Source organism: Streptomyces sp. NPDC107581 (genome assembly GCF_055657175.1).
Genome location: NZ_JBVKBH010000001.1, coordinates 401850 through 452868 on the forward strand (window position 1 = coordinate 401850; position 51019 = coordinate 452868).

General features: G+C 71.6%; 41 protein-coding genes and 1 pseudogene (1 of these 42 running past the window's edge). 24 read left to right on the top strand and 18 right to left on the bottom strand.

Translation table 11 applies throughout. The features are described 5' to 3' along the window. On the bottom strand, nucleotides 1-1024 hold the 5' portion of the coding sequence (thrS, locus tag ACZ7P3_RS01850) for a threonine--tRNA ligase (protein ID WP_472078805.1). The gene continues 227 nt to the left of window position 1, outside the view; only the first 1024 of its 1251 coding nucleotides appear in the window; the start codon lies at nucleotides 1022-1024; the stop codon falls past the left edge of the window. 503 nt (nucleotides 1025-1527) lie between these two features. On the opposite strand from thrS, the gene ACZ7P3_RS01855 reads away from it, so the two are divergent. Next, on the top strand, nucleotides 1528-2310 hold the full coding sequence (locus ACZ7P3_RS01855; protein WP_472078390.1) for a hypothetical protein: 783 nt from the start codon (nucleotides 1528-1530) through the stop codon (nucleotides 2308-2310). A 205-nt stretch (nucleotides 2311-2515) separates the two neighbouring features. Here the strand turns inward: ACZ7P3_RS01855 and ACZ7P3_RS01860 are convergent, their stop codons facing one another. Continuing rightward, complete coding sequence (locus tag ACZ7P3_RS01860; RefSeq protein WP_472078391.1) at nucleotides 2516-3859, bottom strand: helix-turn-helix domain-containing protein; 1344 nt, start codon at nucleotides 3857-3859, stop codon at nucleotides 2516-2518. A gap of 194 nt (nucleotides 3860-4053) precedes the next feature. Between ACZ7P3_RS01860 and ACZ7P3_RS01865 the strand changes: the two genes are divergently transcribed. The 3 genes from ACZ7P3_RS01865 (at nucleotide 4054) to ACZ7P3_RS01875 (ending at nucleotide 7595) form a co-directional block, all read left to right on the top strand. After that, nucleotides 4054-4185 carry a hypothetical protein gene (locus ACZ7P3_RS01865; RefSeq protein WP_472078392.1) on the top strand — a complete coding sequence of 44 codons (132 nt, stop codon included), beginning with the start codon at nucleotides 4054-4056 and terminating at the stop codon, nucleotides 4183-4185. A gap of 86 nt (nucleotides 4186-4271) precedes the next feature. After that, nucleotides 4272-5513: an amidohydrolase gene (locus ACZ7P3_RS01870; RefSeq protein WP_472078393.1), complete on the top strand. Its 1242-nt coding sequence runs from the start codon at nucleotides 4272-4274 to the stop codon at nucleotides 5511-5513. 126 nt (nucleotides 5514-5639) lie between these two features. Then, nucleotides 5640-7595: a WD40 repeat domain-containing protein gene (locus tag ACZ7P3_RS01875; RefSeq protein WP_472078394.1), complete on the top strand. Its 1956-nt coding sequence runs from the start codon at nucleotides 5640-5642 to the stop codon at nucleotides 7593-7595. 322 nt (nucleotides 7596-7917) lie between these two features. Here ACZ7P3_RS01875 and ACZ7P3_RS01880 read toward each other — a convergent pair whose 3' ends face one another. After that, nucleotides 7918-9393: a hypothetical protein gene (locus tag ACZ7P3_RS01880; protein ID WP_472078395.1), complete on the bottom strand. Its 1476-nt coding sequence runs from the start codon at nucleotides 9391-9393 to the stop codon at nucleotides 7918-7920. Nucleotides 9394-9459: 66 nt separating this feature from the next. Beyond that, the gene (locus ACZ7P3_RS01885) at nucleotides 9460-10605 is read right to left on the bottom strand and encodes a PP2C family protein-serine/threonine phosphatase (RefSeq protein ID WP_472078806.1); all 1146 of its coding nucleotides are present in this window, start codon (nucleotides 10603-10605) and stop codon (nucleotides 9460-9462) included. 152 nt (nucleotides 10606-10757) lie between these two features. Between ACZ7P3_RS01885 and ACZ7P3_RS01890 the strand changes: the two genes are divergently transcribed. Both ACZ7P3_RS01890 and ACZ7P3_RS01895 read left to right on the top strand, forming a co-directional pair. Continuing rightward, complete coding sequence (locus ACZ7P3_RS01890) at nucleotides 10758-11219, top strand: hypothetical protein (RefSeq protein WP_472078396.1); 462 nt, start codon at nucleotides 10758-10760, stop codon at nucleotides 11217-11219. A 227-nt stretch (nucleotides 11220-11446) separates the two neighbouring features. Continuing rightward, nucleotides 11447-12385 carry a hypothetical protein gene (locus ACZ7P3_RS01895; RefSeq protein ID WP_472078397.1) on the top strand — a complete coding sequence of 313 codons (939 nt, stop codon included), beginning with the start codon at nucleotides 11447-11449 and terminating at the stop codon, nucleotides 12383-12385. Here the strand turns inward: ACZ7P3_RS01895 and ACZ7P3_RS01900 are convergent. Next, nucleotides 12285-13631 (bottom strand): aminotransferase-like domain-containing protein, encoded by a 1347-nt coding sequence (locus ACZ7P3_RS01900; protein ID WP_472078398.1) that lies wholly within the window; start codon nucleotides 13629-13631, stop codon nucleotides 12285-12287. The genes ACZ7P3_RS01895 and ACZ7P3_RS01900 overlap by 101 nt on opposite strands. 88 nt (nucleotides 13632-13719) lie before the next feature. On the opposite strand from ACZ7P3_RS01900, the gene ACZ7P3_RS01905 reads away from it, so the two are divergent. From ACZ7P3_RS01905 to ACZ7P3_RS01935, 7 genes and pseudogenes are all read left to right on the top strand, one after another. Continuing rightward, nucleotides 13720-14589 (top strand): alpha/beta fold hydrolase, encoded by an 870-nt coding sequence (locus ACZ7P3_RS01905; RefSeq protein WP_472078399.1) that lies wholly within the window; start codon nucleotides 13720-13722, stop codon nucleotides 14587-14589. A 7-nt stretch (nucleotides 14590-14596) separates the two neighbouring features. Beyond that, on the top strand, nucleotides 14597-16537 hold the full coding sequence (locus tag ACZ7P3_RS01910) for an FUSC family protein (protein WP_472078400.1): 1941 nt from the start codon (nucleotides 14597-14599) through the stop codon (nucleotides 16535-16537). A gap of 101 nt (nucleotides 16538-16638) precedes the next feature. Then, nucleotides 16639-18618: a VWA domain-containing protein gene (locus tag ACZ7P3_RS01915; RefSeq protein WP_472078401.1), complete on the top strand. Its 1980-nt coding sequence runs from the start codon at nucleotides 16639-16641 to the stop codon at nucleotides 18616-18618. 156 nt (nucleotides 18619-18774) lie between these two features. Then, the gene (metG, locus tag ACZ7P3_RS01920; RefSeq protein ID WP_472078402.1) at nucleotides 18775-20490 is read left to right on the top strand and encodes a methionine--tRNA ligase; all 1716 of its coding nucleotides are present in this window, start codon (nucleotides 18775-18777) and stop codon (nucleotides 20488-20490) included. A 45-nt stretch (nucleotides 20491-20535) separates the two neighbouring features. Continuing rightward, nucleotides 20536-20670 (top strand): annotated as a pseudogene (locus tag ACZ7P3_RS01925) (class I tRNA ligase family protein); the annotation flags it as partial. Nucleotides 20671-20795: 125 nt separating this feature from the next. Then, nucleotides 20796-21698 (top strand): hypothetical protein, encoded by a 903-nt coding sequence (locus tag ACZ7P3_RS01930; protein ID WP_472078403.1) that lies wholly within the window; start codon nucleotides 20796-20798, stop codon nucleotides 21696-21698. Nucleotides 21699-21757: 59 nt separating this feature from the next. Continuing rightward, nucleotides 21758-22447, top strand: a complete 690-nt coding sequence (locus tag ACZ7P3_RS01935) for a nucleotidyl transferase AbiEii/AbiGii toxin family protein (RefSeq protein ID WP_472078404.1) — start codon at nucleotides 21758-21760, stop codon at nucleotides 22445-22447. A 75-nt stretch (nucleotides 22448-22522) separates the two neighbouring features. On the opposite strand, the gene aspS is transcribed toward ACZ7P3_RS01935, so the two are convergent. Next, nucleotides 22523-24286 (bottom strand): aspartate--tRNA ligase, encoded by a 1764-nt coding sequence (aspS, locus tag ACZ7P3_RS01940; protein ID WP_472078405.1) that lies wholly within the window; start codon nucleotides 24284-24286, stop codon nucleotides 22523-22525. Between the two features lie 237 nt (nucleotides 24287-24523). Here aspS and ACZ7P3_RS01945 point away from each other — a divergent pair, with 237 nt between their 5' ends. Beyond that, nucleotides 24524-26788: an ATP-binding SpoIIE family protein phosphatase gene (locus tag ACZ7P3_RS01945; RefSeq protein WP_472078406.1), complete on the top strand. Its 2265-nt coding sequence runs from the start codon at nucleotides 24524-24526 to the stop codon at nucleotides 26786-26788. Nucleotides 26789-26883: 95 nt separating this feature from the next. Here ACZ7P3_RS01945 and ACZ7P3_RS01950 read toward each other — a convergent pair whose 3' ends face one another. Further along, on the bottom strand, nucleotides 26884-27930 hold the full coding sequence (locus ACZ7P3_RS01950; RefSeq protein ID WP_472078407.1) for an AI-2E family transporter: 1047 nt from the start codon (nucleotides 27928-27930) through the stop codon (nucleotides 26884-26886). A gap of 183 nt (nucleotides 27931-28113) precedes the next feature. Between ACZ7P3_RS01950 and ACZ7P3_RS01955 the strand changes: the two genes are divergently transcribed. Next, nucleotides 28114-28539, top strand: coding sequence for an SRPBCC family protein (locus tag ACZ7P3_RS01955; RefSeq protein WP_472078408.1), 426 nt, complete (start codon nucleotides 28114-28116; stop codon nucleotides 28537-28539). An 81-nt stretch (nucleotides 28540-28620) separates the two neighbouring features. On the opposite strand, the gene ACZ7P3_RS01960 is transcribed toward ACZ7P3_RS01955, so the two are convergent. The 3 genes from ACZ7P3_RS01960 to ACZ7P3_RS01970 all read right to left on the bottom strand — a co-directional run bounded on the left by ACZ7P3_RS01960 (nucleotide 28621) and on the right by ACZ7P3_RS01970 (nucleotide 30701). Continuing rightward, on the bottom strand, nucleotides 28621-28884 hold the full coding sequence (locus tag ACZ7P3_RS01960) for a hypothetical protein (RefSeq protein ID WP_472078409.1): 264 nt from the start codon (nucleotides 28882-28884) through the stop codon (nucleotides 28621-28623). 250 nt (nucleotides 28885-29134) lie between these two features. Beyond that, nucleotides 29135-30106, bottom strand: coding sequence for a pirin family protein (locus ACZ7P3_RS01965; protein ID WP_472078410.1), 972 nt, complete (start codon nucleotides 30104-30106; stop codon nucleotides 29135-29137). A gap of 115 nt (nucleotides 30107-30221) precedes the next feature. Beyond that, nucleotides 30222-30701: an SseB family protein gene (locus tag ACZ7P3_RS01970; RefSeq protein ID WP_472078411.1), complete on the bottom strand. Its 480-nt coding sequence runs from the start codon at nucleotides 30699-30701 to the stop codon at nucleotides 30222-30224. 143 nt (nucleotides 30702-30844) lie between these two features. On the opposite strand from ACZ7P3_RS01970, the gene ACZ7P3_RS01975 reads away from it, so the two are divergent. The 3 genes from ACZ7P3_RS01975 (at nucleotide 30845) to ACZ7P3_RS01985 (ending at nucleotide 34454) form a co-directional block, all read left to right on the top strand. Further along, the gene (locus ACZ7P3_RS01975) at nucleotides 30845-32671 is read left to right on the top strand and encodes an acyl-CoA dehydrogenase (RefSeq protein ID WP_472078412.1); all 1827 of its coding nucleotides are present in this window, start codon (nucleotides 30845-30847) and stop codon (nucleotides 32669-32671) included. 143 nt (nucleotides 32672-32814) lie between these two features. Next, nucleotides 32815-34113 (top strand): M18 family aminopeptidase, encoded by a 1299-nt coding sequence (locus ACZ7P3_RS01980; protein ID WP_472078413.1) that lies wholly within the window; start codon nucleotides 32815-32817, stop codon nucleotides 34111-34113. A gap of 89 nt (nucleotides 34114-34202) precedes the next feature. Continuing rightward, nucleotides 34203-34454: a DUF6458 family protein gene (locus ACZ7P3_RS01985; protein ID WP_472078414.1), complete on the top strand. Its 252-nt coding sequence runs from the start codon at nucleotides 34203-34205 to the stop codon at nucleotides 34452-34454. A gap of 10 nt (nucleotides 34455-34464) precedes the next feature. On the opposite strand, the gene ACZ7P3_RS01990 is transcribed toward ACZ7P3_RS01985, so the two are convergent. Together ACZ7P3_RS01990 and ACZ7P3_RS01995 are read right to left on the bottom strand one after the other, a co-directional pair. Continuing rightward, nucleotides 34465-36315 carry an NHL domain-containing thioredoxin family protein gene (locus tag ACZ7P3_RS01990; RefSeq protein WP_472078415.1) on the bottom strand — a complete coding sequence of 617 codons (1851 nt, stop codon included), beginning with the start codon at nucleotides 36313-36315 and terminating at the stop codon, nucleotides 34465-34467. A 685-nt stretch (nucleotides 36316-37000) separates the two neighbouring features. Then, nucleotides 37001-38566: a recombinase family protein gene (locus ACZ7P3_RS01995; RefSeq protein ID WP_472078416.1), complete on the bottom strand. Its 1566-nt coding sequence runs from the start codon at nucleotides 38564-38566 to the stop codon at nucleotides 37001-37003. A 259-nt stretch (nucleotides 38567-38825) separates the two neighbouring features. On the opposite strand from ACZ7P3_RS01995, the gene ACZ7P3_RS02000 reads away from it, so the two are divergent. Next, a complete protein-coding gene (locus ACZ7P3_RS02000; RefSeq protein ID WP_472078417.1) occupies nucleotides 38826-39668 on the top strand; it encodes a hypothetical protein in 843 nt (280 codons plus the stop codon). A gap of 150 nt (nucleotides 39669-39818) precedes the next feature. Here the strand turns inward: ACZ7P3_RS02000 and ACZ7P3_RS02005 are convergent, their stop codons facing one another. Beyond that, nucleotides 39819-40679, bottom strand: coding sequence for a calcium-binding protein (locus ACZ7P3_RS02005; protein ID WP_472078418.1), 861 nt, complete (start codon nucleotides 40677-40679; stop codon nucleotides 39819-39821). Nucleotides 40680-40826: 147 nt separating this feature from the next. Beyond that, the gene (locus ACZ7P3_RS02010) at nucleotides 40827-41213 is read right to left on the bottom strand and encodes a cupin domain-containing protein (protein ID WP_472078419.1); all 387 of its coding nucleotides are present in this window, start codon (nucleotides 41211-41213) and stop codon (nucleotides 40827-40829) included. 51 nt (nucleotides 41214-41264) lie between these two features. Between ACZ7P3_RS02010 and ACZ7P3_RS02015 the strand changes: the two genes are divergently transcribed. Then, the gene (locus tag ACZ7P3_RS02015) at nucleotides 41265-42344 is read left to right on the top strand and encodes a GlxA family transcriptional regulator (RefSeq protein WP_472078420.1); all 1080 of its coding nucleotides are present in this window, start codon (nucleotides 41265-41267) and stop codon (nucleotides 42342-42344) included. Continuing rightward, on the top strand, nucleotides 42341-42835 hold the full coding sequence (locus ACZ7P3_RS02020; protein WP_472078421.1) for an LURP-one-related/scramblase family protein: 495 nt from the start codon (nucleotides 42341-42343) through the stop codon (nucleotides 42833-42835). Before ACZ7P3_RS02015 ends, ACZ7P3_RS02020 begins: the two co-directional genes overlap by 4 nt. 120 nt (nucleotides 42836-42955) lie before the next feature. On the opposite strand, the gene ACZ7P3_RS02025 is transcribed toward ACZ7P3_RS02020, so the two are convergent. Then, a complete protein-coding gene (locus ACZ7P3_RS02025) occupies nucleotides 42956-43750 on the bottom strand; it encodes a carbon-nitrogen family hydrolase (RefSeq protein WP_472078422.1) in 795 nt (264 codons plus the stop codon). Nucleotides 43751-43932: 182 nt separating this feature from the next. On the opposite strand from ACZ7P3_RS02025, the gene ACZ7P3_RS02030 reads away from it, so the two are divergent. Continuing rightward, nucleotides 43933-44757 (top strand): maleylpyruvate isomerase family mycothiol-dependent enzyme, encoded by an 825-nt coding sequence (locus ACZ7P3_RS02030; protein ID WP_472078423.1) that lies wholly within the window; start codon nucleotides 43933-43935, stop codon nucleotides 44755-44757. A 312-nt stretch (nucleotides 44758-45069) separates the two neighbouring features. Here the strand turns inward: ACZ7P3_RS02030 and ACZ7P3_RS02035 are convergent, their stop codons facing one another. Next, nucleotides 45070-46365: an MFS transporter gene (locus tag ACZ7P3_RS02035; protein ID WP_472078424.1), complete on the bottom strand. Its 1296-nt coding sequence runs from the start codon at nucleotides 46363-46365 to the stop codon at nucleotides 45070-45072. Next, nucleotides 46362-47012, bottom strand: a complete 651-nt coding sequence (locus tag ACZ7P3_RS02040) for a GntR family transcriptional regulator (RefSeq protein WP_472078425.1) — start codon at nucleotides 47010-47012, stop codon at nucleotides 46362-46364. The genes ACZ7P3_RS02035 and ACZ7P3_RS02040 overlap by 4 nt, the downstream gene beginning before the upstream one ends. A 189-nt stretch (nucleotides 47013-47201) precedes the next feature. On the opposite strand from ACZ7P3_RS02040, the gene ACZ7P3_RS02045 reads away from it, so the two are divergent. Then, nucleotides 47202-48104: a D-alanyl-D-alanine carboxypeptidase family protein gene (locus ACZ7P3_RS02045; RefSeq protein WP_472078426.1), complete on the top strand. Its 903-nt coding sequence runs from the start codon at nucleotides 47202-47204 to the stop codon at nucleotides 48102-48104. 68 nt (nucleotides 48105-48172) lie between these two features. Here the strand turns inward: ACZ7P3_RS02045 and murJ are convergent, their stop codons facing one another. Then, complete coding sequence (gene murJ, locus ACZ7P3_RS02050) at nucleotides 48173-49852, bottom strand: murein biosynthesis integral membrane protein MurJ (RefSeq protein WP_472078427.1); 1680 nt, start codon at nucleotides 49850-49852, stop codon at nucleotides 48173-48175. A 130-nt stretch (nucleotides 49853-49982) separates the two neighbouring features. Between murJ and ACZ7P3_RS02055 the strand changes: the two genes are divergently transcribed. Further along, complete coding sequence (locus ACZ7P3_RS02055) at nucleotides 49983-51002, top strand: BRO-N domain-containing protein (protein WP_472078428.1); 1020 nt, start codon at nucleotides 49983-49985, stop codon at nucleotides 51000-51002. Nucleotides 51003-51019 lie beyond the last annotated feature (17 nt).

Genomic DNA, 51019 nt, shown 5'->3' on the forward strand with positions numbered 1-51019 from the left:
CCCGGGAGGCCGCCTCCCGGACCACCGCCGCCGCCCGTTCCACCTGCTGTTCGGCAACGGGCAGCACGGTGAGCTGGACGGGCGCCAGCCAGGCCGGGAAGGCCCCGCCGTGGGACTCGACGAGGTGCGCCACGGCCCGCTCCACGCTGCCGATGATGCTGCGGTGGACCATCACCGGGCGGTGCCTTGCGCCGTCGGCGCCGATGTAGTGCAGGCCGAAGCGGGCGGGCTGGTGGAAGTCGATCTGCACGGTGGACAGGGTCGACTCGCGGCCCGCCGGGTCCGCGATCTGCACGTCGATCTTGGGACCGTAGAAGGCGGCCTCGCCCGCCGCCTCCTCGTACGCGACCCCGCTCGCGGCGAGGACCTCCTTCAGCAGCGCGGTGGCCCGGCGCCACAGCCCGGGGTCGGCGACGTACTTGCCGCCCTCGCCGGGCAGCGAGAGGCGGTGGCGTACGGCCTCGATGCCGAGGTCGGCGTAGGCGCGGGCGATCAGCTCCAGGGCGGCGCGGGCCTCGTCGACGGCCTGGTCGAGGGTGCAGAAGACATGGGCGTCGTTGAGCTGGATGGCGCGCACACGGGTCAGGCCGCCGAGGACGCCGGACAGTTCGGCGCGGTACATGGTGCCCAGCTCGGCGATGCGCAGGGGCAGTTCGCGGTAGCTGTGGGAGCGGGAGCGGTAGATCAGGGCGTGGTGGGGGCACAGGCTGGGGCGCAGGACGACCTCCTCGGCGCCCAGCTCCATCGGCGGGTACATGTCGTCGCTGTAGTGGTCCCAGTGCCCGGAGATCTCGTACAGCTCGCGTTTGCCGAGCGCGGGGGAGTACACGTGCCGGTATCCGGCGGCGCGTTCGGCCTCCCGGATGTACTCCTCCAGGGTGTGGCGTACGACGGCCCCGTCCGGGAGCCAGTAGGGCAGGCCCGCGCCCATCAGCGGGTCGGTGTCGAACAGGCCGAGTTCACGGCCGAGGCGGCGGTGGTCGGGCAGGCGGTCGGACTTCCGCTCGGGCACGCGGTCGTTCATCCGGCCGGACATGCGGTCGTTCATGCGGTCGTTCATGGTGGGGGCTCCTCGGTGCGGGAGGCGGACACCCCGGTGCACGCCGAAGCCCCGGGGCGTTCGCCCCGGGGCTTCGGACTGGTCAGGAGTCAGCGCGCCGGGACGGTCTCCGGCGTCGTCGTGCTGTTCGGGCACTGCTGGGCGCGCTGCATGGGGCGACCGTAACAGCGCCGCCGTCGCGCGGGCCACGGATTTCCCTTCCCCTCTCACTCCTGCGGCTCCTCACCCCGGGCCCTTCGTCCCCGTGGCCGCCCACCCCCGTGGCCGCCCATCCCTGTGGCCGCTCCCCCTACGGCCCTCACCTCCACGGCCCTCACCTCCCCACCCCTTCACTCCCGTGGCCCTTCGTCCCCTGGCCCTCAGCCCCCGTACCCCCTCACCCGGACGGCCCGGAGCGCTGGTGGGCGGGACCGGGCGATGGTGCCGTGAGAGCAGGCACCCCCTCGCCCCGCCCAGGAGGCACCCCGATGACCGCTGCGATACGCCCCCGCGTCCGCCCGCTCGCCGCTCTCGCCGTCGGCCTCCTGTCCCTCACCGGCTGCGCCACCCTCGGCCTGGAGCATCCGCCGACCGCGCAGCAGCCCCTCCCGACGATCGACTCACCCTCGGCCGCGCCGAAGACGTCGGCCCGCGGCGACGGATCCGCGCTCACCGACGACCAGGCCCGGGCCGCGCTGCTCACGGAGACCGACCTCGGCGCCCCCTGGTCCGCGACGCGCGGGGCGGCGACCTGGCGGGACGGCATGCTGAAGGCCACCACCACGGCCGGGGAGTGCCAGCGCCTGCTCGACACCCTCTACAGCGACGAACTCCTCGGCGCCCCCGCCCGGGTCGCCGTCGGCCTCGACGACGCCGACACCGACGCCCAGCTCCGCTACCAGATCGGAGCACGCCGCCCGGCGGACATCGACACCCAGCTGGCCTGGCTGCGGACCATGCCGGTCCAGTGCGCCCGGTTCACGGCCGACTCGGAGAACGGCCTGATCGAGGACGTCCAGGTCGCCGACGCGCCGCTGCCGGAGGTCGGGGACGTGCGCCAGGGGCTGCGCGTCACGCTCACCACCACGACGGAGGACGAGGAGGAGATCGTGCTGACGATGGACGTGGCCGCCGTCCGGGTCGGCGAGGACGCCTTCGCGCTCACCAACGGCGGGCTGGGCAACGTACCGAACGACGCGACCCAGGCCGCCGTCCAGGTGGGCGCGCTGCGCCTGGCGGACGTGCGCAGAAAAGGCCGCGCCCAGGTCTGAACACGGCACGGCAGCTCGGGGACACCGGCAGACTTCCGTACGCCCGCCCGCGGACACCGGCAGACTGCCGCACGACCGCACCCGACTCCGGCAGACTGCCGCACAACCGCCCGCCGCGTCCGACAGGCTGCCGCACGACCGCCCGCCGACTCCGACGCCGGCACCGACTCCGGCACCGGCAGGCTTCCGTGCCGGACCTCCCTCCTCACAGCGGGGGCTGTGCCGGGGCCGGTCCCAAGGTCGTGGTGCCGGGGGCCGTGCGGTGGCCCAGGCCGGTGCGGTAGGCGTCCAGGGCCGCCTCCACCCGGCCGGTGCGGCGCAGGAGGTCGCCCAGCAGACGGCACAGATCGGCGAGGTCGCCGGCCGCGCCGGCCCGTTCCAGGAGGCTGAGGGCGCGGACGTAGTGCTCCTCGGCGGCCTCGGTGTCCCGGGCGTCCTCGGCGATGATGCCGAGCAGCCGGTGCGCGGCGGCCGCGTGGACGGCACCGCGTTCGGAGGAGAAGTCACCGAGGACCCCGCCCAGCAGCTCCGCCGCCTCCTCGGACCTGCCGCGCCGGTGCAGGACGTCGGCGAGCTCCACCGCGGCCTGGCTGCGGTAGAGCGCGGCCCGGGTCTCCGAGAGCATGGTGTGGGCCTGCCGCAACTCCGCCTCGGCGCGGTCCAGTTCGCCGTTCTGCGCGCAGACGTAGCCGCGCATCCAGTGGCAGTTGGCGAGTTCGGTGCGCAGTTGCAGCCGACGGTACAGCTCGGCCGCCTTGGCGAGGGAGGCGTCGGCCTCGGCGATCCGGCCCTCGGCGAGCAGGGTGCGGGCGACGGAGCGGTGCATCCGGGCGATCAGCGCGGGGTCGCCGGCCTGCAGGGCGAGCGCGAGGGCGAACTCGGCCGCCTGGGCGGCGCGGGCGTGGGCGCCCATGTCCATGTAGGGGCCGATGACGCCGGCGTAGAGGAGCAGCAGTGCGTCGGGGTCGTGCAGTCCGCCGCGGTTCAGCTCGTCGAGGGTGGATTCCAGCAGGTAGACGGCGTAGCGGAGTTCACCGGCGAGGTAGTGGGCGACGGCCCGGCCGCGGACGGCGGGCACCCGGGCCGGCAGGGACTCCCCGGCGAGTCCCGCCTCGGCCCGCTCGAAGTACGCGCGCGCCTGCTCCAGTTCGCCCGTCTCCAGGGCGCATTCGCCGAGGCCGAGCAGGGCGGTGGCCCGTTCGGCGTCGAGCGCGTGGGTCTCGGCCTCCGTGAGCAGGGCGGCGTACCGCGCGGCCGCCTCCTCGGCCCTGCCGTCGGCGAGGGTGCGCTGGGCTCCGGTGAGGCGCAGCCGGAGGTCGGTGGCGAGGTGGGCGGGCCGGCCCACGGCCAGTTCCTCGAAGGCGACGCCGAGCCGGCCGGCGATGTGCCGCAGCGCCTCGTCGGAGGCACGGGCCCGGCCCGCCTCCAGGGTGGAGATGTAGGCGGGTGTGTAGGCGGGCTCGGCCAGCTGCCGCTGGGTCAGTCCGCGTTCGGTGCGCAGCTGCTGCACGCGCCGCCCGACGACCTCCGGATCGTCTCGTTCCCGCATCCCCTGCTCCCCCAACTCCCTTGGCACCTCTTGCCGTTCGGGTGCGCCAACCCCTAGGTTAAACGGCGGATTAAGCATGCTTAACACGTCGCTGTTGTTGCGAGGTCGTCGTGCTCGGTCGTACATCCGCCCCCTACGGACGCCCCACCGCGCTGCCTCACTCCCGGCTCCGCCCGAGCCAGGGCACCCCCGCCATGAGGGGGGTGGCCGCGGCCGTGCTGGCGGTCGCGGCCCTGATCACGGCGGCGAACGCGGGGCCGGCCCGGGCGGCGGACGCCCCGCCGGCCGCGCAGTTCGCCCAGCACGCCCTGCACGCCCGCCCCTGACCGGACCTCCCGGCAGGCCGGGCCACGCCGGGCCGGCCCCGACGGGACACTCCCCCCTCGTCCCGCCGGAGGCCTATCTTGGCCCCGTGACCTCTGCCGCAGCGCGCACCGCCCTGGACCTCACCGACCGGCTCCCGGTCCCGGACCTGGAGGACTTCTACCGCGACCTGCACCGCCATCCCGAGCTGTCCCTGCGCGAGCACCGCACCGCGGGGAAGCTGGCCGACCGGCTCACGGAGGCCGGGTTCGAGACGGCCGGGGGAATCGGCGGCACCGGTGTCGCGGGGGTACTGCGCAACGGGGACGGGCCGACCGTGCTGCTGCGTGCCGACATGGACGCGCTGCCGGTCAAGGAGGAGACCGGGCTGCCGTACGCCTCCGGGACGGACGGGGTGATGCACGCCTGCGGCCACGATCTGCACGTCACCTGGCTCGCGGGCGCGGCCGCCGCGCTGGCGGCCGGACGGGACACCTGGAACGGCACCCTGCTGGCCGTGGGCCAGCCCGCCGAGGAGACCGGCCAGGGCGCGGCCCGGATGGTGGCGGACGGGCTGTACGAGCGCTTCGGACGCCCGGACGTGCTGCTCGGGCAGCACGCGGCCCCGGGCCCGGCCGGCCTGTACCCGCACGCGCCGGGCCTGATCATGTCGGCGGCGACGGACGTGGACATCGTGGTGCACGGCCGCGGCGGGCACGGTTCGCGGCCGGAGTCGACCGTGGACCCGGTGGTGACCGCCGCCCACCTGGTCACCCGGCTGCAGACGGTGGTCTCCCGGGAGCTGGCCGCCCGTGAGTCCGCGGTGCTGACCGTGGGCCGTATCGAGGCGGGCACCCGGCACAACATCATTCCGTCCGAGGCCCGCATCTCCCTGAACCTGCGCACCCAGTCGGAGGAGGTGCGCGAGCGGATGCTGGCCGCGATCCGGCGCATCGCGCAGGGCGAGTGCCTGGCCGCCGGCTGTCCCCGCGAACCGGAGGTCACCGTCGGCAGCACCTTTCCCGCCACGGTCAACGACGCCGGCACGGACGCCGTCGTGGCCGCCGTGCACCGCGAGGTGTTCGGCGCGGGCACGGTGTTCGACCCGGGCCCCGCGATGGGCAGCGAGGACTTCCCGCAGCTCGCGCCCGACGGGGTCCCGTACGCGTACTGGTTCGTGACCACCACCCCGGCCGAGGTGTGGGAGAAGGCGCCCGGCGAGGGCTTCGAGGAGAGGTTCGCGGCCGTGCCGAGCAACCACAGCCCGCACTTCGCGCCCGACCTGTCCATGGTCGCCCCGGGTGTCCGCACGCTGGTCTCGGGGGCACTGGCGCTTTTGTCGGTGGCATGACCTAGTCTTTGCGCACTCGCCACACGAGGCACACACGGCACACACGGCACACAGGGGGCTCACACGTGCCCGTGCCCGCGTGGCGCCCTTCATCATTCGTTCCGGGGGGTTCGAATCACCGTGCGTATGCGCACTCTTCCCGCTGCCGCTGCACTGGCGGCCCTCGTCGGCTCGATGGCGCTCGCCGCGCCGTCGTACGCCGACACCGACCGGCCCATCCCGCTCCAGGACGCCGGAGACACCGTGGTGGACGGTGTCCACCAGCACGTCTTCCTCGCCGACGGCTACCACAACCAGATCGTGGTCACCGACTCCACGGGCCGGGTGGTCGGCACGATCACCGGGCTGCCGCAGGTCAAGGACCTCGATCTGAGCCCGGACGGCAGCACCCTGTACGCGGCGGTCTACGGCGCCGACAAGATCGTCGCGATCGACACCGCACAGCTCAAGCAGACCGCCGAGTACCCGACCGGCACCGGCACCATCCCCTCCCGGCTCGCCTACGCCGACGGAAAGATCTGGTTCGGGTACGGCGACCAGTGGGAATCCGGTCTGGGCGTGGTCGACCTGACCGGCGGGACGCCGAAGGTCACCCTGGACCTGGCCGCCGGTCACGACTTCGCCAGTCCGCCCAAGCTGTACGCGGATCCGGACAACCCCGGCACGCTGCTCGCCCTGGACGCGGGCATCAGCTCCGGCCCGATCATCGTGTACGACGTGTCCTCCGGCACCCCGGCGATCCGCGTCACCGAGGACAAGGGCGGCTTCTACAAGGACGCGGCGCTCACGCCCGACGGACAGAACGTCGTGGTCGCCGGCCCCGGCACCCGGGCCCTGACCGAGTACCGGCTCTCCGACCTGGCCGAGGTGCGCACCTACCCGGTCAAGGACCAGCCGGAGACGGTGAGCATCGCCCCGGACGGCACCGTCGCGGCCACCGTCCTCGACACCGACGACATCGGTGACACCTATGTCTTCACCGGCGGCCCGGACAAGCCCAGCGTCCGCAACCTCGCGCACGACTGGATGCCGTGGGGTGCGCACGCGATCAGCTGGTCGGCGGACGGCTCGCAGCTGTTCGTGCAGACGGGCTCGGGGGAGTCCACCCGGCTGCACCGGGTCGACGAGCCCCGCAAGTACCAGGCAGCCCTGACCGTCAGCGCTCCGTCGACCGCGTCCCGCGCCAAGTCCCTCAAGGTCAGCGGCAAGCTCACCGCCGGGCCGGCCCTGCCCGCGGGCACCCCGCTGAAGGTGACCCGCACCGACATGGAGTCGCCGAACGGCAAGTCCCTCGGCACCAAAACCCTGGGCAGCGCGGGCGCGTTCAGCTTCACCGACACGCCTCCGTCCGGCGGCAGGGTCACCTACACGGTGACCTACGAGGGCGACGCCGCGCACACGTCCGCCAAGGCCGCCGACACCGTCGACGTCTCCCGCGCCAAGCCGTCGCTGACGATCGACAACAACGGCAAGGTGTACTCCTACGGCAAGGACGTGAAGTTCACGGCCCACCTGGGGACGACGTACAAGAACCGCACCGTGGAGATCTGGGCCGACCCGTTCGGCTCCGACAGGCCGAACAAGCTGGTGAAGTCCGGCAAGGTCAACGCGCACGGCGACCTGTCGGTCACCCTGGACCTGACGCGGGACGCCAAGGTCACCGCGAAGTTCTCGGGCGACTCCCGCTACCAGTCACGGTCGGTCTCCAGCACGGTCGGCGCCAAGGTGAGCGTGTCCACGTCCGTCGGCGGCCACTACAGGGCGAAGGGCGCGTGGGGGCACACCTACTACTTCTTCCACAAGTCCAGGAACCCGCTGTTCACCACGAAGATGCCGTACTACCCGAACCGCCACCAGCGCTTCGACTTCCAGGTGTACTACCAGGGCAAGTGGTACCCGGGCGACTCGAAGTACTTCAAGCTCGCCTCCAACGGCACCTCCAAGGTCGAGGTGACCGGCAACCACGGCGAGGACGTCGGCTGGCGCTTCCGGATGCGCTCGGACTACATCAACGGCTCCTCGGGCGACACGGTGAACTCCACGACGTACGGCCCCTGGAAGTACTTCACCTTCACCAAGTAGCGCCGGCCCCTGCGGGGTTGCCACCGAGCCGCCTCGAAACCGCTGCCGGACCGCTACGGAGCTGCCACCGGACCGCTGCCGGACCGCTACGGAGCTGCCACCGGACCGCTACCGATCCGCCGGCGAGCTGCTGCTGATCCGCTACCGGCCTACGGAGCTGCCGGGCTGCCAACGGGCCGCTGCAGGACTGCCACCTGGCTGCCGCGCGGCTGTTGCAGGGCCGCTACCTGGCTGCCGCGGGGCCGCTGCAGGACTGCTACCTGGCTGCCGCCGGACCGCCGCAGGGCCGCTACCTGGCTGCCGCCGGACCGCCGCAGGGCCGCTACCTGGCTGCCGCCGGGCCGCTCTGAGTCGCCTGGAGCTGCCGCAGGGCGCGCTGGACGTCCTCCAGCGCGCCCCGCCGGCGGCCCGGCACCCGCTGCCGCAACTCGGCGAGCGCGGGCCCGAGTTCACGGGCCCGCGCCCCGTCCTCGATGCACCCCCACTGGTGGTGGGCCCGGTCCGCGGCCGCCTCCACGGCGGGCGCGTCCACCGACTGCCCCGCGGCCAGCCGCACCCCGGCGACGTCCAGCCAGGCCCGGCAGCTGCGTACCGCGTCCCCCGCGAACATGGCCAGATCGGCCCGCACTTCGGCCCAGTGCAACGCCTCGTCGGAGGCGGCCCCACCCGCCTGCACCGCACTCCGCTCGAGCCACGCGGCAATCCCATCGGCATCGACATGCCGCCCGGCCTGCACGGCAGCACTGATGGCGGCATGCGGATCCCCCACATCACCGGACTGCCCCACTCCCCACCCGTCCGGCCCCTGAGCCCGAACACCCGCACCATCCGGCACCCGAGGACGAACAGCCACCCCATCCAGCCCGTCCGACGCTTGAAGACGAACACCCACACCACCCGGCACCCCAGGGCGGACCGCCACCCCATCCAGCCCGTCCGACGCTTGAGGACGAACCCCCACACCACCCGGCACCCCAGGGCGGACCGCCACCCCATCCAGCCCGTCCGGCGTTTGAGGACGAGGCCGTTCAGGCCGATACGGGGGGCGGGGGGCGAAGCCCCCGGGGAGGCCCCCACCGGGAAGGACGCCCCCGGGAAGGCCCCCTCCGGGGACAGCGCCTCCGGGGAGGACGCCCCCGGGAAGGCCCCCTCCGGGGACGAGCCCTCCGACGCCGGCCAGCACCAGGTCGCGGCCGGCACTCACGTCGGCGATCCTCCCCCAAGCCCGCTCATGCAGCTCCCCGAGAGGCGGCCGGTGCCCACTGCGCAGCAGCGTCGCCACCGCCTTCATGTACGACGGCTCGGCCGTGCCCCGCCGCCCGCCCGCCGCAGGCGCGACACGTCCGTACACCGCCGCGGTACGCCCCGAGTCCAGCGGCCGCTCGGCCAGGTGCCGCCAGGCCTCCGCGTCCGCGTGCAGGTCGACGACGAGCGCGGTGTCGCCCGCGGAGCGCAGCCGCAGCTCCTCCCGGATCCAGTGCCAGGGCAGCGCGGTGTAGCGGACGGTGGCCGGGGTGGTGCGGGCCAGCGCGAGGTGGGGCAGGTGCTGACGCCGGTCCAGGTGCAGCTGCCCGGTGATGTACACGGTGAGCGGTCCGGGCGCGGCCGCGGCGGCGCGCAGCCGGGTGAGGACGGCCTGCGGTTCCAGCGGATCGGCGAGTTCGACCACGTTGGCGGTGTCGGTGCCGGACAGTACGGCAGGGGCGACCGCGGCCAGCACGGGCAGCACACCGGCCGCGTCCACCAGGCGTCCCCTGCCCAGCGGCGAGGCCGCCAGCAGCAGCACGGTTCCGGGCATCGTCCCCTCCCCCTGTAGATCGCTCTGCAGCCAGCACCGTAACCGCTGCTGCTGCAAAGGCGGGGCTCAGGACAGCAAACGTCCCCGTTCGGGGCCTTCGCCCGCGGTCCGCCGGACCGCGAAGACCGTGGTGTCGTCCACCAGGCGGCCGCCGCTGTGCCGCAGCACGCCGTCGCGGACCCTGCGCACCAGCCGCCGGGGCTCGGCCAGTCGCGGGTCGGCCAGCACGGCCCGGGCCAGCCCCCGGGCCGGCTCGTAGAACGCCCCGGTCCCGTCGCGCGCCTCGGTCACCCCGTCGGTCATCAGCAGCAGGGTCTCCTCGCGGCCCAGCGGTACCCGGTGCACCCGGGGGCGGTCGTCCGTGAGGTCGCCGAGCCCGAGGGGGAGTCCGTCGGCGCTCGGCAGGGCGCGGATGCCGTGCGGGCCGACGGCGAGCGGCGGCTCATGGCCGAAGTTGACCAGTTCGACCGTGTCCGGGTCGTCCTCGGGGTAGCCGATGAGGACGGCGGTGGCGAAGCGGTCGCCGTCGTCGTGGCCGAGGGCGGCGGTGTGCCATCGGTGCCGGCGCATGCGCACCTCGAGCCGTTCGGCGACGGTCATCAGCTCCGGCTCGTGGTAGCCGGCCTCCCGGAAGGTGCCGAGCAGCGCGGCGGCCGCCTCCACCGCGCCCAGGCCCTTGCCCTGTACGTCCCCGACGAGGACGCGGGTGCCGTGCGGGCCGGGCTGGATGTCGTAGAAGTCGCCGCCGACCCGGGCGTCGACGTCGGCGGCCAGGTACACGCCCGCGTGCTGCAGCCCCGCCCAGTCCGGCGGCAGCGGGCGCAGCACGGTACGGCGGGTCGTCTCGGCGATGTCCAGCATGTGCAGCATCTGCCGCTCCCGGCGCACCCGCACGGCCGAGGCCAGCGTGGCCAGGGCGCCGCCGAGCGCGACCAGGACGAAGTCGGCCAGCCCGGCCTGGTACTCGCCGGGCCAGGCGCTGTCCACGACGACGTACGTCACCACCGACAGCACGGCGAAGCCGGCCGTCGTCCACACCCCGCAGAGCGCGGCGGAGATGCCGGGGACCAGGACGATCCAGGAGATGATCCGGAACCGCTCGGAGGTGTTGAAGTCCAGCAGCGCGATGGCGACGAGCAGCAGCAGGGGCACCGCCCATGCGATGCTCCGCCCGCGGACCCGCAGCGGCTGCCGCCGGCGCCGGTACTCCATCTCCGTCACGGCGGGCAGCCTCCTTTTCTTCAGAGAAGCACGGGAGGAATCCGGCCGCATCCGGGCACTCGTCACTCTCCCGGCCGACTTGCCAGGCCGTACCCGCAGGTGTGCCCTGGAAAACGGGGGCGAGGAGAGAGAGGAGTGCTCTCATGGCTCAAGCGGCGCCCGCACCCGAAGGCGTGCCCGGACCCGCCCGGAAGGCGGTGACCCGGGGCCCCACGCCCAACGTCTTCGACGAACGCACCCATCGGATCGCCCGGCTGGCCGTGCCGGTCGTGCTGGGCCTGGTCTACGGCTACTGGGCCGCGGCCAACCGCCGCAGCGGCGGTCCCATCACCGGCTGGAACGTACTGTTCGGCTTCGTCACGGCGATCGTGTTCGCGGCGGCGCTCATGGCCCTTCTGACGCTGGCCCCGCGCATGCGCCGGGAGGTGCACGCGCTGTCCTGGACCGCGTTCATCGGCTGTGCGTTCGGGTTCCTGTACAGCCAGGGCGGCGAATCGATCCTGAGGTCCGTGGGCATGTCGCTGGCGGTCTCGGCGGTCACCTTCGCGGTGTTCTTCTACCGCTTCTACACCCACGAGGACGCTGCCGGGCACCGAGTGCGCTGAGCATGCGTCACGCGCGTGGGCCCCGGCCGGTCTCCGTCCGGGGCCCACGCACTCCCCTGTGATTCCCTCCACCGTCCCCAGCACCAGGAAACACCCGTTCGGGTGAGGCCTCCACCGGAGAACGGAATCCCCGGACCCGCCAGTCGGCGCAGCCGTTCAGCTTGACTTTTCGCCCGAATGCAGTCATATCGCTCGCGCACCGGGGCGACGGGTCCTTGCCTTGAAGCGTGTCCCCACGCATCAGGAGTGCCCTGTCGGCCGTACTGATCGCCCTGTCCTGCCTGCTCGTGCCGTTCGGCGCGCTGGCGGCCTGGGCGGCGTACGGACTCGCCGACACGGGCCGGTACGTCACCACGATGGCTCCGCTCGCCGCCGACCCGGACGTGCGGGACGCCGTCGTGGCAACGGTCGGGGACGACCTCGTGCGCGAGGTGGACCACCGGATGGACGTCCGCCCGATGCGCGGCTCGGTCGCGCCGTTCGTGCACGAGGCGGTGCGCTCCTTCACCCAGACCCGCGCCTTCCGGCTGGCCTGGGACACCGGGAACCGGGTCACGCACGACGCGGTGCTGCGCGCCCTGCGCGCCGAGGACGCGGACGACGGGCGCGCGCAGCCGCTCACCGTCGACCTCGCCCCCGTCACCGACGAGGTCAAACGCCAGCTCACCCAGGACCATGTGCCGCTCGCCGCGCGCATCCCGGTGCAGCACACCGCCGTCCCGCTGCTCCCGGCGGGCGAAGTGACCCAGCTGAGAAAGGGGTTCCGCGTGCTCGAAGTCGCCGGCTTCTGGCTCCCGGTCGCGGCCGTCGTCTTCGCCGGCGCCGGGATCACCCTCGCCGTCGGCCGCCGCCGCGCCGTCGTCGCGACCGGGCTGGGCACGGCCCTGGGCGGCGCCCTGCTCGCGCTCGCCGTCGCCGTCGGCCGCGGTCTCACCCTCGCCGGCCTGCCGGCCGATGTGTCCCATCCGGCCGCGGGTGCGGTCTACGACGCCCTGACCGCCACTCTGCGCACGGTCGCCTGGCTGCTGCTGGGCCTCGGCCTCGCGGTGGCCCTGACGGCCTGGCTCACCCGCCGTCCGCGGCTGTCCCGTCGCGCGCGAGGGCGGCGAGGGTCCGCAGCGCCCACGCCAGATCCGGCTCCGGAGCCGACGCGAGTCCAAGCCTGACGGCGTCCGGGGCACGGCCCGGCCCGACCGAGAAGGCCGTACCCGGTGTGACGGCGATCCCGTGCGCCCGGGCAGCCGCGGTGAAGGCGTCGGCCCGCCAGGGCGCGGGCAGCTGCCACCAGGCGAAGTAGGCCGCCGGATCGGACCGTACGGCGAAACCGTCCAGCTCCGTCGCGACCAGCCGCTGCCGCCGCCCGGCGTCCCGCCGCTTGGCGGCGACCAGCCGGTCCACGGTCCCGTCCCCGATCCACCGCACGGCCGCCTCCAGCGCGAAGGACCCCGCGTTCCACCCGCCGGACCTGACGGCCCGCGCCACCGCACCGGCCCGGTCGGCCGGTGCGACGACGAACCCGATGGTGAGCCCCGGCGCGACCCGTTTGGACAGCCCGTCGACGAGGTGGACGAGGTCCGGGACGAGCGCGGCGAGCGGGGGTTCGCCGCCGGCGTGCAGGAAGGACCAGATCCGGTCCTCCACGACCGGTATCCCCAGGCTGTGGATGACATCGGCCAGCTGCGCCCGCCGCTCCGCGTCCACGGTCAGCGAGGTCGGGTTGTGCAGGACCGGCTGGAGGTAGACGGCGGACAGGGGAGCGGCGCGGTGGACCGCGGCGATGGATGCGGGCAGTGGCCCCCGCTCGTCGGCCGCGAGCGGTACGAGGGTGCTGCCGAGCCGCGCCGCGATCTCCTTGACCAGCGGATACGTGAGCGGTTCGACACCGACCCGGCCGCCCGGCCGGACCAGGGAGGCGAGGGTGGCGGCGATGGCCTGACGGGCGTTGCCGGTGAAGAGGATCCGGCCGGGATCGGGCCGCGGACCGCCGGGGGCCGACAGCCCCGCGACCGCCTCCCTGGCCGCGGGGGTGCCGGCGGCCGGGGCGGGCCGCAGTGCCTCGGCCAGCGCGTCCGCCCGCAGCAGCGGCGCGAGGGCCGGGGCCAGCAGCTCCGGCTGGCCGGGGGCCGACGGGTAGTTGAGCTCCAGGTTCACGGGCGCGCCGCCGGCCGCCTCGGTCAGCGCGTGCCCCGGCTGCCGGTCCGGCGCGGTGGCCCGTACGAACGTGCCGCGCCCGACCTCGCCCACCACCAGCCCCCGGCTTACGAGTTCGGAGTACACCCGCCCCGCCGTCGAGGCGGCGATCCCGTGCCGCCGGGCGAACGCCCGCTGCGGCGGCAGCCGTTGCCCGGGCCGGAGCCGGCCGCCGGCGATGTCGGCGGCGATCCGGTCGGCGATCCGCCGGTAGTCGTCCACGAGCCCCCCTGCCGCAAGGCACACCACATTGCACCGAGGGCAAAGATTTTATTGCACCGAGGAGTTGGGGGTGCCTAGGGTCGATCACATGAGCCCCTTCCTCGCATACGAGGACAAAGGGAACCCCGGTGTCTCCTCCCCGGCCCCCCTCGTCCTCGTCCACGGCCACCCCTTCGACCGCACGATGTGGGCCCCGCAGCTGGCCGCCTTCTGCGCCGGCCGCCGCGTGATCGCCCCCGACCTGCGCGGCTACGGCGCCTCCCCGGTGACCCCCGGCACGGTCCCGCTCTCCCGGCACGCCCGGGACATCGAAGAACTCCTGGACTTCCTGGGCGTGGGCTCCTTCGTACTGGCCGGCCTGTCGATGGGCGGCCAGATCGCCATGGAGTGCTACGCCCGCTTCGGCGACCGCGTCCGGGGCCTGGTCCTCGCGGACACCTTCCCCGACCCCGAGACGCCCGAGGGCAGGCTGGGCCGCAACGCGCTGGCCGACCGGCTGCTCGCCGAGGGCCTGCGCGGCTACGCCGACGAGGTCCTGGACAGGATGGTCGCCCCGTACGCCGACGCCGAGGTCAAGGCCCACGTCCACCGCATGATGACGGCCACCTCCCCCGAGGGCGCCGCGGCCTCCCTGCGCGGCCGCGCCGAACGCCCCGACTACCGCACCCTGCTGACCGAGGTGACCGTCCCCGCGCTCCTCGTGACCGGCGCCGACGACACCTACACCCCGGTCGCGGACGCGAAGGCGATGCACGCGGCGATCCCCGGCTCCGTACTGCACGTGGTCGAGGGGGCGGCCCATCTGCCGAACCTGGAACGGCCGGAGGAGTTCAATGAGGTACTGGGGACATTCCTGGCCGGGACCGACGAGCGCCGGGCACCGTGGACGGGCGAACCCCACGCGCCGGGCTCCACCAGCGAGGACGACCCCGGGTGGGCCGGGTCGAAGCGGTCATAATGGGCGCATGTCCCGCGAGTTCCCCATCGGCCTCACCCCTCCCGACTGGCTGGTCCGGAACCTCCAACCCCACCGGGCGCCCCTCAACCGGCCCGCGATGGCCCGGGCCGCCGCCGGCCTGTCGCTCCCCCTGGCGATCGGCCTCGCCGCGGGGCAGCCCGCATACGGCGCGCTCGCCTCCATGGGCGCCCTGAACGGCGTCATCGGCGACACCGCCGACGCCTACCGCATGCGCGTCATCAACATCGCCGTCCCGCAGCTCGTCGGCGCCGTCGGCGTCATCGTGGGCTCCCAGGTGTACGGCAGGGGATGGGTCGCGGTCGCCGCCGTCACCGTCGTCGCGCTGGTGTCCGGGATGATCTCGACGATCGGCGCGGTGGCCTCCGTATCGGGCCTGCTGCTGCTCCTGAACGCCGTGATCGGCGCCGGACTTCCGCTGCCCGGGCCCTGGTGGGTGGCTCCGGCCCTGATGACCGGCGGCGGCCTGCTCGTCCTCGCCCTGGCGCTGCTCGCCTGGCCGCTGCGCGCGGGGGTGCCGGAACGCGCGTCCGTCGCCGCCACGTACCGCAAGGTGGCCGACCTGCTGGCCGCCTGCGGCGACCCGGACCGCTACACCGCCACCCGCTTCCACGTCACCCAGTCCCTCAACCAGGCCTACGACCTCGTCCTCGCCCACCGTGCCCGCCACCACGGCCGCAGCCGCGAACTCACCCGGCTGCTCGCCCAGTTGAACGCGATGACCCCGGTGGTCGAGGCGGCGCCCGCCGTCCACCTCGGCGGCCGTCCGCTCCCGCCCCAGGTCCCCGAAGCGGTCCGCCGCCTGGCCGACGCCGTCGAGACCGGCCGCACGGGCCCGGTGGCCCTGCCGGTCCTGCCCGCCCCCACCACCGAGACGGCCCGGGCCGTCGACCACGCCCTGCGCCACGCCGCCGAGGTCGTCACCACCCCGGACATCGACCCACGAGGCATCGACGACCGCCTCGGCCGCCCGGCCGCCCTCGGCATCCGCACGGCCCGCGCGGCCCGCAGCGTCGTCCTCTCCGCCAACTCCTGGCGCTACGGTCTGCGCCTGGCCGTCTGCATCGGCATCGCCCAGGCCCTGGTCTCGCTCGTCGCGGTCCCCCGCTCCTACTGGGTGGCCCTGACGATCACCTTCGTCCTCAAGCCGGACTTCGGCTCGGTGTTCTCCCGGGCCCTGCTGCGGGCGCTGGGCACGGTGGCCGGGCTGGTGATCGCGGCGGCGGTCCTGGCGGAGGTGCCCCGTGGCTGGTGGGACGTCCCGGTGATGCTCGTCCTCGCCCCGCTGATCCCGGCCCTCACCCCCCGCGGCTACGGCTACCAGACCGCGGCGATCACCCCCGTGATCCTGCTCCTCTCGGACATCCTGAACCACCAGGGCACGGCCCTTCTGCTGCCCCGCCTCCTGGACTCCCTCATGGGCTGCGCGATCGCCCTGGTCGCCGGCTATCTGCTCTGGCCGGAGAGCTGGCACACCCGGGTCGGCGACCGGCTGGCCGACGCGGTCGCGGACACGGCGGCCTACGTCGAGGCGGCATTCGGCCAGGACACCGAGCCCGCCGCCCGCGCCCGCATGCGCCGCCGCCTCTACCGCGACCTGTCCACCATCCGCACCGAGTTCCAGCGGGCCCTGACCGAACCACCGCCCACCGGCCGCCGCGCCGCCGCCTGGTGGCCGCTGGTGGTCGCCGTGGAACGCATCGTCGACGCCACCACGGCGGCCCGCGTCCGCGTCCGCCACGGCGCCCGGCCGCCGTCGGCGGCCGAGATCGACCAGGTGGCCCTGCAGCTGCGCGAACTGTCGGAGGGCGTGCGCCGGGCGGAGACCCTCACCGCGGTCCGCACCGACCTGACGGGCCCCTCCGACAGCGTCCTGGAACCGCTGCGCCAGGAGGTGGCCGCGGCACGGGCGATCACGACACCCCATTGACCCCTCGGCCAGCGACCGAAACGCAATGTAGGGCCGCTAACCTTACGTGTCCGTCCTGGCCAGGGATTGACGGGCATCAACTCACGCGAAGGGTTGCGCACATGGGCATTCTCACTCTCCTGCGGAACGCATTCGGCCGAGGGCGCAAGACGCGCACCGCCGAGGCAGAGGGTGCGGACCGACGCCCTTCACCGACCGCGGCCCCCGAACCGGCGCCCGCCGAACAGTCCCCGACCCCGGCCCCGAACGCCCAGGTCCCCGAGCCCCGCACCTCCTCCCCCGAGGAACACGACCTGGTAACGGCAGCCTTCGACCAGGTAACGGTCCCCCGCCAGGCCACAGAGCCCCACCAGCCGACACCCCCCACCTCCCAAACCCCACCCCACCCGACCCCGGAGCCGACCCCGACCTCGGATGCGACCCCGGCCCCGGAGGCGACCCCGCCCTCGGAGCCGACCCCGGCCCCGGAGGCGACCCCGGCCCCGGAGGCAGTAGCGGCGGCTGAGGCGGCCCCGGTGGTTGAGGCGGAGCCGGCGGCTGAGGCCCCGGCGGCTGAGGCGGAGCAGGTGGCTGAGGCCGAGGCGGAGCCGGCGGCTGAGCCCGAGGCCAAGGCCAAGGCCGAGCAGGCGACTGAGGCCGAAACGGAAACTGAGGCCGAGGCTGAGGGGAAGCCGGCGGCTGAGCCCGAGCCCGAGGCCGAGCAGGTGACTGAGGCCGAGCCGACCGCTGAAGCGGATCACGAGGTTGAGGCCGAGCAGGTACCCGAAGCGGTTCACGGGGTCGAGACTGAGCCGGTGGCCGAAGCGGAGCCGGTGGCTGAGGTGACACCGGAGCCGGAGCCGGCGGCGAAGAGCGAGCCGGAAGCGGAGCCGGTCGCCGAGGAGGCGGAGCCGACGGCGGAGGCTGTCGCGGAGCCGACGGCAGAAGCGACGGCAGAAGCTGTCGCGGAGCCGACGGCGGAGGCTGAAGCTGTCGCAGAGCCTGAACCGACGGCAGACGTGAACGCGGAGGCGGACGCAGACGTAGAGCCGGAGCCGGAGCCAGCCGCCGCCGACGGCGAGGCCGCCCCACAGGGGCCACCCGCACCCGACAACGAAACCCGCACGGGCGGTGCGGGTGGGAACGAGACCGGCGCCGAAGGCGAAGCCGAGGCGGAGCCGGCAGCCGAGGCTGAAGCTGAAGCCGAAGCTGTCGCGGAACCCGAACCGACGGCAGACGTAGACGCGAACGCAGACGTGGACGCGGATGTAGACGCGAACGCGGACGCAGACGTAGAGCCGGAGCGGGAGCCGGCCGCCGCCGACGGCGAGGCCGCCCCGCAGGGGGCACCCGCACCCGACAACGAAACCCGCACGGGCGGTGCGGCCGGAGACGAAAGCGGCGCCGACGGCGAAGCCGAGGCGGGGCCGGCCAAACCCGCCCTCCCCCTCACCCGCGTGAAGTCCCGCACCCCTTCCCTCACCACCGCCTACAAGGCCGCCACCACCGCCCTCAAGAAGTCCGACCTCACCGGCACCCGAGCGAAGCTCTACCTCGTGCTGGACCGCTCCGCGAGCATGCGCCCGTACTACAAGGACGGCTCCGCCCAGGCCCTCGCCGACCAGACCCTCGCCCTCGCCGCCCACCTCGACCCCGAGGCCACGGTCCACGTCGTCTTCTTCTCCACGGAGGTCGACGGCACCACCGACCTCACCCTCACCCCGGACCACGAGACGAAGATCGACGACGTCCACGCCGGCCTCGGCCGCATGGGCCGCACCAGCTACCACGCCGCCGTGGAAGCCGTCCTCACCCACCACGAGAAGAGCGCGGACCCCGCCGCCCCCGCCCTGGTGATCTTCCAGACGGACGGCGCCCCCGACGCCAAGACCCCCGCCACCCAGTCCCTCACCGAGGCCGCCGAGAAGCACCCCGCCGTCTTCTTCTCCTTCGTCGCCTTCGGTGAGCCCGACAACAAGGCCTTCGACTACCTCCGCAAACTGAAGACCGGCAACACGTCCTTCTTCCACGCGGGCCCGGCCCCCCGCGAGCTGACGGACACGGAGCTGTACGAGGGCGTACTCGCCGCCTGGCGCCCGTAACACCCTCCCACCCGGTGCCGTCCGCTTCTCAGCCCGTAAAACGGGGAGCGGGCGGCACACCCATGTCGGCTACGCTTTCAAGGTTCGAAGACGACCGCGGACACCGACAGACACCCGCGGCCGTCACCCCGCGTAGCAACCTGGGAGCAGCCCGCGATGGCTCGACACCTCATCACCAGCGCCCTTCCGTACATCAACGGAATCAAGCACTTGGGCAACATGGTGGGGTCCATGCTCCCGGCGGACGTGTACTCCCGGTACCTCCGCCGGCGTGGCCACGAGGTCCTGTACATCTGCGCGACGGACGAGCACGGCACCCCCGCCGAACTGGCCGCCAAGGAGCTGGGCCTCCCGGTCGACGAGTTCTGCGCCCAGGCACACGACGCCCAGAAGGCGGTCTACGACGGCTTCGCGCTGGCCTTCGACTACTTCGGCCGCAGCTCCTCCCCCGAGAACCGCGAGATCACCCAGCACTTCGCCCGCAAGCTGCACGAGAACGGCTTCATCGAAGAGCGCGCGATCCGCCAGGTCTACTCGCCCACCGACGGCCGCTTCCTCCCGGACCGCTATGTGGAGGGCACCTGCCCGCACTGCGGCTACGACAAGGCCCGCGGCGACCAGTGCGAGAACTGCACCCGGGTCCTCGACCCCACGGACCTGATCAACCCCCGCTCGGCGATCTCCGGCTCCACGGAGCTGGAGGTCCGCGAGACCAAGCACCTCTTCCTCCTCCAGTCGAAGCTGGAGAACGAGGTCCGCGAATGGGTCGCCCGCCACGACAAGGAATGGCCGCAGCTGGCCTCCTCCATCGCCCACAAGTGGCTGACCGAGGGCCTGCACGACCGCGCGATCACCCGCGACCTGGACTGGGGTGTCCCCGTCCCGGCGGACACCTGGCCGGAGCTGGCCGCCGAGGGCAAGGTCTTCTACGTCTGGTTCGACGCCCCGATCGAGTACATCGGCGCGACGAAGGAGTGGTCGGACCAGGACCCGGAGAACCGCGACTGGAAGTCCTGGTGGTACGACGTCGACACCGACGTCCGCTACACGGAGTTCATGGCGAAGGACAACGTCCCCTTCCACACCGTGATGTTCCCGGCCACCGAGCTCGGCGTCCGCGAGCCGTGGAAGAAGGTCGACTACGTCAAGGCCTTCAACTGGCTGACGTACTACGGCGGCAAGTTCTCCACCTCGCAGAAGCGGGGCGTCTTCACCGACCAGGCCCTGGAGATCCTCCCGGCCGACTACTGGCGCTACTTCCTGATCGCCAACGCCCCCGAGTCGGACGACTCCTCCTTCACCTGGGAGCACTTCACCGCCACGGTCAACAAGGACCTCGCCGACACCCTCGGCAACTTCGTCAACCGCGTGCTGTCCTTCTCCCGCAAGCGCTTCGGCGACGACGTGCCGGCCGGCGGCGAGCCGGGCGAGGCGGAGGCGCGCCTCGGCGAGGAGATCGCCGCGCTCCTCGCCGAGTACGAGTCGCACATGGAGACCCTCCAGTTCCGCAAGGCGGCCGCCGCCCTGCGCGCCCTGTGGTCGGCCGGCAACTCCTACCTGGAGGAGAAGGCCCCCTGGCTGGAGATCAAGACCGACAAGGACGCCGCGGCCCTCACCCTGCGCACCGCGATGAACCTGATCCACCTGTACGCGGTGGTCTCCGAGCCGTTCATCCCGGCCACGGCGAAGACCATGCGAGAGGCGTTCTCCCTGGCCGACGACACCGCGGTCTGGGTCACCCAGGAGGACGCGAAGGCCCTCGCCTCCGTCCCCGCCGGCACCCCGTTCACGGTCCCTCCGGTCCTGTTCGCCAAGCTGACGGAGGACGACCTGCAGGCGTACAAGGACCGCTTCGGCGGCGCACCGGAGTAAAAACCCCGGAAGCCCTGGCACGCGGCACATCTAAGCTTGCGGAGCATGCAGACCAGGGGACCGAAGTCCGACGATGCGGAGTCGTTCTACGTGACGACTCCCATCTATTACGTCAACGATGCTCCACACCTGGGCCACGCCTACACGACCGTGGCCGGCGACGTACTCGCCCGCTGGTACTTCCTGCGCGCCGGCACCGGCCACGCCCGGACCCGACCGATGTGAACGTTCCTGCGGACCTCGAAAGAGTGAACGCATCCGGATCGGCCGGGCAGGTGGTACCCGACTGCCCATAAGTTGCGCGCATGGTCACATCAGCCCATGAAGGCATGCACCGGATCTTCCAGGAGCGGCCTGAGATCCTGACACCCGTCTTCGAGGTGTTGGGTATCGACTTACCGGAGAAGGCGGCAGCGTACGCACTCACCACCGACGTGACGGAGACCAGGCCGCTCGTACGGCACGTGGACACCGTGCTGCGTATCGATCCGTCCGACGGTGACGATTTCCTGCTGGCCATCGAGGCACAGGAACGGAGGGATACGAAGAAGGAATCGAGTTGGGCGTACTACATCGCCTATCTGCAGTCGAAGTACGGCCTGCCCGTACTGCTCCTCGTGGTCTGCCGGGACCGAGCCACGGCGAAGTGGGCGACAGGCCCGTTCGACTGCGGGACGCGAGGATGGACGGCCCAGCGGACGTGTCCCCTGGTGGTCGGTCCGGACAACCTTCCGGCGATCACCGACGCGAGAAGCGCGGCCGAGAAGCCCGCGATGGCCGCATTCTCGGCTCTGGCTCACGCCAACAGCCCGGACGGCGACGCCATACTGGAGGCACTGGGCCACGCCCTCGCAGGGATGGACCCGATTGCCGCCCGCTACTTCGGTCAGTTCTTGGACGCCGCACTGGGGGCAACCCCTGCTGGAGACAAATGGAGGGACATCGTGACGTTCGTCAACTTCTTCCCCGGCCGGGGCACGGTCGTCGAGAAGGCGTACCTCGACGGTGTGGCCGAAGGCGAAGCCAAGGGAGTGCTGGCCATTCTGGAAGTGCGGGGCCTTTCCGTCTCCGAGGAGACCCGTGAGCGCATCAGCACCTGCACCGATCTGCACCGGGTGGAGGGCTGGCTCGAGCAGGCCCGTACCGTCGGGCGCGCCGAGGACCTCTTCACCGACGACCCCGCGGACCCCGGACAGCCGTCGGCCTGAGTGATCCGAGGGCGGGGTGCACGCGCTTCCCGCCACGGTTCTGGCAGAGTACGGATGCCGTGAACCTCCCCGAACCCCACCGACGACTCCTCGCGGACGTCGTCTCCGTCGGCAGCCAGCACGTCCTCGTGCTGGCCGGCGGATACGCACTTCAGGCACACGGGCTGCTGCAACGCCCGCACGCGAACCTCGACTTCGCCACCGAGAGCCCCGAGGCGATGGGCCGGATCGCCCGTGCCGTCGGCGCGGGCCTGGAGGCGCGGGGCCGGCAGGTGCGGGCCGATGCCGTCACCCCGCTCACCGCTCAGCTGACCGTCACGGACCCGCCGACCGGTGAGCCCTGCGCGCTCGCGCTGCACAAAGAGGCCTTCTGGCAGCCACCGGAGCTGACCGAGTACGGCACCGTCCTCTCGCTCGAAGACGCCGTGGGCACCAAGATCCGCGCCCTGTACGACCGGGGCGCGGCCGTCGACCTCATCGACGCCCAGGCCGCGGCGACCCGCTTCTCCCTGCCGGAGCTGGAGGAACTGGGCCGCCGTCACGCCCACGACCCCTTCGACCTGCCCACGCTCCAATCCCGCCTCACCGGAACGGATTTCTACTCCGTCGCGGACTTCACGAGGTACGGCCTGGACGAGGCGGCGATCACCGCCGTGCGCGCCTGGGCCCAGCGCTGGTCCGACGACATCGCCGAGCGGCTGCTGGAGGACGGGGCCTCACCCGACCCGGAGAGCGAGCAGAACGGCTGAGGCGGGGAAGGACCTGCCCAAGCCGAAGGGCTCGAAACCGGTGCCGGTTTCGAGCCCTTCGGGTCTGGCTGTGCGTTACTTCGGCTGCGGCTTCCGGACGGACAGGTGCAGCTCCCGCAGGCGGGACTCGTCCAGCTCGGTCGGCGCGCCCATCATCAGGTCCTGGGCGTTGCCGTTGAGCGGGAAGGCGATCGTCTCGCGGATGTTGGGCTCGTCCGCGAGGAGCATCACGATGCGGTCCACGCCCGGGGCGATGCCGCCGTGCGGCGGGGCGCCGAAGCGGAACGCGCGCAGCATGCCCGCGAACTTCTCCTCGACGGTGTCACGGTCGTAGCCCGCGATCTCGAAGGCCTTGAGCATGATCTCCGGCTCGTGGTTCCGGATCGCGCCGGAGGACAGCTCGACGCCGTTGCAGACGATGTCGTACTGCCAGCCGAGGATGTCCAGCGGGTCCTGGGTCTCCAGGGCCTCCAGGCCGCCCTGCGGCATCGAGAAGGGGTTGTGGGAGAAGTCGATCCCGCCGGTCTCCTCGTCCTTCTCGTACATCGGGAAGTCGACGATCCAGCAGAAGCGGAAGACGCCCTCCTCGAAGTGGCCGGCCCGCTTGGCGGCCTCCACCCGGACCGCGCCCATGATCTTGGAGACCTCGTCGAACTCGCCCGCGCCGAAGAAGACGGCGTGGCCGGGGGCCAGGGAGAGCCGCTTGGTCAGCTCCGCGACGTTCGCCTCGGTGAGGAACTTCGCGATCGGGCCGGAGAGCGTGCCGTCCTCGGCCACGCGCACCCAGGCCAGGCCCTTGGCGCCCTGCTCGACGGCGTAGTCACCGAGCTGGTCGAAGAACTTGCGGGGCTGCGCGGAGACGTCCGGCACCGGCAGCGCGCGCACGTGCTTGCCGGCGAACGCCTTGAACTCCGAGCCCTCGAAGACATCGGTGATGTCCACCAGCTCCAGCTTGGCGCGCAGGTCCGGCTTGTCGGAGCCGTACTTCGCCATCGCCTCGCGGAAGGGGATGCGCGGGAACGGGGAGGTGACGTGGCGGCCGCCGCCGAACTCCTCGAACAGCTCCGTCATCAGCTTCTCGATCGGCTGGAAGACGTCCTCCTGCTCGACGAAGGACATCTCCACGTCGAGCTGGTAGAACTCGCCCGGCGAACGGTCCGCGCGGGCGTCCTCGTCGCGGAAGCAGGGCGCGATCTGGAAGTAGCGGTCGAAGCCGGAGATCATCAGCAGCTGCTTGAACTGCTGCGGGGCCTGCGGCAGCGCGTAGAACTTGCCGGGGTGCACCCGGGAGGGGACCACGTAGTCGCGGGCGCCCTCGGGGGAGGTCGCGGACAGGATCGGCGTCGCCATCTCGTTGAAGCCCATCGCCACCATCTTGTGGCGGATCGCGGAGATCACGGCCGTACGCAGCATGATGTTGCGGTGCATGCGCTCGCGGCGCAGGTCCAGGAAGCGGTACTCCAGGCGCCGCTCCTCGTTGACCCCGTCCTCGGCGTTGATGGTGAAGGGCAGCGGGGCGGCGGCGCCCAGCAGCTCGACCTCGCCGACCTCGACCTCGATCTCGCCGGTGGGCAGGTCGGCGTTCACGTTCTCGGTTCCACGTGAAACAACCTGGCCGTCGACGCGGACCGAGGACTCCTTGGAGATCTTGTCCAGGGCTTCGTAGGCGGGCGTACCGGGACGGGCCACCAGCTGGGTGATGCCGTAGTGGTCGCGCAGATCGATGAAGAGGATGCCGCCCAGGTCGCGCCGATTGTGCAGCCAGCCACTCAGCCGGACGTCGGTACCGACGTCAGAGGCGCGGAGCTGGCCGCAGGTGTGGGACCTGTACCGATGCATCGTCGTTCATCGTCCTTCGTGGTGGGGTGATGAGTGCCGGGGCTGCCGCCCCGGCCGGAACGGGCACGGGGCCCGGACCCATCAAGGGTACCGGCCAGGCCAAGATCGGCTCGCCCTCATTTCCCCCGCACGCCCGGCATCGGCGCCGGACTCTCGTCGTCATCTACAACAGTGACGCTCGCCACTCGGATCTTCTTACAGTGGCACCTATCAATCGGACCTTCCTAAAGTGGGGCAATGCGCACAGGCGAGCCCCTGCCGTCCGTCGGTGACGTCCTGGCCGCCCTCGCGACCGGGATGTGGCACTGGGACACGGCCTCCGGCCTGGTCAGCGTGGACGCGGAGGCGGCACGGCTGCTCGGGCTCCCCGCGGAGCCGACCACCCTCACGGAGGGGCAGACCCGGGCCCGCTTTCATCCGGTCGACTGGAACGAGATCACCGGAGTGGTCCAGCTCGCCGTCGCCGAGGGCACGCTCGCCGAGGTGCGCATCCGGATCATGGACGAGCTGGGGCGGGTCGTCCGGGTCGTACGCAGCCGTTCGAAGCCGTCCTACGACCCCGAGCGGCGGGCCTACACACTGATCGGCACCCTCCAGGAGGTCACCGAACCCACCCCGGGCACCGCGGCCGCCCGCAGCGCGGTCACCGGGGACTGGAGGCGCTCCCGGGAGGCGTTCCTGCTGGACGCGGGCCGGGCACTGGCGGAGGCGCGGTCGACACAGGAGGTGCTGCGGGTCGCGGCCGGGCTGTCCATGCCGGGCTTCTCGCCGGACGGGCTCGCCGTGTTCGGCGCGGAGGGCGACCGGCTGACGATCATCGGTCATCACGGGCACCAGCCCGGCGACGACGGCCCCTTCTCGAACATGCCGCTGACCACGGACTACCCGGCCGCCGAGGTCGTCCGCACCGGGCGGGCCGTCTATCTCTCCTCCCCGCACCAGTACAAGGAGCGCTACCCGGTCACCTGGCCGCTGGCCGAGCCCTTCGGCCGGCACTCGTGGGCCTTCCTGCCGCTGACGGCGGCCGGGCGCACGATGGGCGCCTGGATGGCGGCCTTCGCCTATCCGGTGGCCTTCACCCCGGACGAGCGTGCGGTCCTGACGACGGTCGCCCGGATGCTCGCCCAGGCCCTGTCCCGGGCCGGTGCCGCCGACTCCCAGCGGGAGCTGACGGAGGGCCTGCAGCGCTCCATGCTGCCCTCGCTCGGCCCGGAGATCCCCGGGATGCGGGTGGCCGCCCGCTACATACCGACCGGCGGCGGACTCCAGGTCGGCGGGGACTGGTACGACCTGATCCCGCTGCCGAGCGGGAGGGTCGCGCTGGCCATCGGGGACGTCCAGGGTCACGACGTCCGCGCGGCGGGCCTCATGGGCCAGCTCCGTATCGCGCTGCGCGCCTATGCCTCCGAGGGACACCGCCCGGACGCCGTGCTCTCCCGCGCCTCCCGTTTCCTGCACGGCATCACCCACGACGAGGACCTGACCGACCTGCGCTTCGCGACCTGCCTGTACGTGGAGGCCGATCCGGTCACCGGTGTGCTGGAGATCGCCCGCGCCGGGCACCCGGACCCGGCGATCCGCATGGCCGACGGCACGGTGATGATGCGGCCGACCGCGGGCGGGCCGCCGCTGGGCGTCGACCCGGACGCCGACTATCCGACGACCCGGTTCACGCTGGAGCCCGGCGAGACCATGATGCTGTGCACCGACGGCCTGATCGAGACCGGCGGACACGACCTGGCGAGCGGCTGGCGGCGCATCCGCAGGATCCTGGAGGACTACGACGGCTATGACGCGGATCCCGGGCGCGGCCTGGAGGTGCTGGCCGACGCGCTGGTGCAGGGCGTGCACGGGCCCTCCTCGCACCACACCACCGGCCCGCTGGCCGACCGGCGGGAGGACGACATAGCCCTCCTGCTGCTGTGCCGGCCCGAGGAGGGCCACGGCTGCGGCGACACGATCACGGGACGGCCGCGGGTGCGGCGCACGCTGCTGTCGGTGGCCCAGGACGAGCCCGAGCGGATCGCCGAGGCCCGCGGGCACCTGCGCGAGCTGCTCCACGACTGGGCCGGCGGCGAGCAGGTGGACACCGCGGTACTGCTGGTCTCCGAGATGGTCACCAACGTCCTCGTCCACACCGACTCCGACGCGCTGCTGCTCGCCGAGGTCACCGGCGGCCCGGCCGGGCGCCGGCTGCGGGTGGAGGTCACGGACGCCGGTGACGACTTCCCGCACATGCGCCGCCCGGGGGAGCTGGCCTCCTCCGGGCGCGGCCTGGTGCTGATCGAGCTGCTCGCGGACGAGTGGGGCGTGGATCCACGCGGCGAGGGCAAGAGCATCTGGTTCGAGCTCCACGAGTCCGACGGGTCCGAGGGGTCCGAGGGGTCCGAGGGGTCCGAGGGGTCCGAGGGGTCCGGCCGGTCCGACGGCTTCGAGGGGTCCGACGGCTTCGAGGGGTCCGGCCGGTCCGACGGGTCCGACAGGTCCGGCGCCGCCCCGTAGCCTCGTAGCCCCATGGCACGGATACGGACCTGCACATCCGCACCGCGGCACAGGCGGCAGACCTGAGAGCCCGCCCCGCCGCGCCGGCGGCAGGTCTACGGGTCCGACGGCTCGGGCACCCCGTACCGCGCGCGGAGTTCGTGGACGACGGCGAAGGCGGCCGCGGTCAGCGGTACCGCGAGCAGCATGCCGAGGATGCCCGCGACCGACGCCCCGGCGGTGATCGTCAGCATCACCACCGCGGGATGCATCTGCACGGTCCGGCTCTGGATGGCCGGCTGGAGCACATGCCCCTCCAGCACCTGCACCGCGAGCACGACCCCGAGTGCCCACAGGGCGATGACGAAGCCGCGGTCGGCGAGGGCGACCAGCACGGACACCGCGCCGGACAGGAAGGCGCCGAGGTAGGGGATGTAGGCGGTGACGAAGACGAGCGCGGCGAGGCCGACCGCGCCGGGCACCCGCAGCACCAGCAGGCCGATGCCGATGCAGGTGGCGTCGATGAGGGCGATGAGGGTGGTCCCGCGCATGAACCCTTCGACGGCCTCGTAGGCGCGCCGCGCCATGGCCTCCAGGATGTCGGCGGTGTTCCCGGGCGCGAGGGCGCGCAGGTTCTCGACCACCCGGTGGGAGTCGCGCAGGAAGAAGAAGACGAGCAGCAGCGCGAGCACGGCCACCGCGAGGGACTCGCCGACCACGCTGACCCCGCTGATGACGTTGGAGGCGGCGGTCCCGCCGAATTTCTCCAGCAGCGTGCGCGCGTTGCGGGCGAGGTCGTCGAGTCCGGTCCCCGCGGCCCCGAAGTGCTCGGCGACGGCCCTTGCGGCACTGCGCAGCGAGGCGACGATCTGGTCCCCGGTGTCGATGAGGGCGGCGACGACGATGTAGACGGCGCCGCCGACGACGGCCACCACGGCCACACAGGTCAGCCCGGCCGCGAGCGAGCGCTGCACTCCCGCCGCGACCAGCTTCCGGTGCAGGGGGCCGAGCAACGCGGTGCCCAGCAGCGCGAGCAGCACCGGGGTGACGGCGGTACGGAATTCCGCGCACAGCCGCACCCCCACCCACCCGACGCCGGCGACGAGCAGCAGCACGACGCACCAGGCGGCAAGCCGGCGGACGGGTTCGGGCAGCAAGGACACGTTCCCAGCGGACCATGCGGGGCCGGGGCTGTCCCCCCGCGCGAGTCCGGCCGGGTGAGGCCCTGCCCGCGGGACCCGGCAGCGCGTCCCGCCGCGGCCTGTGGTTGCTGGGGGACCGGCCTGCGGCGCAGGCTGGAAGGAACCGATGGGCCCGGTCCACCGGGCCAGGAGGCGAGGTACGCGATGAGCAGGCTCGAAGAGCACATCGACATCGACGCTCCCGCGCAGAAGGTCTGGGACCGGCTGCACGACGTCGAGGCCTATCCGACGTTCATCGACGGCGTGCAACGCGCTTATGCGCGCGGCAGCAACCGCGCCCGTCTCGACGTCCGCACCGGGGGTGTGCAGCGGGAGTTCGAGGCCGTCCTCGCCGACCGCGGCAACGACCAGATCTTCACCTGGCAGACGCAGGGCACCCCGGAGCTGAAGGGCGCCTTCTCGGTCCGGCCGCTGGACCAGGACCACAGCCAGGTGCAGGTCCGCATCGAGTACGAGCCGGCGGACATCCACGACACCTTCGGCGGCCCGCGGGGCATGGCCCAGGTCCACCGGATCGAGAACACGGTGCGGGGCGACCTGCAGCAGCTCAAGAACCTGGTGGAGGGATAACGGCAACCCCCGAGGGGCCGTGCCCTTCGGGGGTTGCCGTACCTGCAATCAGCCACTTCGAGCGGGGGCTGGACCGCCCTCCTACCAGCCCCTGTTGTCGCAGCCCATGCTGGAGCCGTTGTGGGTGTACTGCGCACCCGGGTTGCCCTCGCCGTTGAGCACGTTGCCCAGCGCGCCGTTGAGGATCCCGACCTCGCCGAGGAGGTCGAGGTCCAGGTCATGGTCCTTGCAGTTGGAACTCTGCATGACGTGCGAGCCCCCGTCGGCGTGGGCGGTGCCCGCGCTCAGGAGTCCGACGCTGCCGAGGGCAACGACCAGAACGGCGGTCTTTCGAAGCTTGTGCATGTCATCTCCATGGAGTGGGTGAATACGGTCTGCCACAGATCGACCCCTTACAGTCACGGAGATTAATATGAAATAACCATAAAATGGAGAATGACACGCCGATGCGGACGGCCGTCGACGCACCGCAGCGGCACGACGAGGAAGCCCCCGGCACGGCAGAAACCCCGCCCGTGAAGAGCCGGGCGCAACAAGGAAGCCCCGCCCGTGAAGGGCGGGGCTTCCTCGCGTACCGATCGGGCTTCCGGGGCCGTTACAGCCCGCCCTCGGACATCCCGTGGACGGCCGGGATCGTGCCCAGGCGGCCCTTCTGGAAGTCCTCGAATGCCTGCATCAGCTCTTCCTTGGTGTTCATGACGAACGGGCCGTAGTGCTCCATGGGCTCACGGATGGGCTGTCCGCCGAGGAGGACGATCTCCAGGTCCGGCGTGTGCGCGTCCTGCGTCCCGTCCGCACGGACGGTCAGCGAGGAACCGCTGCCGAAGACGGCGGTCTGGCCCGTGCGGACGGGCCGGCGGTCCACGCCGACACTGCCGCGGCCCGCGAGGACGTAGCCGAGGCCGTTGAAGTCCTCGCGCCAGGGCAGGGTGATCTCGGCGCCGGGGGCGAGGGTCGCGTGGATCATCGTGATCGGCGTGTGCGTGATGCCGGGGCCCTGGTGGCCGTCCAGTTCACCCGCGATGACCCGCAGCAGCGCGCCGCCGTCGGGGGACGTCAGCAGCTGGACGTTGCCGCCGCGGATGTCCTGGTAGCGCGGGGGCATCATCTTGTCCTTGGCCGGGAGGTTCACCCAGAGCTGGAGGCCGTGGAAGAGGCCGCCGGACATGACGAGGTGCTCCGGCGGGGCCTCGATGTGCAGGAGGCCCGAGCCCGCGGTCATCCACTGGGTGTCGCCGTTGGTGATGGTGCCGCCACCGCCGTTGGAGTCCTGGTGGTCGAAGATGCCGTCGATGATGTAGGTGACGGTCTCGAAGCCGCGGTGCGGATGCCAGGGGGTGCCCTTGGGCTCGCCCGGCGCGTACTCCACCTCGCCCATCTGGTCCATCATGACGAACGGGTCGAGATGGCGATAGTCGATCCCGGCGAACGCCCGGCGCACCGGGAAACCCTCACCCTCGAAACCGCTCGGCGCGGTCGTGACGGCGAGCACGGGACGCGCCACGGCGTCGGCGGGAGCGGTCACCCGGGGCAGCGTCAGCGGGTTCTCGACGGTCACTGCAGGCATGGTCGTACCTCCTTGTGCGCCCACTTTAGTTGAGCGTTGAACTTCCTGCCACCCCCAACAGAGAAAGCCCGGAGGGAATTCCCTCCGGGCTCCACGGTGGCGAGCGGCGCGCGCCTCAGCCGCCGTACATCCGGCGCATCGCGAAGTCGACCATCTGCTCCACCGCCTTGGCGTCGAACACCATCCGGTGCTCCCCCTCCATGTCCAGGACGAAGCCGTAGCCGGTCGGCAGCAGGTCGATCACCTCCGCACCGGTGATCACGAAGTACTTGGACTCCTTGCCCGCGTACCGGCGCAGCTCCTTGAGCGAGGTGAACATCGGGATCACCGGCTGCTGGGTGTTGTGCAGGGCGAGGAAGCCGGGGGTGTCGCCGCGCGGGCAGTACACCTTGGTCGTCGCGAAGATCTGCTGGAAGTCCTCCGCGGACATCTGCCCCGTGGTGAAGGCGCGCACCGCGTCCGCGAGCGAGGGCGGGGACGGCTCGGGGTACAGCGGCTGCTGCTGGCCATAGCCGCCGACACCGCCCGCCATCGGCTGCTGCGGCGGCGGGGCGTACTGCTGCTGAGCACCCGGAGTCTGGTCGTAGCCGTACATGGGCATAAGCGTACTGAGTCACAGATGACGGGTTCGGGGTTGCTTCTTATTACCGACGGGTAGCATCATCGGAGCTACTTGTTGGTACGTGAACCAGATGCGAGGAGCCAGTGCCTCGCCGAGTCCTATACGGAGCCGTCACCATGGGGCACTACAAGTCCAATCTCCGCGACATCGAGTTCAACCTCTTCGAAGTGCTCGGCCGCGACAAGCTGTACGGCACCGGTCCCTTCGAGGAGATGGACACCGAGACCGCCAAGAGCGTCCTCAGTGAGCTGACCCGCCTCTCGGAGAACGAGCTGGCGGAGTCCTTCACCGACGCCGACCGCAACCCGCCGGTCTTCGACCCCGAGACGAACACCGCGCCCGTCCCGGCGTCCTTCAAGAAGAGCTACAAGGCCTTCATGGACTCCGAGTACTGGCGCCTGGGCCTGCCCGAGGAGATCGGCGGCACCACCGCCCCGCCGTCCCTGATCTGGGCGTACGCGGAGCTGATCCTCGGCTCGAACCCGGCGATCTGGATGTACTCCTCCGGCCCGGCGTTCGCGCGCATCCTCTTCGAGGAGGGCACCGAGGAGCAGAAGAAGCTCGCCGAGATAGCGGTCGAGAAGACCTGGGGCTCCACCATGGTCCTCACCGAGCCGGACGCCGGCTCCGACGTGGGTGCCGGCCGCACCAAGGCGGTCCAGCAGGAGGACGGCTCCTGGCACATCGAGGGCGTGAAGCGCTTCATCACCTCCGGTGAGCACGACATGGAGGAGAACATCCTCCACTACGTCCTCGCGCGTCCCGAGGGTGCCGGCCCGGGCACCAAGGGCCTGTCCCTCTTCCTCGTGCCGAAGTACCTGTTCGACTGGGAGACCGGCGAGCTGGGCGAGCGCAACGGCGTCTACGCCACCAACGTCGAGCACAAGATGGGTCTGAAGGCCTCCAACACCTGCGAGATGACCTTCGGCGACCGCCACCCCGCCAAGGGCTGGCTGATCGGTGACAAGCACGAGGGCATCCGCCAGATGTTCCGCATCATCGAGTTCGCCCGGATGATGGTCGGCACGAAGGCGATCTCCACGCTCTCCACGGGCTACCTGAACGCCCTGGAGTACGCCAAGGAGCGCGTCCAGGGTCCGGATCTGGCCAACTTCATGGACAAGACCGCGCCGAAGGTCACCATCACCCACCACCCCGACGTGCGCCGCTCGCTGATCACGCAGAAGGCGTACGCGGAGGGCATGCGCGCCCTCGTCCTCTACACCGCCTCGATCCAGGACGCGATCGCGGTCAAGGAGACGAACGGCGAGGACGCCTCCACCGAGCACGCGCTCAACGACCTGCTCCTGCCGATCGTCAAGGGCTACGGCTCCGAGAGGGGCTACGAGCAGCTCGCCCAGTCGCTGCAGACCTTCGGCGGCTCCGGCTTCCTGCAGGAGTACCCGATCGAGCAGTACATCCGCGACGCCAAGATCGACACCCTGTACGAGGGCACCACCGCGATCCAGGGCCAGGACTTCTTCTTCCGGAAGATCGTCCGCAACCAGGGCGCCGCGCTGAACGGCCTCGCCGAGGACATCAAGAAGTTCCTGGCGCTGGGCACCGGCGGCGAGGAGCTGTCGGGCGCCCGCGAGCACCTCGCGAAGGCGGCCGTGGAGCTGGAGGCGATCGTCGGCCTGATGCTGACCGACCTCGCGGCCACCGAGCAGGACGTCAAGAACATCTACAAGGTGGGCCTGAACACCTCGCGCCTGCTGCTGGCCTCCGGTGACGTGATCGTCGGCTACCTGCTGCTCAAGGGTGCCGCCATCGCCGCCGAGAAGCTGCAGACGGCCTCCGCGAAGGACGTGGCGTTCTACACCGGCAAGATCGCGGCGGCGAAGTTCTTCGCGGCCAACGTCCTGCCGTCCGTCACCCTGGCCCGCAAGATCTCGGAGAACGTCGACCTCGACCTGATGGAGCTGGACGAGGCCGCGTTCTAGAACCCCTCCAGGGGCCGCGCGCCAAAGGACCGGTTCGCCCGGATCCGCGCCGCCCGAAGGGCCGGTCACCCACCCGCCGATCGCCGCATGGGCCCGCTCCCCGTACCGGGGGCGGGCCCACGCACGTCGTTAAGGTAAGCCCCATGAGCGCACCAGCCCGCTTCGACCGCGGCCACACCGACGACCTGATGTCCTTCCTGGCGGCGAGCCCGTCGCCGTACCACGCCGTGGCGAACACCGCCGAGCGGCTGGAGAAGGCAGGCTTCAGGCAGGTCGCCGAGACGGACGCCTGGGACGGCACGAGCGGCGGCCGGTACGTGCTGCGCGGCGGCGCGATCGTGGCCTGGTACGTCCCCGAGGGGGCCACGGCCCACACCCCCTTCCGCATCGTCGGCGCGCACACCGACTCGCCCAACCTGCGCGTCAAGCCGCAGCCGGACACCGGCGCACACGGCTGGCGGCAGGTCGCGGTGGAGATCTACGGCGGCCCGCTGCTGAACTCCTGGCTCGACCGCGACCTGGGCCTGGCCGGCCGGCTGACCCTGCGCGACGGCTCCTCGGTCCTCGTCGACGTGGACCGGCCGCTGCTGCGGGTGCCCCAACTCGCCATCCACCTGGACCGTTCGGTGTCCTCGGAGGGCCTCAAGCTCGACAAGCAGCGCCATCTGCAGCCGGTGTGGGGCCTCGCCGACGACCTGCGCGACGGCGACCTGATCGCGTTCCTGGAAGCCGAGGCGAATCTCCCGGCGGGCTCGGTGACCGGCTGGGACCTGATGACGCACCCGGTGGAGCCGCCCGCGTACCTCGGCCGGGACCGGGAACTGGTCGCCGGGCCCCGGATGGACAACCTGCTGTCGGTGCACGCCGGCGCCGCCGCCCTCGCCGCCGCCGCGACCTCCGGCGCCGCGCTCACCCACATCCCCGTACTGGCCGCCTTCGACCACGAGGAGAACGGCTCGCAGTCGGACACCGGCGCGGACGGCCCGCTGCTCGGCACGGTCCTGGAACGCTCGGTGTTCGCGCGCGGAGGGTCGTTCGAGGACCGGGCCCGCGCCTTCGCCGGCACGGTCTGCCTCTCCTCCGACACGGGCCACGCCGTCCACCCCAACTACGCGGAGCGGCACGACCCGACCCACCACCCGCGCGTCAACGGCGGCCCGATCCTCAAGGTCAACGTCAACAACCGCTACGCCACGGACGGTTCGGGCCGCGCGGTGTTCGCCGCCGCCTGCGAGAAGGCCGGCGTCCCCTTCCAGTCCTTCGTCTCCAACAACTCCATGCCCTGCGGCACCACCATCGGCCCGATCACCGCGGCCCGGCACGGCATCCGCACCGTGGACATCGGCGTGGCGATCCTGTCGATGCACAGCGTGCGCGAACTGTGCGGCGCCGACGACCCGTTCCTGCTGGCCAACGCGCTGACGGCGTTCCTGGAGGGCTGACGCCGGCGCACCGCGGCGGCATGCCCGGCACGGCGCCGGGTACCCGGACGGCTCGGCAGACTCCGGACCGGAAGGGGAGGCGAGGGCTCATGGGCCTCGGCGGGTGCATCATCCTGATCGCTGTGGGAGCCATCCTCACGTTCGCGACCGACTGGCACATGCAGGGGGTCGACCTCCACGTCGTCGGCCTGATCCTGATGGCCGTCGGCCTCATCGGCACCGCCACGTTCACCGGCATCGCACGACGCCGGCGGGTCGTGGTCCCGCCGTCACCGGTGGTCGAGGAGGAACGCCACCACCATCACCACGGCGACGGCTACACCGACGGCTACGGCGTCTGACACTCCCCGGTCACCGCTCGTCCATTCCGGCCAGAACCAGCAGCAGCCGGTCCGTCCCGCCCTCGGTGAGACGGACCGGCACGCCCCAGTCCTGCTGGTGGACGTGACAGGCCGGGTACGCGTTGGCGGGGTCGTCGTCGCAGGAGGCCGCCATCGCCGAGACGTGCAGCACGCCCTCGGTCACGGACGGGTCCAGCTCCAGCTCGCGGGCGAGGTCCGTGTCCGCGCCCTCGCCCTTGAGCAGCAGCCCGGGCGGGGTCGAGGAGACCAGCAGCCGGGTCGAGGGGCCGTACCGCGTGTCCAGCTTCTGGCCCGAGGGGGCCTGGAAGACCACGTCCAGGCGGAGCCGGCCGGGGGCCACCTCGGTCGCCGCACGCCGGGTGCGGTGGGCGACCGGCTCCACGCGGACCGCCTCCTCGGGCAGCCGCAGCCGGGTCAGACGGTGCCGCGCCGACTCCACGACCACGATCTCGTCCCCGGCGAGGACGGCGTCGCCGGGCTCGCGCAGATCGGTGGCGAGGGTGCTGACCTCGCCGGTGGCGGGGTCGTAGCGGCGCAGGGCGTGGTTGTAGGTGTCGGCGACCGCGACCGAACCGTCGGGCAGCGCGGTGACGCCCAGCGGGTGCTGGAACAGGGCCTGTCCGGCCTCCCCGTCCCGGTGACCGAAGTCGAACAGGCCGGTGCCGACGGCGGTACGGACGTGTCCGTCCAGATCCACCCAGCGCAGCGCGGAGGTCTCGGAGTCGGCGAGCCAGAGCCGGTCGGCGGTGGCCGCGAGCCCGGAGGGCTGGGCGAACCAGGCCTCCTGCGCGGGGCCGTCCACCAGTCCCTCGTTGGTGGTGCCGGCCGCCACGGCGACGGTCCCGGTGGCGGGGTCGTACGTCCACAGCTGGTGGACACCGGCCATGGCGATCCACACCCTGCCGCCGAAGAAGGCCACGTCCCACGGTGAGGAGAGGTCCACCTCGCGGGCCGGACCGGAGGCCGGGGAACCCTGCCACCACTGTCTGCCGGTGCCGGCCAGGGTGGTCACCTCGCCGGTGGCGAGATCCAGGCGGCGCAGGGCGTGGTTGACGGTGTCGGCGACGATCACCGCCGTGCCGTCCTCGGACAGCGCGAGGCCCTGCGGCTCGCTGAAGGAAGCCTCCTCGGGGCCGCCGTCGGCGAACCCGCGCCTGCCGCTGCCGATGCACCGTACGACGGTCTCGGCGTCCTCGGCCAGCTCCACCAGCCGGTGCCGGGTGGTGTCGCTGACCAGGAACGTCCCGCCGGGCAGCAGCAGCGCCTTGCCGGGGAAGCGCAGCACCGTCGGCTCGGGCTCCGGCGGCACGTACGGACCGTCGCCGCGGCGCAGGGTGCCCTTCGCCGCATGCTCGGCCTCCAGCTCCTCGACCAGCCGCTCGATGGCGTGCACATGGCCCTCGCCGGCGTGCTGGGCGACCACGTACCCCTCGGGGTCGATGACGACGAGGGTCGGCCAGGCCCGGACCGCGTACTGCTTCCAGGTCGCCAGCTCCGGGTCGTCCAGCACGGGGTGCGCCACGCCGTACCGCTCCACGGCGTCCACGACCGCCCGGTGCTCGGCCTCGTGCACGAACTTCGGCGAGTGCACCCCGACGACCACCACCGTGTCCCGGTGCTTCTCCTCCAGCTCGCGCAGCTCGTCCAGGACGTGGAGACAGTTGATGCAGCAGAAGGTCCAGAAATCGAGGATCAATGTGCGACCTCGGAAGTCGGCGAGCTTCAGGTCCTTCCCGCCGGTGTTGAGCCAGCCACCCTTGCCGACCAGCTCGGGGGCACGGACGCGGGCACGCTTGCGGGGTGCGGGCGCGGGGGTGGGCGCCGGGGCAGCATCGTTCATATTTCGAGCTTGCCATTGACCCATGAACATCAGATCGGCTTTCACGCTCACTTCGACTCCCCAGGGTGCGGGTGGTTCCGGAGCTCCGCGTTGCAGTCGCTGACCACGGAGCCGTCGCCTTCGAGGCAGGCCTCTCGACGCTGCGTGGCCAGGGCGGTGCAGACTCCGCAGCCGACCGCCGGTACGGGATCCGGGTCCGTTCGCAGCGGCAGCTCTACCGGGGGTTGCGCATAGGTGATCAGCGTGCACGAGCCTCACCCCTGCAGCTGAGCCGCGCAAGAGAGCCTTCAGACAAGGCGGTTGGAGTGCCGGTGAAGGGACGAGAGCCTCCGAACTCGCCGTCCCGATCAGGGGTGACGAGTGCGGAGGCTCGTGGTGTTGCCCTGCCCTCCGGGCGGCATCATGGGGCGTTCGGCGGGCTTTGCAGGGCGTTAACTCTGTCGCTCTCGCGCCTGCGGCGGTCGATATCCGCTGGTCAGGGCGATGATAGGCCCGAAAAACGGCGTCGCACCCAGCGTGCATGTTCCGAGCTGGGGCCGGGGTCGGGATGGTGACCACAGCGCAACTTCGCGCCGGCCCTCCGATGGCCCCAGTGACGAAGTGACGGAATGACGGAATGACGTTTTGTTCTATTCCATCCATAGAGACACAGAACATCTCTTAAAGAGGTAATGGGCTTCGACCGTCATTCCGTCACTTCGTCACCCGTTGACTCCGCCCCAGCCTCGTCTCTGGTCGCCCAGACGATCCGGCAGCGCTCGTCACCGTTGAACCGCACGCCCACCCTGCCTCGCTGGACTTCCACGCGATCGATTGCAAGGCCAAGGCGTTCGCGCCTTCCGGCCGCATCATCGACTTCCCAAGCTTCACGTAGGAGGCCCGCATCCAGGAGCGGAGAGATGTCCACGGAAGGGGTCGGCATCCGCAGTAGATCCGCGCGCAGCCCCTCGATCCGGGTACGAAGTCGTCCGGCGAGCCGGTTGTACCGGTCGATCGCGTCTGCGCCGGTGAACTCGCCACGGACGTACCTGGCCTCCTCCAGGTCCGCCAGGCGGGCCTCCTCGTCCTCGATCTCCGCCTCGATGGCATCTCGCTTAGCGAACACCTCCGGGTCCTGCCTCTTCGCCCAGCGATCGGCAATTGCGGCCAGCAGCGGGTCCTGGGGCTCCAGGGACGGCAGGCGTGAGAGGAATGCCTGGGTCACGTAGTCGTCGACGCTCTCCACCCGAGCCGAGACGCCGGAGCATCCTCGCCCCATCCGGTGGCTGGAGCACTGGTACGACGTGCCGGCCTTGCTCATCCGAGCCCCGCAGAGGCCGCAGCGCGCTGTGCCAGTGAGCAGTGACTTGCCCTGCTTGTGGCCGTGCCGCTTTCCCGCCAGTGGAAACGTCCGCGCTTCGAGCTGGCGGAGGATGAGCTCACGCTCCCCGACCGTGATGATCCCCTCACCGATACTCACGGTTTCGAGCGTCTCCGGATCCCGGTAGGGAGAAACCCGGTTCATGTACCTGCGTGTCCCGTCCGCCTGCTCCTCGTACGCGGTCTGCGGCATGAGCCCGGCGAAGGCCGGTGAGCGAAGGAGCTGCATGACGCTGGACGAGTTCCACTCGCCTCCGCGGGCCGACTCCACACCGTGCTCGTTCAGCAGTCGGGCGATGTGGACGAGGGCCTTCCCGGAAAGCGCTTCATCGGCAATCAGGCGGGCGTAGACGGATGTCTCGGGGTCGTGCACGAGCTTCTTCGTCTCCGGGTCCACCAGGAGCCCGTAGGGCGGCTGCCCACCGATCCATTGCCCCCGCTGCCGCAGGTATCTCTTTGCGCTGCCGACACGCATCCCGAGATTGCGCGACTCATTGCGCGCGAGTTCCGCCAGCATCGCGATGGTGACGCGGGCGCTGTCGTTCCTCGTGTCGAGCCCGTCCATGACGGAGACCAGCCGTCCGCCGACCCGGCCTATGCCGTCCAGCGCTTTGCCGACCTCTCCGATGCCCTTGCGGGACAGACGGTCGAGCTTCCAGACGACCAGAACGCCCACGACTCCGGCCGTGACGGCTGTGATCGCCGCGTCGAACCCCTTGCGGCTGACGCTCTTGTAGCCGGAACGTCCACGGTCGATGTGGACCTTGCGGACGGTCAGTCCGTTGCGCTCCGCCCACGCCCGGCAGTCGGCTTCCTGGCGGTCGATCGCGGTCTTGCCCTCCCGGTCAAGGGACAGGCGCAAGTACAGGTCAGCGGTGGTGTGTTGGTGCACGTCCCCACGCTAGTGAGAAGTGCGCACATTGGTTCAGGAAATCCAGAAATCGAGGATCACCACGCGCCCGCGGAGGTCGGCGAGCCTCATGTCCCTGCAGCCGGTGTTGGTCCATCCGCCCTTGCCGGCTCGCGGACACGTACGCGACGCGGGGCGGGAGTGGCGGCGTTCATGGGTCAAGGGTGCCATCCTCGGCCGGGGAGGCCTGCGGCACTCCTGTGCGAAAGACATTCCATGACCTGGGACGGAGGAGGGACAGTTGGCTGTTGACGGAAGCGGGACGGCTGCGGAGGGCGCGGTCGGTGCGGAGGATGCGGTCGGTGCGGAGGGCACGGTCGGCGCGGAGGGCACGGTCGGCGCGGAGGGCACGGTCGGCGCGGACGGGGCGTTCGGTGCGGACGGCGCGTTCGGTGCGGAGGGTGCGGCAGGTGCCGGGCAGGTGTTCATGGCACTGCCGGGGCCCACGGAGGACGGGAGGCAGCCGTTCCTGAAGTGCCTGGCCGACGTGGTCCGGGTTCTGGGGCTCGATGTCGACCCAGAGCCGGACGCAGGTGACGAACGGCAGTGGGGACACGAGGTGCGCGCCGCCCTGCGGCAGGCGTGCCACCAGGAGTTGGTGCTGTCCCGGGCGTCCTTCGACGTCCTCATGAACGCCGCGGTCCATGACCCGGACCCGAGCTTCAACCGCCACTTCGTCGAGCCGGCCCTGAACGCCTTCGGATACCGGCGCGTCCGCTCCGCGCTGCTCGACCGTCTGCGGACGGGCACCGACCAGGAACGGGCAGGCGCCGCTCGGGCCTGGTACTGGTCGGCGCTGCCGCTTCGGCTCCCCAGGGTCAGGGCGGAGGACTCGGACAACGAAAGCCGGGCAGGGACCGACGACAGGTCCGTCATCGCGGGCGAGTGGAACGAGGCCGCGCTCCGAGAGTTCGTGAGCAACCAGCACCTCGACGTCCGGCGCTGCATTCTCCCCGGACTGCCGCTCCGGAAGTCGACGTACCCGCCTGAGCTGCACGACCTAGTGGAGGAGGCTGTGGTGATCGCCCGATCGCATCCGGACGAGTACATCCGCCACCGCGTGGAGCACCAGGTCCGCGGCTGACGGAAAGCCCAGCAGCTCAGGAAGGTGCCACCCGGCGCCGACAACGGGCCCGGCGCCGGCCGACAGCGGGTGCGGCGCCGGCCGTCAGCAGGTCTGGCGCCTGCCGACAGCGGGCCCGGCGCCGACCGTCAGCGGGTGCGGCGTCTGCCGTCAGTCCTGGTGGACCACGTTCCTGCCGGGGCCGCCGGAGAGCGTGTCCCTGCCCGCGCCGCCGTACAGCCGGTCGTTCCCGCTGTTGCCGTACAGCCGGTCGTCGCCGCTGTTGCCGTACAGGACGTCGTCACCCTTGCCGCCGTACAGGGTGTCGGCGCCGGATCCGCCGGTGATCACGTCCTTGCCGTCGTCGCCGGACAGGTACTGGGCCCCGGCACCGCCGTGCAGCGTGTCGTCGCCCTTGCCGCCCTGCACGATGTTGTCACCGCCGCTCGCGTTGACCGTGTCGTTGCCGTCCCCGCCCCAGGCCAGGCCCTCCGCGCCCACGGTGAGGGTGTCGTTGCCGGCATCGCCCGAGACGTAGGCGCCGTCGAGGCGGCCGGAGTCGGTCGCCCTGTCGTTGCCGGCACCCAGCGAGATCTGGGCGTAGGAGTACACCTGGTCGGTGGCGTTCTTGTACGCCAGCGTGTCGTTGCGGTCCCCGAGGTCCATGACCAGGGCCGCGTAGGGGTCCTGGCTGTCCACGAGGGTGACCGTGCAGGAGACCTTCGTGCGGTCCGTGCCGACGGGGTGGGCGCAGTCGTGACCCGCGCTGATCGGGACGGTGTCGTCGATCACGTAGGTGATGCCCGCGCGGTCCGCGGTGAGCGACGCGGTGACGGTCGCCTTGTTGGTCTGGCCGGCGGCGGCCTTGTAGGTGAGCTGCCAGTCGTACTGGTTGACCGCGGCGGTGGCCGGCGCCGTCGCCGCGGCGGCGGAGCCGGCCAGGGTGAGCGGTGCGGCGACGGCCGTGGCGAGCAGCAGCGTCGCCGCCGGGACGGCGCGTATCACCCGACGGCGTGCGGGGCGGGAGAGCATGGCGAAACCTCCGAGAGGGACGTGCGGCGCGGAACGCCTGACACAGGATCCGACTCGGAGCTCGCTCGTTTGGTTGGTCAACTTCCCTGCCGACACGGGAAGTTCAGCTGCGGGACACCTTTTGTCCCGGTGGAATCCGGGGTCCGGTCAGCCGAGGGCGTGTCCGGTCGTCACGTCCACGTGCCCGGGCACCTCGTCGTGCCGGTCGCCCACCGTGAGGGTGCCGGTGGGTTCGAGGAGCAGGATGCGGGTGGGCACGGGCGCGTAGGGCCGGTGTTCGGTGCCGCGCGGGACGGTGAACACCGAGCCCTCGGGGAGGACGACCGTACGCTCGCCGGCCGGCTCCCTGAGGGCGATGTGCAGTTCGCCGCCCAGGACCAGGAAGAACTCGTCGGTGTGATCGTGCACGTGCCAGACGTGCTCGCCCTCGATCTTCGCCACGCGTACGTCGTAGTCGTTGACCGTGGTGACGATGCGCGGGCTCCACTGCTCGGTGAAGGAGGCGAGGGCCGCCTCCAGGGAGATCGGTTCCATGCGTTCATCGTCACGGGTGCGGGACGGGCCCACGAGTGCTAGAAATCGCATATGGCGCAAGAATCCTCTCAACCGGTTCGGCCCCACCGGGTCGCCGTGATCGTCGACGGCGGTACGAACCCGTTCGAGGTCGGTGTCGCCACCGAACTGTTCGGCCTGCCCCGCCCCGAACTGGACCTACCCCAACCCCTGTACGAGGTCACCCTGTGCGCACCGACGCCCGACGTGCGGATGAACCACGGCTTCTTCACGCTGACCGCGGTGCCCGGCCTGGAGGCGGCGGACGAGGCGGACACCCTGGTCGTACCCGGCCGCCCGGACAACGTCGTACCGCGCGGGCCCGATGTCCTGGACGCGATCCGGCGCGCGCACGCGCGGGGCGCGCGGATCGTGAGCTTCTGCACCGGCAGCTTCGCGCTCGCCGAGGCGGGGCTGCTCGACGGCAGACGGGCCACCACCCACTGGCTGTGGGCCGACTCCTTCCGGACGCTCCATCCGGGGGTGCGGCTGGAGCCGGACGTGCTCTACGTGGACGAGGGCGACGTCCTGACCGCCGCCGGCAGCGCGGCGGCGCTCGACCTGGGGCTGCACATCTGGCGCCGGGACCACGGGGCCGAGATCGCCAACGCGGTCTCCCGGCGCCTCGTCTTCGCCGCCCACCGCGACGGCGGCCAACGGCAGTTCGTGGAGCGCCCGGTGCCCGCGGTCCCCGACGAGTCGCTGGGCCCGCTGCTGGCCTGGGCCCAGGAACGGCTGGACGAGCCGCTGACGGTGGCGGACCTGGCCGCCCGCGCGGCCGTCTCCCCCGCCACCCTGCACCGCCGTTTCCGCGCGCAGCTCGGCACGACCCCGCTGGCCTGGCTCACCGGGGAGCGGGTCGCGCTGGCCTGCCGGCTGATCGAGCGGGGCGAGGAGCGCCTGGAGGTCGTGGCGGACCGCAGCGGCCTGGGTACGGCGGCCAACCTGCGGGCGCGGCTGCGTCGCGAGACGGGGCTGAGCCCGTCGGACTACCGCAAACGCTTCGGACCGCAGCCCGCCGTTCCCTCCGGCTCCGTTCCCTCCTGCGCCGTTCCCGCCGTTCCTTCCGGATCCGTGATGATTTCGCCGCGCCGGGGAACGGTAAGCGCATGAGACTCCTCGTACGCGACCGGCTCCTCGGCATCGGTGACGACTACTGGATCGAGGACGAGCACGGCCGGAAGGTGTTCCTCGTCGACGGCAAGGCCATGCGGCTGCGGGACACCTTCGAGCTGAAGGACGCCCAGGGGCGTGTCCTGGTCGACATCCACCAGAAGATGCTCGCCCTGCGCGACACGATGGTGATCGAACGGGACGGCGAGGGCCTGGCCACCATCAGGCGCAAACGGCTGTCCCTGCTGCGCAACCACTACCGGGTCGCGCTGGCGGACGGCAGCGAACTGGACGTCAGCGGCAGGATCCTCGACCACGAGTTCGCCATCGAGTACGACGGCGAGCTCCTCGCGGTGATCTCCCGCCGCTGGCTGCACCTGCGGGACACGTACGGCGTCGACATCGTGCGCGAGGACGCCGACCCGGCGCTGCTGATCGCCGTCGCGGTGTGCGTCATCCACCTGGCCCAGAAGGAACGGGAGGACGACTGAGGACCACCGGAGGACGGCTGAGGGCGCCTTTCAGCGGCGCGGCGGCACTCAGCAGTGCTGCGGCTTTCAACGGCGCGGCGGCACTCAGCGGCGCGGTGCCACTCGGCAGTGCTGCGGCTTTCAGCGGCGCGGCGGCTCCAGGCCCAGCATGCGGTCCTTCAGGGCCGGGAACTGTTCGCGGGTGGCCGCCACCTTCGCCGGGTCGAAGTCGACCGTGAGGACCTCCTCGGCGGCGCCCGCCTCGGCCAGCACCTCGCCCCACGGATCCACCACGATCGAGTGACCCGCCTGCGGAACTCCGGCATGCGTCCCGGCCGTTCCACAGGCGAGCACGAACGCCTGGTTCTCCACCGCCCGCGCCTGGGCCAGCAGCGTCCAGTGCGCGCGCCGCCGCTCGGGCCAGCCCGCCGGGATCACCAGGGTCTCGGCGCCGGCGTCGACGAGTCCGCGGAAGAGTTCGGGGAAACGGAGGTCGTAGCAGGTGGCCACGCCGAGGGTGGTCCCGGGCAGCCGGACCGTCATCAGGTCCCGCCCGGCGCCCATCAGCACGGCTTCGCCCTGGTCGAAACCGAAGCGATGGATCTTGCGGTAGGCCGCGGCCAGATCACCGGAGGGGGAGAAGACGAGAGAGGTGTTGTAGAGGGGACCGTCGGGGTCCCGTTCCGGGATGGAGCCGGCGTGCAGCCACACGTCCGCGTCGCTCGCCGCCTTGGCCATCGCCTCGTACGTCGGCCCTTCGAGCGGCTCGGCCTCCGGGCCGAACTCCTCGTAGGCGAAGGCGCCGGTGGTCCACAGCTCGGGCAGGACCACGAGGTCGGCCCCGGACTGCTCCCGTACCAGCGCGGCCACCCGCCGCCGCCGGGCGGCCACCGATTCGCCCTCGTCCACGGCAATCTGGATCAGCGAGGCGCGCACACTACCACCGTCCTGGCATTCGAGTCGTCCACACGGGCCTACGATCGTCACACGAAAGCACTGCCGGGGTGCCTCAGAGCAGCGTAACTTAGCGTCTCAAGACACCCGCCGAGTGCAGCCACCTCCCGCTGGCAAAGCCGCCACAACCTGCCCGTGTACCGACCGCCAAGGGGCCCCGTTCCGTGAGTCTGCATCCCACCCTCCAGCCCTACGCCGACGCCTGGACCCATTCCATCGAAGCGATATCCGAGCTGGTGGGCTCGCTCGTGGAGGGCGAGTGGAACCGGCGGACCCCCTGTCCGGGCTGGTCGGTCCGTGACGTGGTCTCGCACGTGATCGGCCTGGACTGCGAGATGCTCGGCGATCCGCGCCCCATCCACACGCTGCCCCGCGACCTCTTCCACGTCACCAACGAGCACCAGCGGTACATGGAGATGCAGGTCGACGTCCGCCGCCACCACACGGCACCCGAGATGACGTCGGAGCTGGAGTACACGGTCATCCGCCGCAACCGCCAGCTGCGCAACGAGTCCCGCGAGCCCGGCACCACGGTGCGCGGCGCACTGGGCAAGGACATCACCCTCGAACAGGCCATGCGGACGAGGGCCTTCGACGTCTGGGTGCACGAGCAGGACCTGCGCACGGCCCTCGGCCACCCCGGCAACCTCGACTCGCCCGGCGCGCTCATCGTCCGCGACGTCCTCCTGGAGGCGCTGCCCAAGGTCGTCGCCAAGAACGCGGACGCGCCGCGCAGTTCCGCCGTCGTCTTCGACGTGCACGGCCCCGTGGAGTTCCTGCGCACCATCCGTGTCGACATCCAGGGCCGCGGCACCCTGGAATCCGCCCCCGCCCTGGGCCCCGCCGCCACCCTCACCCTCGACTGGGAGACCTATGTCCGCCTGGCCTGCGGCCGGGTGACCCCGGAGGCGGTGGCGGACCGCATCAAGACGGAGGGCGACCCGGATCTGACGGCGGCGATCCTGCGCAACTTCACGGTGACGCCGTAGGACCGCCCGCGGTCGGATCCTCCGGTGTCGCCGGTTCCCTCCCGTCGCCGGCGTGCACGCCATGAACGGCACCCCGGCGGCTTCGCACCCCGACGACGTTCCGCCCCGGCTCACCCGGCTCGCCGTCCACCGCCCCCTCCGCAAGGCCTTCGCGGCCGCGCTGGTCCGGCGCCCGGCGGCGACGCGTCCCGGCAGCGTGCCGGACATCGGCTGCGGCCGGGGCGGGTTGCCGCAGGTCGCTCAGCCTCCCGGCGGACCGCAGACGTGCGGGCGCGGACCGCAGACGTGCGGGCGCGGGTGGGGGCACCCGGCTCACACCGGTACGTGCACCGCCTCCACCCGGCTCGCCACCAACCGCTCCCGCTCCCTCCGGGCCGCCCGCCCCCGCAACCGCAGGATCTGGCTCACCCCCAGCGCCTGGAGGACGAACACGGCCGAGAAGGCCACCGCGTAGTCGTCACCGGTGGCGTCCAGCAGGACCCCGATCGCGAACAGCGTCGTCATCGAGGCGATGAAACCACCCATGTTGGTGATACCGGACGCGGTGCCCTGTCGCTCGGGCGGGTTGGCCGGGCGGGCGAAGTCGAAGCCCAGCATCGAGGCCGGACCGCACGCGCCGAGGACCGCGCAGAGGGCGACCAGCAGCCGCATGGGGGCGTGCTCGCCGGGCCAGGCGAGGGTGAGCGCCCACAGGGACGCCGTGGCCGCGACCGTGCCGAGGGCCAGCGGCAGCCGGGCCGCATGGTGCCGGGCGACGATCTGGCCGTAGACCAGTCCGATCACCATGTTGGACAGGACGACGAGCGTCAGCAGTTCACCGGCCGTGGTGCGGGACAGCCCCTGCGCCTGGACCAGGAACGGCAGCCCCCACAGCAGCAGGAACACCATCGCCGGGAACTGGGTCGTGAAGTGCACCCACAGGCCCAGCCGGGTACCGGGCTCCCGCCAGGCCGCGGCGATCTGCCGGCGGACGTAGGCCGCACCCTGGTGCGGGGACGGGTCGGGCTCGTGTCCTTCGGGGTGGTCCTTCAGGAACAGCAGGGTCAGCACCAGGACGACCGCACCGGCCAGCGCGCTGCCGGCGAACGCCGGGGTCCAGCCGACGCCGTGCAGCAGCCGGGCGAGGACCAGGGTGGAGACCAGGTTGCCCGCCATGCCGACCAGGCCCGCGAGCTGTGCGACCAGCGGCCCGCGCCGGGCCGGGAACCAGCGGGTGCCGAGGCGCAGCACGCTGATGAAGGTCATCGCGTCACCGCACCCGAGCAGTGCGCGCGAGGCGAGCGCAGTGCCGTAGGAGGGCGAGAAGGCGAAGCCGAGCTGGCCCGCGGTGAACAGCACCGCGCCGATGCCCAGCACCTTCTTGGTGCCGAGCCGGTCCACCAGCAGGCCGACGGGTATCTGCATGCCGGCGTAGACCAGCAGCTGCAGGATCGAGAAGGTCGAGAGGGCGGAGGCGCCCACGTGGAAGCGGTCGGCCGCGTCCAGGCCGGCCACGCCGAGGGAGGTACGGAAGATGACGGCGACGAAGTAGACCGAGACGCCGACGGTCCAGACCGCGAGGGCGCGACGGCCGCCCGGAGGGTCACCCGGCAGGGTGGCGTTGCTCATCGCACCTCCCCCCGCGCGAGGTGCGAGAACCAGCTCACGTGCCGGTGCACGACCCCCACGGCCGCCTCCGCGTCCCCGGAGCGCAGGGCCTCCAGGATCTCCTCGTGCTCGGCGAGCGTCTTGGCGATCCGGTCGGGGTGCGAGTGCATGACGGCGACGCCCATCCGCAGCTGACGGTCGCGCAGCTGGTCGTAGAGCCGGGACAGGATCTCGTTGCCGCCGCTGCGCACGATCTCGGCGTGGAAGCAGCGGTCGGTCTTCGCCGCGCCGGCCAGGTCACCCGCTGCGGCCTGCGTCTTCTGCTGCTCCAGCAGCTCGGCCAGCCGTTCCAGGAGCCCGGGCGGGGCGGGTACGGCCTTGCGGGCCGCGTGCTCCTCCACCAGCAGCCGGGTCTCCACCACGTCGGCGATCTCCTGTGCGGAGACCGGCAGGACCAGGGCGCCCTTCTTCGGGTAGAGCCTGATCAGGCCCTCCACCTCCAGCCGCAGCAGCGCCTCCCGTACGGGTGTGCGCGAGACGCCGACGGCCTCGGCCAGTTCGCCTTCGGTGAGCAGGGTCCCGCCCTCGTAGCGGCGGTCGAGGACGCCCTGTTTGACGTGGGCGTAGACGCGGTCGGCGGCGGGTGGTTGCTTGGTGGGCGTGGCCATGTCCACAGCATAGATACAACACGTACGCATGAGAGGGATTCGTCCAGCATGCGGACGTGATGCAGATCTCCCCCAGCGGCTGCACAACCTTCTGTGCTACTTACGTGTCACACACCTGCGGCCCCACTTTCTTGCCACCTCAACTCGGCCGCACCGTAGGGGCATTCAACACAATCGGGGTATCTCACTTTGATTACCGGCATTAAGGGCACCCGCCGCATCCGCCGAGCCACCGCCGTCGCCGTCACCTCCGGCGCGCTGCTCGCCACCGGCGCCCTCACCGCGGCGCCCGCACAGGCCGTCACGACGCCCTCGATCGTGGCCAAGGGCGGCTACGTGATGAACAACGCGAACGGCAAGACGCTGTACACCAAGGCCGCCGACACTCAGCGGTCCACCGGCTCCACCACCAAGATCATGACCGCCAAGGTCGTGCTCGCCCAGTCGAACCTCAACCTCGACGCCAAGGTGACGATCCAGAAGGAGTACAGCGACTACGTCGTCAGGAACAACGCCTCCCAGGCCCACCTGATCGTCGGCGACAAGGTCACGGTCCGCCAGCTGCTGTACGGCCTGATGCTCCCGTCGGGCTGCGACGCCGCCTATGCGCTCGCCGACAAGTACGGCAGCGGCTCCACCCGCGCCAAGCGCGTGGCGAGCTTCATCGGCAAGATGAACGCGGCCGCCAAGAGCCTTCACCTGAGCAACACGCACTTCGATTCGTTCGACGGCATCGGCAACGGCAAGAACTACTCGACTCCGCGCGACCTGACGAAGATCGCCAGCAGCGCGATGAAGAACTCGATGTTCCGCACGATCGTCAAGACCAAGAAGTACACGGCGAAGACGGTCACCAGGACCGGCGGCTCCCGGACCATGCAGACCTGGGAGAACACCAACACGCTGCTCAGCAGCTACAGCGGCGCCATCGGCGTGAAGACCGGTTCCGGCCCCGAGGCCGGCGCCTGCCTCGTCTTCGCCGCCACCCGCAACGGCAAGACCGTCATCGGCACGGTCCTGGCCTCCAGCACGTACGCCCAGCGGGCCACGGACGCCACGAAGCTCCTCAACTACAGCTTCGCGCGCGCCTGACCGCCGCACCGCACACCCGAACGGGCCCGTCGCACCTCGCGGCGGGCCCGTTCTGCTGCCCACCCCGATCACGGCCCACTCCGATGAACCGTATGGGGCCGGGCAGGCGGGCGCAGTTCGGTGATGCCTAGGAGCCGGGCGAGCGTGAGGAACGTCAGGGCCAGGGCGAGGACACCGGCCACCGTGGCGAGGGCGGTCGACGCCGTGCCCCCGTCGCCGACGGCCGCCGCACAGGCCCGTGCCACCGCCCAGCCCGCCGCCGCGCCCCCGGCACCCGCGCCCAGCAGCTTGGCGTACGTCCTGCGCAGGGTGCCGTCGTCCAGGCGTCCACCGGTCCTGCGGGCCAGCAGACGGGCGGTGAGGAGGAGACCCGCGAGGTAGGAGAGGGTGTAGGCGCCCGCCATGCCGGTGACCGCCCAGCGCACGGGAAGCAGCAGGTGGCAGGCGGTGGCGAGCGCGATGTTCACGGTCCCGATCCACACCGCCATGAAGAACGGCGTACGGGTGTCCTCGAAGGCGTAGAAGCCGCGCAGCAGCAGGTACTGGGCCGAGAAGGGGATCAGGCCGAGACCGAACGCCTGGAGCATGTGGCCGAGAGGCTGGGCGGAAGCCGCGTCGGCGGCGCCGTGGGCGAACAGCAGCGTCGCGATCTGCGGGCCGAGCGCCGTGAACAGGAACGCCGCGGGCACGATGACGACCCCGCTGATCCGCAGTGTGCGGGACAGATCGGCGCGCAGGTCGTCGATCCTGCCCACCGCGGCGGCCTTGCTCATGCGTGGCAGCAGAGCGGTGACCAGGGAGACGGTGACGACGGACTGGGGCAGCGTCCAGATGTTCTGGGCGTAGCTGTACGACGTGTAGCCCACGCCGGCCTCCGGCAGCGCCTGGTCGGCCGTGGTGGCGTAGTGGGTGACCACGGCCAGCGCGATCTGGTTGGCCAGGACGAACAGCAGTGTCCACTTCGCCGCGTGGATGCCGGAACCGAGCCCGGTGCCACGCCAGTCGAAGCGGGGCCGGAACCGGAATCCGGCGGCGCGGGCGAAGGGGATCAGCGCGAGGGCCTGTACGGCGATGCCGGCGGTGGTGCCGATGCCGAGCCAGCGGACCTGGGCGGCGGTGACGTCGGCGACCGACCGCGGGACGGTCATCAGCTCCAGGTAGGCGCCGAACATGCCGATGAGGACGATGTTGTTGAGGACCGGGGTCCATGCCATCGCCCCGAACTTCTCCCGGGCGTTGAGGACCTGGCCGACGATGGTGAAGAGGCCGTAGAAGAAGATCTGCGGCAGCAGGAACCTGGCGAAGACGACCGTGAGCCGGAAGGCTTGGTGGCTGTCCGGCGTGTCCCTCATGTAGATGCCCACGATCTGCGGGGCCGCCCAGACGGCGAGTGCGGTCCCGGCGGCCAGCACCGTGATGACGAGGGTCACCAGCCGCTGCTCGTAGGCCCGCCCGCCGTCGGGATGCGTGGCCCTGGCGCGCACCAGCTGCGGGACGAGCACGGCGTTCAGCGCGCCGCCGATCAGCAGGATGTAGAGGCTGGTCGGCAGGGTGTTCGCCGTGTTGTACGTGGTCGCCGCCAGGCTGTTGCCGAGCGCGGCGGCCTGCAGCACCTGCCGGATCAGCCCGCTCGCCCGTGACACGACGGTGGCCCCGGCCATGATCACCGACGACCGCGCGAGGCCGCCCCTGCCCGCCGCGGTCCGTCTCTTGGCATGCCGAGCCCTGCCCTTTTCCCCCGTCACCATGACGTCAAGATAAGGGAGTTGATCTGAGTCCAGCGAAATAGACGATCTTCCCACGCAATAGTGAACATTCCTGGGCCAGTTGGCATATGCGCGACTCTCCGCTCTACGTTCCGCGGAGGAGGTGGTTCACATGAACGAACCGGGCAAGCGGCCCGACGCGGGCGAGCAGCATGAGGCGATCGACGTCAGCGACTTCGTGTACGCGGCGACCGGCGCACGGGTACGACGGCTGACCATGCCGGACGGGACCCATTGGTTCCCGGCGGTGGATGTCTGCAAGGAGCTGGGGCACAGCAACTCGAGGCAGGCACTCGCCGACCATGTCCCCGAAGACCACCGAGAGATTCTCGAGACAGTAACTGGAGCTTACGGTCTCAGCATTCCCCCAGGTAGAGAGTGGCGCCGAGACCTGAATGTCATCTCCCTCCAAGGTCTCATCCTCCTCGTCAGCGCCTGCACCAAACCCGCCTGCGCCCCCTTCAAACAGTGGGTCGCCGAGGTGATCGAGACAGTCCAGCGGGAGGGTTCCTACACGCTCGAAGAGGCCGAGGTGCAGCCCGCCGGTCCGGGTGCCCCCATCGCCTACGCCATGCCGGAACAGGTCGCCGAGGCCATCGTCCGGCTGGAGGCGCACAACCTCAGGCTGGACGAGGAGCTGGCGAACGGTCAGCGCGAATCGCTCGCGCTGCACCGGGAGATGCTCGCCACGCAGCAGGCCACGCTCGCCGTGCAACAGGCCTCCCTCACCGTGCAACAGGCCTCGCTCACCGTGCAAGAAGCCACGCTCACCGCGCAGCAGGCCATGGTCCGCGCGATGGAACGCATCGCGGACCGGCTCGACGCCCTCGTCCTCGGACGTCCGACGCCCGGCGGCCACCTCACGGTGCTGCCCACCACGGAGTCCGTGCTGGCCGCCTGGCGGCAGCGGCTGTCCGTGACGGAGGACGTGTGGACGGTGGCCGTGGTGATCGCGCCGGTCCTCGTCGAGAAGGGTGAGCTGCGCGAGCCGCTGGAGTCGATCGCGGCCCGTACGGGTCTGCCGGTGCGCCGTGTGAACGAATGCCTCCGCCTGCTGCGCAAGCACGCCTGCATCCGCTCGCGGGGCGGGGCGGAGGACGGGGCACCGGTGTACGTGCTCAACCAGCCCTGAGAGGACCGGTCCGGAAG

Excerpts from the sequence above, each read along its gene's own strand:
- ACZ7P3_RS01855 (WP_472078390.1), top strand. The coding sequence starts at position 1,528 with ATGACCGCTGCGATACGCCCCCGCGTCCGCCCGCTCGCCGCTCTCGCC.
- ACZ7P3_RS01860 (WP_472078391.1), bottom strand. The coding sequence starts at position 3,859 with ATGCGGGAACGAGACGATCCGGAGGTCGTCGGGCGGCGCGTGCAGCAG.
- ACZ7P3_RS01865 (WP_472078392.1), top strand. The coding sequence starts at position 4,054 with ATGAGGGGGGTGGCCGCGGCCGTGCTGGCGGTCGCGGCCCTGATCACG.
- ACZ7P3_RS01875 (WP_472078394.1), top strand. The coding sequence starts at position 5,640 with ATGCGCACTCTTCCCGCTGCCGCTGCACTGGCGGCCCTCGTCGGCTCG.
- ACZ7P3_RS01880 (WP_472078395.1), bottom strand. The coding sequence starts at position 9,393 with ATGCCCGGAACCGTGCTGCTGCTGGCGGCCTCGCCGCTGGGCAGGGGA.
- ACZ7P3_RS01885 (WP_472078806.1), bottom strand. The coding sequence starts at position 10,605 with ATGGAGTACCGGCGCCGGCGGCAGCCGCTGCGGGTCCGCGGGCGGAGC.
- ACZ7P3_RS01890 (WP_472078396.1), top strand. The coding sequence starts at position 10,758 with ATGGCTCAAGCGGCGCCCGCACCCGAAGGCGTGCCCGGACCCGCCCGG.
- ACZ7P3_RS01905 (WP_472078399.1), top strand. The coding sequence starts at position 13,720 with ATGAGCCCCTTCCTCGCATACGAGGACAAAGGGAACCCCGGTGTCTCC.
- ACZ7P3_RS01910 (WP_472078400.1), top strand. The coding sequence starts at position 14,597 with ATGTCCCGCGAGTTCCCCATCGGCCTCACCCCTCCCGACTGGCTGGTC.
- ACZ7P3_RS01915 (WP_472078401.1), top strand. The coding sequence starts at position 16,639 with ATGGGCATTCTCACTCTCCTGCGGAACGCATTCGGCCGAGGGCGCAAG.
- metG (WP_472078402.1), top strand. The coding sequence starts at position 18,775 with ATGGCTCGACACCTCATCACCAGCGCCCTTCCGTACATCAACGGAATC.
- ACZ7P3_RS01930 (WP_472078403.1), top strand. The coding sequence starts at position 20,796 with ATGGTCACATCAGCCCATGAAGGCATGCACCGGATCTTCCAGGAGCGG.
- aspS (WP_472078405.1), bottom strand. The coding sequence starts at position 24,286 with ATGCATCGGTACAGGTCCCACACCTGCGGCCAGCTCCGCGCCTCTGAC.
- ACZ7P3_RS01945 (WP_472078406.1), top strand. The coding sequence starts at position 24,524 with ATGCGCACAGGCGAGCCCCTGCCGTCCGTCGGTGACGTCCTGGCCGCC.
- ACZ7P3_RS01955 (WP_472078408.1), top strand. The coding sequence starts at position 28,114 with ATGAGCAGGCTCGAAGAGCACATCGACATCGACGCTCCCGCGCAGAAG.
- ACZ7P3_RS01960 (WP_472078409.1), bottom strand. The coding sequence starts at position 28,884 with ATGCACAAGCTTCGAAAGACCGCCGTTCTGGTCGTTGCCCTCGGCAGC.
- ACZ7P3_RS01965 (WP_472078410.1), bottom strand. The coding sequence starts at position 30,106 with ATGCCTGCAGTGACCGTCGAGAACCCGCTGACGCTGCCCCGGGTGACC.
- ACZ7P3_RS01970 (WP_472078411.1), bottom strand. The coding sequence starts at position 30,701 with ATGTACGGCTACGACCAGACTCCGGGTGCTCAGCAGCAGTACGCCCCG.
- ACZ7P3_RS01975 (WP_472078412.1), top strand. The coding sequence starts at position 30,845 with ATGGGGCACTACAAGTCCAATCTCCGCGACATCGAGTTCAACCTCTTC.
- ACZ7P3_RS01980 (WP_472078413.1), top strand. The coding sequence starts at position 32,815 with ATGAGCGCACCAGCCCGCTTCGACCGCGGCCACACCGACGACCTGATG.
- ACZ7P3_RS01985 (WP_472078414.1), top strand. The coding sequence starts at position 34,203 with ATGGGCCTCGGCGGGTGCATCATCCTGATCGCTGTGGGAGCCATCCTC.
- ACZ7P3_RS01990 (WP_472078415.1), bottom strand. The coding sequence starts at position 36,315 with ATGAACGATGCTGCCCCGGCGCCCACCCCCGCGCCCGCACCCCGCAAG.
- ACZ7P3_RS02005 (WP_472078418.1), bottom strand. The coding sequence starts at position 40,679 with ATGCTCTCCCGCCCCGCACGCCGTCGGGTGATACGCGCCGTCCCGGCG.
- ACZ7P3_RS02010 (WP_472078419.1), bottom strand. The coding sequence starts at position 41,213 with ATGGAACCGATCTCCCTGGAGGCGGCCCTCGCCTCCTTCACCGAGCAG.
- ACZ7P3_RS02015 (WP_472078420.1), top strand. The coding sequence starts at position 41,265 with ATGGCGCAAGAATCCTCTCAACCGGTTCGGCCCCACCGGGTCGCCGTG.
- ACZ7P3_RS02020 (WP_472078421.1), top strand. The coding sequence starts at position 42,341 with ATGAGACTCCTCGTACGCGACCGGCTCCTCGGCATCGGTGACGACTAC.
- ACZ7P3_RS02035 (WP_472078424.1), bottom strand. The coding sequence starts at position 46,365 with ATGAGCAACGCCACCCTGCCGGGTGACCCTCCGGGCGGCCGTCGCGCC.
- ACZ7P3_RS02040 (WP_472078425.1), bottom strand. The coding sequence starts at position 47,012 with ATGGCCACGCCCACCAAGCAACCACCCGCCGCCGACCGCGTCTACGCC.
- murJ (WP_472078427.1), bottom strand. The coding sequence starts at position 49,852 with ATGGTGACGGGGGAAAAGGGCAGGGCTCGGCATGCCAAGAGACGGACC.
- ACZ7P3_RS02055 (WP_472078428.1), top strand. The coding sequence starts at position 49,983 with ATGAACGAACCGGGCAAGCGGCCCGACGCGGGCGAGCAGCATGAGGCG.